The sequence below is a fragment of the Diplocloster modestus genome, from assembly GCF_019042245.1.
In the GTDB taxonomy this organism is placed as follows: Bacteria; Bacillota; Clostridia; order Lachnospirales; family Lachnospiraceae; genus Diplocloster; species Diplocloster modestus.
The window spans coordinates 173,014-230,684 of record NZ_JAHQCX010000003.1; the positions used below are offsets into that span (position 1 = coordinate 173,014).

The window sequence follows — 57,671 nt, forward strand, 5'->3', positions numbered from 1 at the left end:
GTCGTGCCGGTCGGATGGTTTCCGTCCGCCGCCCTGGCCAGGCCGATCAGCGCCCCTGTCAGTTCATCCTGCAGATGGGCGGTATCGGCTTTTTTCCCACAGACACCGGCATTTCCTGTGCAGCCTGCACACCCGGCCGTCTGTTCACATTGGTAGCAAAACATTTTCTGATCCATTTTTTATCCTCCTCTATTTCTGCTTATGATGGGTTACCATTGCCTGTTCTCTATCCTTACCTGTTCTCTATCCTTCCAGAATATTTCCGTCCACGGACAAGGTGATGATACTCCATGGGATAAACCGGCCGCTGTCCTGCAGCGCTTTTTTTACTGCCTGCTCGATTCCGCCGCAGCAGGGGACCTCCATCCTTACGACCGTGACGCTTTTTATTTCATTTAATTTTATGATCTGCGTGAGCTTTTCGCTGTAATCCACGGGATCCAGCTTCGGGCATCCGATCAGGGTGATCTTCCCCCGCATGAACTCACTGTGGAAATTACCATAAGCGTAAGCCGAACAGTCCGCAGCGACCAGCAGATGTGCCTGGTCAAAATACGGAGCCTGTACGGGCGCCAGTTGTATCTGAACCGGCCACTGTCTGAGCTCAGTTTCCGGCTGTACCCTGCCTGCTGCTTTTGCCGTTTCCTTCGCTGCTGGACTTTCTTCCCGCTTTGACAGCTGTCTGGCTCTGGAACCGGGGCAGCCGGTTAGTTCTGGGGCCGTTTTCTTCCGTTTCGCTTCCTTCATGTTTGTTTCCACCGCTTCCCGATCATACTCGGCAGCTTCCCTTTCCTCAAAGGTAATGGCGCCGGTGGGACAGACCGGCAGGCAATCCCCCAGGCCGTCGCAGTAGTCATCCCGGAGCAGCTTTGCCTTGCCGTCCACCATCCCGATCGCGCCTTCATGGCAGGCGTCTGCACACAGGCCGCAGCCATTGCATTTTTTCTCATCGATATGAATTATTTTTCTGATCATATTTGTAACCTCCCGAATTTGAATTTACTTTGTATCAGGTTCTTCCCGCTTATAAGCGGTATCCTTTGTCTTTATGGGTTCATCTTAATCTATAATCCTTTATAAGTCTGTTGTTTTTACAACATAAATTTAATTTATCCAAAAAGGACATGCCTCTAAACTGAATTGGACATGTCCCAAACCGAATTGGACATGTCCCAAACTGAACTGGACATGTCCCTATTCGTAATATATATTATGACCAGCAGCTGTGCATCAACGCTCCCACATGCATGCCATCCAGCGCCAGCACTTTTTCAAATTCCACACCGGCCTCCTGTACCTGACCCAGACCCAACAATCCAAGCCCCATCAGGAACCGGCAGTGGATTTCATTTTTCCGGTTCAGGTCTTCATCAAAGATCTGAAGATCCGGAAGGCTGACGGCAAAATAGTCTATTTTGACATCGTCAAATATGTGTTTCTGCCCATAATTAAACAGTTTGTGGAATCTGCTTCTGGCTTCCTTTTCCCTGCCGAGCTTGCGAAGGGCCATCCCCTGGTAGAAGATCATTTCCGGCGGCTGGTCATTGTAATACATCATACCGGCAGGCTCACTGATCCCCACCGAAGCCCTTTCGTAGCAGGCAGCCGCTTTGTCCGGCTGATTCGCTCCCTCGTATGCGCATCCCAGATAATAGTAAATATTGTTCTCCTGCGCACCTGCCAGTTTGCCTTCCCCCAGATGAAACGGATAGGAACCGGCAGCCTGCTCCAGAATTTTTACCGCTTCTTCAAATTTCTCCTGGCTCAGATACTTCCTGCCGATCTCCACCAGGCTGAACAGATACTGTGCGGGCACCTTACCTTCGCCGCCCTCCCAAGGGTGGAAGTTTCTGCGGCTTATGTACTGCAGCGCCTCTTCGAACCGGCCGCAGGTGTTCAGAAGGGTTACGTACTCCAGATACAGGTCATCTCTGTTCTCCACTAATTCCATATGGTTCTGCAGTTCATTCAACCGGTCGTCTTTGGACATACCGGTCTTTTTGCGCAGTTGATCCAGCTCCATGAAGACTCTGGCGTCCGTGGTGTCCAGTTGGAACGCTTTCTCCAGTTCTGTTCTTGCTCTTTTTGTGTCATGATATTTATTATAGTAGGCCAATGCCAGGTTCCTGTGAACGGTAGCAAAGTCATCACAGACCGCAGCGGACCGTTCAAAGCAGCTGACGGCTTCGCTGTACTGCTTTTTGTCATACCATAAGTTCCCCAAATAATACGAAGCGCGGGAATCCCCGGGGTTTTTGGTAATCGCCGCCGATAGGATGCCGATATCCTCCAGCCGGTGCGGAAAGCAATAACTGCTGTCTGCCGAAGCCGCCTGCCTAAGCGCTGTCTCCTGCATTTTGGGTTGGTTCAGCTTCCTATAGCAGTCCGCTAAATAGTAATACACTAACGGGTAGATCTCATCTTCCTTTTTCCCCTTCTGCACTTCACCGGCGATAAACACCTCTAGCAATTCTGCCGCTTCCTGGAACAGTCCCGCCTCTATTTTATCGATAGCCAGTTCGATCGCCGTGTTGAAGTTGCCGCGAAGCCTTCGGATCAGCTCTTGCAGCATATCTTCGCCGCACTGGCCGCCTTCTTTTTTGCGTCCTTCTTTTTGGCGTCCCTCTTTTAACAGGGCTTCTTCATAGATAGTCCCAAGATCCAGCGGATCGATCTTTATATTTTCTTTCAGCAGATTACCGCACGCTTCCCAATTTTCTAATTTCCTTAAAATAGAAGCTTTTAAATTTCTAGCCTTCATATTGTGATAGTTCCTCACCAAAGATCTCTCAATATGGGACATTGCGGTATCCAGTTCATCCTTCGCCATACAGATACAGGCCATCTGGTAAAAAGCAGCATCCTGCCATGCAGCACTCCAGGCCGCTTTATAAAAACGGTCGTAAGCCTCTGAATCTTTTCCCACGTACCGCAGCGCCAGGCCCAGCTGGAAATAGGCTTCCCCGTCATAGGGATTCGGATTGGACCGCGTCAGTTTTCCGATCGCCGCCTCAAAAAAAGGAATACTTTGCGCAAACCGTCCTCGGGACATCAGCAGCTTTCCATAAGCAGTATTGATGCGGGAATCGGTTGGATCTCTGCGAAGCCCCTCCAGATAATAGTCCGCAGGCTCATAAGTCGCATGCCGGTATTGTTCCAGATGCAGGCCGTAGAGATAGAGATCTTCATTGGTTTTCACTTCCGCAGGCAGCGGTACCGGGCTGGCCGGGTCGGGTGTCTTATGAATCGTCTGTTTTTCCGGCCTGTAGGCAACCAGTATAGTTCCATCCTGATCCCGAACCGATACTTCCAGGCGGGTCTCATCCCGATCGCTGTCCCCGCCGGTCTCTATCCTTGCCTCAAACGCCTGCTCCGGCGATAGATCCAGTACTTTGCTGAAGAGAATTTCCTCATCCCCCGTCAACCGGATCTCAGCCTTCGGATATTCTCCCGTCACATATGCTCTTATGGTAATTCCGTCTTCTTCCGCTTCCAGGCCGACAGCCGCGTGAACGGTCGCGTTTTTAATCTGACCCACGCCTTTATACGGCATGAAATACTGTGTAAATACCTTTTCTTCATAGGGCGCCATCCAGGTAAAGTCCGGCTGATTATCCGTATAGCACCCCGTCATCAGCTCCACGTAGGGACCGTCTTCGTCCGTCAGATTCCGGTCCCAGGCCTTGCCGAACTCTCCGCATCCCCAGGTCCACTGCTTCTTTCCCGGAGCCACATGGTGGTCGGCCACATGCAGAATCCCCGCCTTCTCATTATAGTCATAGCCGCCTACAAAATCATAATCAGAATGGTCCGCCATATAGGAAGTAGGCACCGGAATATTTTTATACCTGGAAATGTCTACGCCTTCCGAGTAGTCCATTTTATAGTATACACCGGTTGCGATGGGGAAATTAGACACATCTCTTTTCCCGTGGTCCATCACCGCGTGGACATCCGGCGGGAAAATGGACTGGGTGTGATCATTGACCGGTACAGCCGGATTCGCCCACCACAGAAACGTCTGCGGCCGGTTGGTACGGTTATATAACTGTGCGGAAATCTCCAGATACGCCTTGTCGGGATATAAGGTAAACGCCGCCATCCCCTTTGTGCGGAACATATTTTCAATCTCTCCCACCAGAACCGTGCAGCTGCCGTCGGAATTTTCCATAATCCGGAAGTCCACAGGGTCAAACGTACTGGGCCTGTGATGCTGCGGCCAGTTGAATTCAATCCCGCCGGAGATCCACGGCCCGGTCAGCCCTACCAGTGCCGGTTTGATTACATGGTTATAGTACACAAAATCATAATGGTTGGTCTTGTCCGTGGCCCTCTGGATTCTTCCGCCCAGTTCCGGCAGAACCATTATTTTCAGATATTTATTTTCCAGATAAATCGCATGGTAGGTCTTATTTACTTTCTCATCGTAAATTTTGTCGATGACACTGTGGGGATATACCTTACCGGAACTTCCCTGATACACTCTTTTTTCCAGAAACATGGGATTCTTGTCCGGTTTCCCTACTTCATAGGTTGGAATTTCAATATCCTGCTCCCATACCTGAACTTTTCCCTCCATTACATCCATTGTGATTCCTCCTTGCAAACTTGGTTTAATCCTTGATATAATGCAATTATATAAGAAGAACAGAGAAATTACATTCCTTTAACCTGCCCACTTATTTCGAAATCTTGCTCTATTAATCATACAAATTAATATTATCTGGAGGTGTACCCATGAAATGCCTGGAACCAGGAGTTTTAGACTGCTCGGATTATTATTTCAGTACACCCAGCGGAATAGCGAAAAAGTTATTTTTTTATGGAATCTGCTGCGGGGAATTCAGCTGTAAAGTGCCCTACCATGTAAACAGGGACAGTTATAACAGTTATCTGTTAATCCAGATCTTAGACGGGAGCCTGACCATTAAGCTGCCCGGAGAGAAACGCTATGAAACTGCGGAACAAGGGGATCTTATTTGGATCAACTGTTACCAGCATCATGAGTATTATACGAAGCGGGACGTCCGGTTTCGTTTTATTCATTTTGACGGCAATACTTCCGGGGATTTTTACCGGGAAATATTACATTCCTGCGGAACCATATTACGGCCGGCGGATATCGGACCTTACGATGAGGCTTTCCGCCGCCTGGTTTTCCATTACCGCAAGGAGAAGATTCTGACTGAGAGCGAAATTTCCCTTCTGCTTCACACTCTGCTGGGCCTTCCCTTCCAGATGTCCGGTTCGACGGCCGACTCCGGCCAGGACCGGCAGATGATCCAGCAAATACTGGATTATATCAAAGAGCACTATAGGGAGGACCTGGACGTGAAAACCCTGGCCGGCACCGTGAACCTGAGTATCTTCTATTTCTCACGGATGTTCAAAAAGGAAACCGGCTATTCGCCTTATGAATATCTGATGCACTACCGGCTGGACCGTGCGAAGAGGCTTTTGAAGAATACTGCGATGACAATCAGGGAGGTTGGGTTTACCACCGGATTTAAAAGTGAATCGAACTTCGTCTCCTGTTTCCACAAAAACGAGGGAATGTCCCCGGGAAAATTCCGGAAGCTGCCGTTCTAACCTGCGATCCACAGCACGAGCAAAAGTAAGGCTGTGTCATCTGTCCACTTGAGGATGGGGTGTGGATAGGCTGCAATAAACTGGACAATTATTTTAAGGTCATATAAAATAATATCATTATTAAAGGAGTAAGTGATTATGAGCGAACCAAAGCAAAGAAGAAAACCACGTAAGTATACTGATGAATTTAAAAATCAGTTGATTGATCTGTAGCATTCGGGTAAGCGCAGATGCGATATTTGCGGTGAATATGATATGCTGCCACATCCCTATTTGACAAATGGCTGAAACAGGCTGAAAATTCCGACTCGTTCCATGAGAAAGATAATCGTACTCCCGAACAGGAGGAACTGCTGAAACTGAAAAAAGAAAATCAGCAGCTTCGGATGGAGAACGACATTTTAAAACAAGCGGCGCTGATCTTAGGACGAAAGTAAATGTGATTCGTGCGAACGCTCACAAACACTCTGTATCAGCAATGTGCCGTGTCCTAAAAGTAAACAGAAGCATCTATTATTATGAAACCAGGCAAAAGCCGGAGGATTCCGGGCTGGTTTCTGACATCAATGATATCTTTACAGGAAGCCATATTCACGGTTGAGTTTAAATCTGGTACGAGCGTGGATGTGGAAAGATAAGCGAATGCGAATAAACAGCACCTTGCAGAAATGCAGGGTGTTTTGCTTTTGAATCGAAAAAATAACTTATATCTATTTAAAAGTCAACTCACGCATATTGACTTTTGAATTGATATTTGATAAAATATCATTCAAAAGTCAACAATGGAGGTGGAAGGATGAATATCAACCAGACGATTTATGATGAAATCAAAAAGAATAATAATATGATAACCACATCTCAAGTTCTTTCATTAGGATATTCAAAACAACTGCTGACGAATTACGTAAAAGAAGGACTGTTGGAACGATGCAGACATGGTGTTTATACACTTCCAACTGCTGTGCATGATGATATGTACACATTGATGCTGCGTTCTGATAAAATTGTTTTTTCACATGACACCGCACTGTTCCTAAATGAATTGTCAGAACGAACACCCTTTATGCATACAGTTACAATTCCAAGCAATGCAGCACTGCCAAATTCACTAAAAGGCGAATGCCTTTGCTTTTATGTGAAACCAGAACTGCATGATATCGGAATCATAGAAAAAAGCACTACATTTGGAAACACAGTCAGATGTTATAATATTGAAAGAACAATTTGTGATTTTTTGAGATGTCGTAACCGCTGTGATGAAGAAACAGTGATCAGCGCTATTAAGAATTATGCCATATATGATAAAAAACATTTGAATCTTCTGTCTGTGTATGCAAAACAGTTCAAAGTGGGAAAAGAATTGAAAAAATATCTGGAGGTGTTGTTATGAGTTCAAAGGCGATGAGCATGAAAGCAAAAATAAAAAATTATGCTAAGAGCAGCAATATCGCTGCACAGTTAGTCCTCCAGAATTATATGTTCGAGCGGTTCTTGGCAAGAATGTCAAAATCGGAGTACAGCGAAAAATTCATAATAAAGGGTGGAATGCTGATTGCGGCCATTGTGGGATTAGATACCAGATCTACGATGGATTTGGACACCACATTAAAAAATCTGCCACTGACGGAAGAAAAAGTTGTGGAAGCAGTAAAGAGCATATGCAGTATCAGCCTTGGAGATGATGTGGCTTTTGAAATGGTATCCATCGCACCGATTCGCAAGGATGACAGATACGGTGGATTTTGTGTGAGACTCAATGCAGTCTATGATACGATAGTTACTCTGCTTTCAATAGATGTGTCTACAGGCGATGTGATAACCCCGTCTGCTGTGCAGTATGAATTTGGCGGGATTTTTGATGATAACGTTCGCATTAAACTTTGGGGTTATAATATTGAAACAGTAATGGCTGAGAAGGTGGAAACGATTCTGAGTCGTGGCATTTTCAGTACAAGACCGAGAGATTATTATGATATTTACATTCTTGGTACGACGCAAAAGTACGATAAGAAGGTGTTCCAAGAAGCACTTGCAGCTACGGCAGTACATAGAGGAAGCACAGAAAATATTGCAGATACAAAAGCAATAATTACACTAATAGCCAGCAGTGAAGAATTGCAGGATACGTGGACAAAATATCAGAAAAAATTTGTGTATGCTCAAGATGTATCTTACGAGCAAATTATGGAGGTTTTGAAGCGGCTGATGCGGGACTCTTAAAAGAAAAGGCAAGAATTAATGAGATGACTGGAGGTGACCACAGTGGCTGATATGAATCAGATACATGAGTTCGCTGTGAAGTGGATGGATAAATTCAGAGACCAGAAAATAAATTACATAGAACTTTCTGACCATTATATGACAGATGATTGTACTGCACTCGGTTTTGAGATGGACTGCGGTCATGCCTTTGGGCGTGTCTACGGAAAGGCTGTCAAGATGGCAATAATAACCCCAATATGATTAACCGAATAGTACTGGATTATCGCAGGCTGACGAAAATCAAACCAAAGGAAGTTTTGGAAGGTGCTACATGGGAGTTTGTAACTTAGGATTATATAGGGCAACTGATTATTGACAGGGAAACAGAAAGACTTGAGCATATTCAGAATATTGGCATGGGATGTAAGGTTTCTCGAAAGTATGAAATTGAAGGCGGCATAGAGAGCCTGTTGGATGATTTCGAGAAATTTGCAGATACAGTATATGACTTCATCCGTTTTTACGGTTTGGGAGAAATACTTGATCCATCTGTGTATGGCAAAGCAAAGCGCCGTACTACAGATTATATTTTTTGCAGTGTAATCTTCGATGAAGGACAGAAATCCTACTATTATTTAACGGAGGATGACAGCATCGAGGTTGATGATTATGTCATAGCCCCTGCAGGAAAAGATAATCACGAAGCAATCGTAAAAGTAGTTGACATTGAGTATTTTGCTGAGGATGCTACTCCGCTACCCGTAGAAAAAACAAAGCAGATTATAAGAAAATGTACGGACAAAGACTTTGGTTTACCTGAACCGGAATAATATCATTACGCAAAATAGAAATGTGAGGTATAAGAATATGGCCGAAAAGAAGAATACTGTACATCTTGGCGAAAACGTAGCCGACGATGTTAAATTAGCAGTCAATGAAGAAATGAAGGCTATCATGAAAATGGTAATAACAACATTTTCTCAGTCTTTAAAAGCTAAAATTCCTGAATTGCCGGAGAAAATAGAGAAGAAAATAAAAGAGATAGTAGACAAGCCTGAAACAGTGGATGAGATAGCAGAAGTATGGTCAAGAGAACTGTATAAAAAAGGACTCGTTCCCAAAGGGTATAATGGACTTCCAGATGAACTTTTGATTGCAAATTTCCATCAAGATGGATATTTGGATGGTTTATATGCAGGTTATGTTCTTGCTATGATGGCCTTGGTGGATAATGAGGCAGAGAAAGAATTAATCCTATCGGTAAGAGATGATATCCGACCTAATTTAGTGGGGCATCACTATGATAATAGAGATGAATTTTATAAGAGATTCAAAGGCGAAACATATAGTTGGATTGAAAGTCCATCAAGAATAGGAGATAAATGACCATGAGCGATTATTCATATGAGTTGCCGTTCTCAAATGACAAATTTCTGAAAGGCATTATCGTGATGCTGAAAAAAGAGAATAAATATGACCTTGCTAATCTATTGAGGAGAACAAATGTACAAATTGAAAAAGGTGGCTATTCATATTATGACGGTAAGTGGGGACGAAGCGATGCTTTAGCGGCATATGTGACTGGGCGAAATTCTGCCAGAAGATATCAGAACAAAAGGTTATCTAATGGCTGAGGCATATACATATCTTTATTCAGAGGAAAATTCATTCAGGCTGTTTATTGAGAAAGTGCTTTTAATGGGTCATGAAGATATCGAAACCACCCGGATTTATCTTCATCATGCGAACCAGATTATAGTCTCTAAAATGAACATATCGCACCTGGATAAAGTGTTCCTCCGGGAAAACTGATTTTTTCAAAACCGGCAGTTTCAGAACATGAAAAAAGTACCGTCCCCGTAGCTCTATGTCTACAAAAACAGTACCCAGATGCGCCGCCAGGGGCTCGAACCCTGCACACCCTGATTAAGAGTCAGGTGCTCTACCAAATGAGCTAGCAGCGCGAATATTCACAACGCAAGAGTTATTATATCTGAAAGCTTTTTAAAATGCAAGTATTTTTTCCAAATTTCTTAAATTTTCTAAGAAATTCGTTACTATTCACAGCCAATTGGGAGGGGACAGGCCCCTCCCAGTTAGCCGCGCTGCCTGATACCGCTCTCTGTATAATCTGCTTTCAGCTAATCATTCCCTACTGGATCGTGTCTTTGGTCAGTACGGAAACGCCGGTATCTACCTGTGTTTCTGCTATCGGCTCGCCTTTTACGGCTGCAACTGCCGCGTCCATACCCATTTTACCCATTACATCAGGATTCTGAGCCATGCAGGCTACCAGGGAACCATCTTTGATTAAGCCGAGAATCGCGTCGGATTTATCAAAACCAACACCAATCACACCGCCGCCTGCTCCTTTGATGGCATTGCCGACACCTACAGTCGCGCCCTCGTTGCATCCGAAGATACCTACACAGCCGTCTGTGATATAGTTGTCTGCGATATCCTGGGATTTTGCGGCGTCACCCTCGCCGTACTGGGTCTCAAGGATTTCATAAGCGGAACCTTCGAAGGCTTCCCTGAATCCAGCTTCCCGGTTGGCGGTAGAATCCGTGGAGGCGCTGATGTTCACGATACCGATCTTGCCGTCTTTCTTGCCTGCTGCTTCCAATGCTTTTAACATCTCTTCTCCTGCGGTCTTGCCGGCAGCTTTGTTGTCTGTAGAGAACGTTGCTTCCGCTTCTGTGTTAGCCGGAGAGTCCACATATATGATCTTCACGCCCTGGGACTTTGCATCTTCCAGAACCGCGGTGATGGCGTCTGGTCCGTTGGCGGCGATCATGATTGCATCCGCTCCGTCCGCTACCGCGTTATTAACACGCTCGATCTGCTGCGCATCGTCCTTTTTATCGGGAGCCATCCACTTATAGTCCACGTTGCCAAGAACTTCCGCTTCTTCTTTTGCCCCTTTGTCAACCGATACCCAGTGCTGGTCGGAGCTGTCCATGGTGATCAGAATTACTTTTACTTTTTCTCCGGAATCCGCGGCAGGAGCTGCGGCATCATCACTGGCCGCTGCGTCAGCCGCCGGGCTTTCCTTTGCAGTGGAATCGTCAGCCGCAGGCGCAGCAGCCTCCTCATTCTTCTGGCCGCAGCCCGCAAGCATAGTCGCGATCATTCCTGCACATAACAGTACGGATAATACTTTTCGTTTCATATTTGAAACCTCCCTTTTCAATTTTATAATCAAAGCATCCTGTGCTTTAATCATCCCATGAGTCATCCTGCAAATCCCCTGAAACTACCTGGCTTTTTTAATTTGCCTTTTTTCTCGGTTTCCTTCCCGTGCGTATAATGACATCCAGCAATACCGAAACAATGACTATAATACCGATCACTACATTTCTCATACCGACCGGTGCTCCCACAAATTGAAGCCCGTTTTGCAGTACGCCCCAGATGGAAGCGCCGATCACGGTACCGAACAGCAGTCCCTGTCCGCCCAGGGTAGACACACCCCCGATAACCGAAGCCGCAACTGCATACATTTCGTACATATTTCCGGCATCCATGGTTCCCATCCCGGCAGTGGCACAGGTAATCAGACCGACCACACAGGCGCAGAAGGAACTGACCAGATATACCTTTAACACGGTGCCGAACACATTGACACCGGACAGCTTGGCTGCCTCTATATTGCTTCCGACCGCGTATGTATGACGTCCGGTCCTGGTTCTGCTGAGTATAAAGTTAAAGATCAGGAACAGTATAATAGCGATCCAAACCGGATTGTATATTCCTAAGGTTTTCCCGTAATAGAAGAAATCCCGGAATCCCTGCGCGGCATCGCCGATGGCGTCCGTGTTATAATTATTATTTACAATCTGGGCAATACCCCGGGCCACTGTCATGGTACCCAGGGTGGCAATGAAGGGCGGCAGATTGAATTTTGCCACCAACGTACCGTTGACGACACCTACCACCAGACAGGCTGCCATCGTAATCACTACCGCGACCCAGGGATTTACCCCTCTGGTCATCAAGGTGGCGGAGGTCATAGTGCTCATTCCGATCACGGACCCAATAGACAGGTCGATATTTCCCGTAATCAGCACATAGGACTGTCCGATGCCTACCAGCAGGATCGGAGCCACCTGACGCAGAAGATTGGTTACGTTTCTTCCCGAGAAAAAGGTGGGGCTCATAATGCCGAATACAATACACAATACAATCAGACCGACGGTAACCGTAATGACCTGCCCGATTCCGCGGATGGCCATAAAGCTTTTAAAAAAATTATTCTTTTCTTTCTTTTCCATTGTTTTTATCTCCTTAGCTCCTCTAATTATTTACCGCAGCGTGATTGTCTAATTTATTATCAAATCTGGTCGCAAACTTCAGAATCAGGTCCTGGGTCGCTTCCTCCCGGTTCAGTTCACCGGTTACCCGCCCGTCACACATGACAATAATGCGGTCGCTGATCCCCATAACCTCCGGCATCTCCGAGGATACAAACAGAACACCAATTCCCTGCTGCTTCAGCTGATTCATCAGATTATAAATTTCAACCTTTGCCGCTACGTCAATTCCTCTAGTCGGCTCATCGAAAATAACTACTCTGGAATTTCTGGCCAGCCACTTGGCCACCACTACCTTCTGCTGATTCCCTCCGGAAAGCGTCGCCGCGTTTACCTCGGCATTGGGCAGCTTGATCTTCAGATCCACCACCGCTTTTTCCGTCATGGTCCGCTCTTTTCTCCGGTTCACCACCCCAGCCTTGTTGCAGAGAATATCCAGGTTGGGAAGCGCGATGTTTTCCCGGATACTGAGCTTGGTACACAGGCCGTCTTTTTTCCGGTCTTCGGGGGCAAGAACGATGCCTGCCTTTATCGCATCCATGGGATTGTGTATATCCACTTTGCTGCCATCCAGGATAATCTCACCGCTCTCCTTTTGATCCACCCCGAAGATGGCTCTTGTCGTTTCGGTACGTCCCGCGCCCATCAATCCCGCGACTCCTACGATCTCACCTTCGTACAGCTCTATATCTACATCCCGGACCATCTTACCCGCATTCAATCCCCGGACTTCGAAGATTTTCTTTCCCCGTTTGCACTGTACCCGGGGGAACTTTTCCTTAATCTCACGGCCGACCATCAGGGAAATGATGTCTTCCAGCCTCGTATCCGCATAGTTCATCTCCGTGATATATTTACCGTCCCTCATAATGGTGACCCGGTCCACAATGTGCTGCAATTCCTCCAGGCGGTGGGAGATATAGACAATCCCGCATCCTTCTTCTTTCAGCTTGTGGATGATCACAAATAAATCATCGATTTCCTTAGAGGTCAGCGCAGATGTAGGCTCATCCATAATCAGGATCCTGGCGTTTGTAGCAAGCGCTTTTGCGATCTCCACCATCTGCTGTTTGGACACCTGCAGGTCCCCCACGATCATATTCGGATCGATGTCAATATTCAGACGTTCCAGCACTTCCCGGGCCTTTTTGCACATCTGGCGGTTTGCCAGCACGCCGGTATGTATCTCTTCCCGCCCCAGGAAGATGTTCTCTGCCACCGACAGATGGGCACACATATTCAGCTCCTGGTGAATGATAGCGACTCCCAGCTCCTGGGCCAGCTTCGGCGTCAGATCCCCCTGGGGCCTGCCGAATATCTTTACTTCACCGCAGTCTCTTGTATACACACCGCTCAGTACCTTCATCAGTGTGGATTTTCCGGCGCCGTTCTCACCCAGCAGCGCCATAACCTCTCCCGCACGCAAATGAAAGGAAACGTCATCCAACGCTTTTACACCGGGGAATGTTTTACTCACATGGCTAATCTCAACTATATAATCCTGCATCCTTCTATCACCCGACCTTACACTTTCTCTTGTTCTGTGATATCAGTATAGCAAACGGATTAAAGCCCGTTAAGGGGGATGGTTTTTGAATTGTAGGGCTTTTTTTCAGATATTTTTGTACTTCATGTACAAATTAGACAATTTCTTCAGATGATTTTTAGTACTATTCACATATTTCATCGTTCAGATAACCGTTGCGTCCTGGCTGAAGTGATGGAACTGGGCCCGGTCAAATTCCTGGCTTAATTTTCCATTTTCCACCTGGAGCATCCGGTCCGCCACCATCAGCGAATCGGAAAAACTGGTCGCCAGGATTACCACCGCAATCCCTTTCTTTTTCAACTGCTGAAGCAGCAGGATGATCTGCGAGCGCAGCGGCATATCCGCATCCGCAAAGGGCTGGACACAGAATAAGATTTTGGGGTGATAGACGTGAACCCGGTAATAGACGAGATTATAGAGAGAGCTCAGACTTAGCTCCGTGATATTTTTAGCATGGATATCCGGTCCAATAAGCGGTTCATATTCCCTGATTACACTTTTTAAGACACGCCTGTCAAACCAGATCCTCTTCGACTTTTCACTCAGAAGAAAACACAGATTTTCAATATAACTCATATCTTCAAACAGCATACCCGGTATGGGATATTGTCCGATAAAGGCAATACCCGCCCGCAGCGCCTCCCTGGAGGATTTTATCCGGTACGGTTTTTCCTCCAGCCGGACTTCTCCGGATATGACATCCATTTCCCCGTTCATCACCCGGACAATGTCGTCCGCCACTGTATGGTTGATATCCAGAAGGATAACACACTCCCCTTTTTCGATCTGGAAGCTTAGTCCGTCCATATTATTGGTCACCACATCCTGGAACCGCAGCACGCCATTTCCCTCTTTGTAAGGGATTTCTTCTCTGTGAAAGGCGTTGTCATAGTACGGCTTAATCAATTCACGCCGGAAATTTGCCCTCTCTAAAACCCTCAGTATTTTCCCGTTTTCCATCAGGGAAATCCGATCACAGATCTTAAAAGCCTCTTCATGATGGTTACAGACATATAAAAAAGAAACCCCCTGGGCTGCATACATCCGTATCAGCCTCTGGAATTTCGGCAGGTCGGCCGTACTGATAAAATTACTGATATCCCTCACTACTATCAGTTTGACGCCCATGGTCACCGCCTTTAACAGTTCCACCACGCATTTTTCAAAGGGGGACAGCACCTCCACCTGGGTTTTCCCGTCAATCTGGATCCCCAGCTCATCCATAAGCATTTTTAACTGCCGGTTCAGCACATGGGATTTGATCACATAATTTCGAAAGCCTCTGCGCAGCACGAATACATTGTCCGCCACTGACAGATCTTTGACCAGCTTCGTGGGATCTTCGATCACATAGACCTTGTTCAGCGTATTCGAACTGTGGGCATAGTTGTTGACCAGCTCTTCATGAAAATAAATCCGTCCGTAGAGAATGGGCAGATTCTGACCAATCAGTTCGATTAAGCTCTCCTGCCCATACCCGTTCAGGCAGACTACACCCATGATTTCACCGCAAAAGATATGCAGGTTCAGCTTGTCCAGAAGAACCACATCATCCACAACCCGGGTGACATTCTCCAGTCTCAGAATTTCTTCTCTCATAGGATTTCCTTCATATCTTTTTTAATCAGAGGAAGTGTGATCTCCACATCCGTGCCTATATTCTGGGTACTGTAGATGCAAATACCATATTCTTCCCCGAACAGCAGCTTGATCCTGCTGTTCACATTGACAATAGCGATTCCGCCCTTGGCGTCCGTATCCGCTTTCACCGTGTCCACGGAGCTGCTGCTCAACTTGGCGTTCAGTTCGTCCAAAGACTTGCGTTCTATCCCCAGCCCATCATCCGACACAGTGATAATCAGTCGCTTCGGTGTTGTCTCGATCCCGATCTCCAGATTCCCCCTGCCGATCTTGCGCTCGATCCCATGGAAGATGGAGTTCTCCACGATAGGCTGAAGCGTCAGTTTCGGAAGCCGGTACTGCATGGCTTCTTCCTCCTCCTCAGTACGGTCACGTATCTGAAGGGACAGCCGCTCTCCGAAGCGGTACTGCTGGATAATGTAGTAGTTCTGCACATTTTTCAGTTCATCTTCCAACGTTACCAGATGTTCCACATTGGATATGGTGTACTGAAAGAACGTTGCCAGCGCTTCCGTCATTTTCGCCACATTTTCCAGCCCGGCTTTCATCGTCTCCCCACGGATCCCCTCCAGGGTGTTGTACAGGAAATGCGGATTGATCTGATTCTGCAAAGCCAGATACTGCGCCTGCTTTTTGGAGGCGCTGATCAGTTCGTTGGTTTTAATCATATCCCGGAACTTATCCATGGCCTGAGCCGTCTCGGGATTGATATCCACCCTCTGGTTAAAAACCCCCTCAAACAGGTATCCGGTCACAAACAGATGCAATACCTTTGTATTTTCTTTGTAAGGCCGGTACAGCCATTTCACACAGCCATATCCCAACGCGAAGCACCCGATCCAGGAAAGGACTGACGGTATCACAAAGGATCTGTCCCGGAACGCGGCGGCAGACAGGGTCCAGAGCATCAGCAGGAGAATCACTGCCATGATGGCAACCATGATTTTCATACGGCAGGACAGGTAATGGGTCTGTTTCCTCTTCATATGGATATCTCCTAAGAATACAATTTGCGATATTCTCCCGGTTTGATGCCGGTGGCCTTCTTAAAGCTTTTGGTAAAATGTTTCAAATCATTATAACCCACTGCTTCACAGACAGCGGCAATGCTCATATTCGTCTCTTTCAGCAGATCCTTTGCCCGGTTCATCCGTATCTCCGACAAATACTCGACAAAGTTACTGCCGGTCTCCTTTTTGAACAGTGAGCTAAAATAAGTGGCATTGAATCCTGCCACACTGCTCACATCCTCAAGCGATATCGACTTCATAAAATTTTGTTGTATGTACTGCTTCGCCAGCCGGATGGGCCGGATGTTTTCCTCTTTCTTTTCTTTTAGCATGAACTCCAGGGACAGAGAAACCAGATCGGAAAAATAGTAAAATATTTCATCCACACTTCCGCACCGCTGTGCGTATTTTTTAAATTTCTTCAGAATATCGCCTTCCGGAAGCGGCAGCTGGTTCTTGCGCACCAGCATAGCATAAGTACCGCACGCCTCCAGGGCCAGATTCAAGATATCTATCCCGTTCATATCACGGACGCTTCCCACAGCTGCCCTAAGATCCGCAATCGTCTTTAAGGCCGCGTCTTTATTCAGAATCTCCAGCGCCTGATCCATGGCTTTGTTGAAACCGGCCAGAAGGACGTCCACCTGCTCCTTCTGGTCATGTCTCTGCACATGATCAATCAGCCGGCCAGTCCCCTCGATCAGCTGCTGCGCGATGGCCTCGCGGGCGCCTTCGTAGGAAGAGGCGATCTTTCCGATCTGCTCCACTGTTTCACCGGCCCCGATGGTAAATTCCACATAACCAAAGGCACTCTTCTGGACGCTCAGCTCATCCAGCACTTCTTTCAGCTGTTTTCTGATCAGCTTTTTATTATCCGCCTTATAATTCAACAGATAGTAGCTGCTGTTCTCAAGGCCAAAGTGCTCCATATCAAAACATTCGCCGCCAAGCAGCCGGTTCATAATCTGAACGACTTTCTCCTCCAACACCTTGATGCTGCTGTCATACTGCTCATCCGCACCGCAGTCATATTTCACGACAGCCACCTGAAAACAGCCCTCCCGGAAGTGGTAGTGGTAATCTTCGTTCACCTGAGCAAGAGCCAAATACTCCTGTTCCGGCTTCATCATGATCTCCAGGAACAGGTTTGCCCTGAGTCTGTCTATGTCACTTTGGAGCCGCATTTTCAATCGCTCCTCGTTGCTTATACGCTCCGTCCGCAGCATATGTTTTTCCGCGATCTGTTCCAGGGTATGGGTCAGTTCTTCTTTTTTGATCGGTTTCAGCAGGTAGTCTCCCACCCCGTATTTAATCGCATGCTGCGCGTACTCAAAATGCCGGAAACCACTGATTATGATAAATTCCAGTGTATCGCTGATTTCTTTTGAGCGTTCGATCAATTCTAAACCATCGTATCCGGGCATTCTTATATCCGTGATCATCAGATCCGGCTCCAGGGTTTTCACCATTTCCAGCGCTTCAAGGCCGTTATGGGCGATCCCGATCACTTCCATCCCCAGTGATTCCCAGTCTATCAGTCCATATATGAGCTGGCATACTTTATCCTCGTCATCTGCGATGATTACTTTTAACAGCATCCATTTTACCCCTTTTTGTTTAAATAAATACCCTTATACATATTATGGTAAAACAACTTTACTAAATTTATTGTATTGGGATTCGTTCTAATTGTCAACTTAAACCCAGGGAATTTAATAGGGTAAAATACGTAAAAAATCATGAAATTGTTATCAAATAGGCACGTTTTGCAGGATTTTTTCCAGTTCTTCCATGGTATCCACTGTCATTTCACCCTCATCTAACGGCTGTTGATTCCGGCCTCCGTCTGTATACCGGATGCAGTGGATTCCGGCACTTCTGGCGGCACGGCTTCCCGATAAGGAGTCCTCCACAGCCACCGCCTCCTTTGCCGGAATTCCGGCCTGTTTAAGCAAAACAAGATAGATATCTGGGGCGGGTTTCAGTTTCGGGATTCCATCCCCGCCCTGGACGTGATCAAAGTGCAGATCCAATTTCCAGTCTTTTAGAATCGCTCTCACAAAATCTTCGTCCGAACCCGAACAGACGGCCAGAAGATATCCGGACGCCTTCAGGTTCTGAAGCAGGCCCTTAAGGCCGCCTGGCAGCTGCTGCCGCTTTTCCCGCAATTTTCGGTATGTCCGCTGAAACTGGCTGCGGGCCAGTTCTTCCACCAGAGAATCCGTCCGCTTCTCTCCCAATATATGTGACCAGGAATCCCGGACGCTGTGTCCCACTGCAAATGCCAGATTATCCGGGCAGGGAATCTTACGCTCCCGGCACATCTCTCTTTTTACTTCTTCGTGGGCCCATTCCGTATCCATAATGACTCCGTCAAAATCAAATATCACTAATTGTCTCTCTCTCAATGTATCCGCTCCTTATGTATATTTCCGGAAAGTTTTTGCTCCGCATCCCAAAGAGCATCCCCTTCGGCAGGAAGGTATTCCACGGGATAACCAAGATTTTCCTCTGTTTTGGGATCAAAGAAGCTGATCTTGTCCGGCGGGATCACCAGGAATATCCTGCCCGTGAAGGACAGACCGCTGCCTTGTTCGACACTGGCAATGCACTCCGCATCCCCCAGCATACAATAGACTCCAAGCCGGTTTCCGTAGTTCTCTATATATTTCGGCGTCACCCTCAGGCCCTCACTGTCCGCATTCATAGTCAGCCGCATCTCTTCGGGCCGTATGCCCAGCAAAAGCTCCTGTCCCTGATATCTTTCCAGGCGTTTTAGCCATGGATCTGTCAATGGGATATGAAAATCACCGGCCAGCACTTCCCTGCCCGTTAATCTTCCAGGTACGATGTTCATCGGAGGCGAACCAATGAAACGGGCGGTAAACACGTTGGCCGGCCGGTAATAAATATTGTACGGGGTGTCTGCCATCTGGATATCTCCCCGGTACATTAACACCACCTTCTGTCCGATTGTCATGGCCTCTATCTGGTCATGTGTTACATAGACGAAGGTCGGATGGTACATCTCATGCAGCCGTACCAGTTCTTTTCTGGCCTGGACTCTCAGCTGGGCGTCCAGATTGGACAGCGGTTCGTCCAGCAGAAAGTAATCGGCCTGCTTCACCGCTGCTCTGGCAAGCGCCACCCTCTGGCGCTGTCCCCCGGACAGTTCTCTGGGCAGCCGGTCCTGCAAACCATCCAGTTCCAGCACATGCATGATACGGGACACCTTTTCCCGTACGGCGTCTTTTTTAAGCTTATAGGTTCTCAAACCGAACGCGATATTTTTATACACGCTCATATGAGGAAACAGCGCGTAATTCTGGAACACCATAGCAACATTGCGGTCCCCGCTGTCCACATCATTTACCACTTCACCGCCCATATACAGATTGCCGGAAGTAACGCTTTCCAGGCCGCTGATCATACGCAGTGTCGTGGTCTTTCCGCAGCCGGAAGGCCCCAGCAGGATCACCCGTTCTCCTGACCGGATCTCAAGGTTCAGGTCCCGGATCACCGTATTCTTTCCGTAACTCTTTTCTATATGTTCAAAACGTATTGATTTCATCCTATCGTCTATCCTTTCATTCCTGAGCTGGCAAAGGTGCTCATGATGTATTTCTGGCAGCAGGCGAACAGAATCAGCGGGATAATCATGGTCGCGGTGGCCATTGCCATGGAGATCGCCATGTCCGGGCTTCCTTCCGCCCCCACAAACTTCTGGAGCGCCAGGGATAAGGTATATACTTCCTCAGACTTCAGGATTAGTCTGGGCCACACATACTCGTTCCAGGAATTAATGAAAAATATAATTGCTGTGGAAACTACCGCCGGCCGGATCACCGGGAGCACGATGGATGCCATGATTTTCCGGTGGGGCGTCTTCTCGAGCCTGGCCACTTCGATCATGGCCGGAGGGATGGACCGCATCTGCTGTCTCAGCAAAAAAATACCCATCGCATCGCTGAGCTGAGGTAACAGCACCCCATACACACTGTCCAGCATCCCCATCCCGGATATGGTGATGTAGTTTGGAATCATCGTGACCGTAAAGGGAATAAACATGGTACTGATAAAAATAAAATACAAAAGCTTCTTTCCGGGGAAATTCAGATAAACAAATGCATACGCGGCGATGAAGCCGGTAAACACCTTAAATACCATTACAATCACCGCGATGAATAAAGTATTGGCTACGATTCGAAAGTATGGGATTTTCGTTGTAATCGTTATGTAATTTTCGATGGTCGGCGCTTTCGGAAGCAGGGAAAGAACATTTCCGTAGATTTCCTTCTGCGTCTTAAAGGAATTGGCCACGGCGAACAGGATCGGATAGAACATGACCGCCACCAGTATAATCAGCAGCAGATGGGCCAGAAAAGCGGATTTTTTTGATTTAATTCTCATAGTAGATCCCTTTCTCCACAAACCGTATTTCCAAAAAAAGAAGCAGGCCGAAAAAGAGCATGGTCAATATCGCCAGGGCTGAGGCCGAACCCGTTTGGAACACGTTGAACGCCTCCTTGTAAACCGCGTAGATAATATTGGAGCTTCCATTGTTGGGCCCGCCCTGCGTGATTACATTGATGGGAGTATAGACCCACTGAAGCCCCCAGACGACCGTGATCAGCAGCACATAGATGCCGGTGGACGCGCTCATGGGAACCACGATTTTCAAAAAAATCTGCCAGTTCGGGGTTTTTTCAAGCCTGGCTGTCTCGATCAGTTCCATGGGTACGCTGGCCACTCCCGCTAAAAGTACGATAATGTTATACCCGAAGATCTTCCAGGAAGTGATCAGGCTTAGGACCACGATGACCAGTCCGCTGGTCTGAGACCAGACGGGAAACTCTATTCCAAAGCTTTTTCCGATCGAGGCAAGCGGGCCGGACAGCGGATTAAAGATCCAGGACATAATGATTGCGCCTACGACCAGCGAGATCAGGCTGGGCATGAACAGGGAGGTCTTATAAAAGGCATTTCCTTTTTTGATCACGAAGGAGAGCAGATAGGAGATCAGATAAGGCAGTACAAAATCGATGAGTATAAATAGCAGGATATACCACAGCGTATTCGCCAGCACTTTACCGATAACCGGTGAAGTCAATACCTTTAGATAATTATCCAGACCTACGAACTTTTTATCCGGACTGGACATGTTCCATTTATAAAAACTAAGTTCCACCGTCCGGATCAGCGGCCAGAACATGAAGATCGAAAAGACAATGAGAGTCGGCGCCAGCAGCAGCGCGGCCAGACCTTTTTCTCTTTGCAGCCTCTGTTTCTTAGTATCTCTTCTTTGCTTTTTATTACCCTCTGTTTTCATCTCGTCCGCTCCTCACGAATGAATTTCTTCCAGAATATGAAGGAGCTGTGTCACCTCGCTGATCATGAGTTCTCTGGTAATATGCGGCCCCGGCGCGTATTCCAGGATCCAGTCGCTGTGCGGTGTCTCCCTCTCCATACATGCGAAAAGCCGGCGGATGCCGTCCAGGGACAGTTTCCTCCCAGGCTCGAACAGCGGTCTGTGGATATCCGTTATCCCGTCATTATTGTGCAGGTGGTAGGCCCTGATCTTTTTTCGCAGTACCCGGATGACATGTTCTAAGTCCCAATTATTGATAACCGCGTGTCCGATATCGATCAGACAGCCCACATTGGACGGGAGTTCCCAGAACAGGGAGATGAATTCATCTTCATCAAACAGCAGATTTCCGCAGTCTGACTCCCCCACATTCTCTACCAGCAGATTGACCTGCAGGTCTTCCGCCATTTGAGCGATCCGGGTGATATTCTGAACCGCGTTCCTCTGAAGTTCTTCTTTATTATACGGAGTGATCGTTCTCTGGTTCGTATGCATCACGATCGAGCGTGCGGAAAACTCACGGCAGATTGGGAACGCCTCCCGATAGGCCTGTAATATTTTGCAGCTGCCGGGCGTATCCTGCGGTTCGGTTGCTTCCACCTCCAGATAGGGGCCATGAAAGGTGACCGGGAATGCCCGGAAATGTTCCCGCTGTCCTTTCAGACAGCGGGTGTATTCTGTATTGTCCGGAAACATGGATAGCTCCACACCGGCATTTGCAAATCTGAGATGATCGACAATATCGTACAGGTGATCATAACCGTCAAAGTTGGATCCATAGCATGCGATGTTTAATTGTTCCATATTGTTTCCTTCCTATTCTCCCATTAACTCATTGGCCTGATCCTGCGCCGCAGTCAATGCCTCCTGCGCGGTCTGGTCTCCGTTCATAATCGAATCCCTGGTATCCAGCAGGCTTTGCTCGATCTCCAGTCCGGAATCGCCGGGGAAGGATACGAAGGGCACCAAATTTTCCATCTGATCCAGGCAGGCCTGGAGCTGGGGCGCCTCTTTTAGATAATCCTGGAATTCCGGCATGTCCGACACATCTTTTCTGGGAGGTACATAGCCCGTTGCTTTGGTCCAGTCCACATGTGCTTCCTGTGTGGTTATGTATTGAATCCACTCCCAGGCCCCCTGCTGCTCTTCCGGTGTAGGAGCCGTGATTGCCAGGAAATTCCCGCCAACCGGCACTCTGGGCTGGTTATCCCCATATACCGGCATAGGGCCTGTCACAAAATCGAAGTTCGCTCCATCCTTAATTCCGGTGCTCCAGCCGATGGTAGCGCCGATCATAGCGATTTTACCGCTGGTAAACGCTTCTTTGATCGCCTCGCCCAGTACATAGGCGGCCGCCTTGTCTTTGTTGATCAGATCCGACATATCCTGAAGTGCCTGGATTCCCTGCTCCGACGCGAAGGCGGCTTTTACCGTGCCGTCGCTCTGTGTCTCCAGCATCCGGCCGCCGTTTGATTCGATCTCCCACTGCTCCAGCCAGAAATCACTGGCCGCCGCCATGGCAAGGCCGTATTCGCCGGACTTTTCTTTCACCGTCCGCGCCCAATCATACAGCTCGTCCACGGTTTTCGGTAGATTTTCCGTGTCCAGTCCGGCTTTTGCCAGCAGCTCTTTGTTGTAATACATGACCGGCGTGCTTAAGGAGTACGGAATCCCCGCAACCTTACCGTCGGATGTAGTGCAGAGTTCTACGATATTCGGGAGATAATTATCCAGGTACCCGGCATCCAGCGTATTGATATCCACAAACTGATGGTTATCTGCCAGATAGTTGATCCAGTAGTATCCCACCTGAATCACGCCCGGAGCGTTTCCCGCCGCCGCTTCCGCCTGGAGCTGCTGCATAATGCCTTTATAATCCTCTGTCATGAAGACCGGTTTAATCGTGTATTTGTCCTGGCTTTCATTAAACTGCTTCGCGTATTCCTCGATAGTGGGGCCGCCTGCTGTCTCCGAGTTCTTATGCCAGTATTCGATTTCGATTCTCCCTTCGTTTCCTGTCATGGACGCCGATCCCGCGTCTGCGGCAGGAGTCACATCAGCTGCCTGGTCCGCGGCTTTAGGCTGCTCCGAAGCCGTCGGGTTATCCTGCTGTCCGCAGCCAAACATCGACATTACCATTCCCGCGATCAATAATCCGGCGAGTAATTTTTTCATTTTTTAATTCCTCCTCATTCATACTGTTGTTTTTTTGAGATTACTCATTTCCCAGGTGTCATTGTTAAAATACCCGGTCCGTTCGTACTTAGGCCCGGCTGTATTTTATATGGCTATTATATCCTGGGTTTCTTCGCCTACTATCGAATCCTGGTAAAGCTTATGTAAACTTTTGCGCATCTTGTTGACTTTCTATCTTCACATGAGATACTCTCTAGGAAACGCAGGAAACAGATTTACTATTTTGGGAATTTTCTCAAAAACACAGTTTTCAAGGAGGTATGCACGCTATGAAAAATAAAAGGGAACTGCGTCTGGAGCTGATTCTGGAATATCTGGAGACTAATCACAGCGCAACGGTCATAGGGTTGTCCGAAGCTTTCCGGGTATCCAAAACCACGATCCGGCAGGATCTGGATGAACTGTACGGCCGGGGCCGGCTGATCCGCACCCACGGCGGGGCTGTCCCTGTATCTTCAAATCCCCTCGCTGCACTGCCCCTCTGCCCCATGCCCCGGGACGAGGATATCCCTCATCTGTCCGCGAAAAAAGCGCTTGCCCGGGAAGCCGTCAAGCTGATCCGTGAGGATGATTCCATCTTCTTAGGCGGAGGAAGCACTTTTTATATTTTGGCCAGATATCTGAAACCCTACCGGAATCTGAATGTTGTTACTACAAACATCAGTGCGGTCTACGAGCTGGCGCCTTATCTGGATCACATTTATTTTATCGGGGGAGAGTTGGTGGAGATGGATGGGATCTATTATACGGGCGGCCCGAAGCTGCCCCTGGAGCTGGATAAGGTGTTTGTCAATAAAGCCTTTGTGGGGGTAAGCGGCATTGATTTAAACGCTGGTCTTACGATCTATGACCTGACCCAGTTCAGCATGTATACTTCCGTGCGCAGTATTGCCAATGAGATTATCCTTCTATGCGACTGGAGCAAATTCGGACACCAAAGCGCCCATCGGATCGGTACGATCCAGGGCTTCGCCGGTACGGTCATCACAAACCGCAAGACCGCTCCGGAATATACCGACGCCCTCAAAAAAATGGGCATCCGGTTACTCACCGCGTAACGGAGGTTCCATCATGCTGCCTGAACAGAGAATACAAATTATCCGGGAAAAATTAGGAAATAAAAAAAGAATGAAGGTTAAAAAATTAGAAGAGCTTCTTCAGGTCTCCAGAGCCACTATATACCGGGATCTTTCTTCCTTATGCCAGGAAGGATTTTTGATGGTCAGCCGCGGTGAAGCCGTTCTGCTCTATACGCCTCCCGATCCCAAGCATCAGGAAAAATCTCCGGACTTTGCCAGTGTCCGCAATCTAAGCCAGCTCACATCCATCGCCCATGCCGCCGTGCTGCTGATCGAAAAAGCGGACAGTATTTTTTTAGGCGAGGGACTGTTGTGTTTTCTTCTGGCCCGGCAGATCACAGCCTCGCCGGATCTCAAAAATATTACCATCGTAACCAACAATTTTCCGGCAGCCCTCACACTGTCTTCCTACACAAAATATGTCTACATGACAGGCGGAGAGGTTCTTCAGAATACGGAGAATTATTACACCGGGGGGCCAAAATTTGCCGGGAACTTAAGTTCCATATACGTGAATAAAGCCTTCGCCGCGGTGGACGGCGTGGATCTTCGCGCCGGTTACACCGTGCAGAGCCTGTCCCAGCTGAACATCCTGTCACACCTGCCGGAATTCTCCGCCAACACGATCATCCTGGCCCCCTCCTCCCGCTTCGGCTGCCGCTCCATCCATCAGCTGGCGCCGCTGGAATTCGGCCGCATTCTCATTACGGATTCCGGCATCGACCGCTCCTATTCAGATGTCTTTTCGAAAAGGGAAAGGCCCCGGCTGCTGACAGCCGGGGCCGGGCTATAACCTGGTCATCCGGATAAATTCCCAAACATATTGAAACCGGCAGCCCCTATGCTTCTGAACCCGGCACTCCGCCGCCGTACTCCGTTACTTGATCTGGCTGAAGTATTCGTCGATTACTTCCTTCCAGTCGCCCTTGCAGATAATATGATGATTGCTGATCGGACGGCTGGAAAAATATCCGGTTCCGTCTGTGAGATGCAGACGCATCTGCGAACGGCACAGATCGCTTTTGTGCATGGTCTCAAGTAATTCGGCGCGTCCGGCGTAATATCTGTGGAGCGTATCGTCACATTTGAATACGGTCATGGGCCGGGGCGCAATATCGCAAGTCACCGCCACGCCTATTCCAGATTCAAAATGCGTAGTCAGACCGTAGGAGTCGGGCATATCCATAGGGAGCGTGCAGTGAGCAAAGATAATCTCGCTCCTGCCCGGGTCCATGCAGCTGGGATTTGCCATAAATCCGGACTCACCTGTCAATGCATGAAGCACCGCCATACTCACGAGGCTCTTCTGATCACCCTCACAGGCGGCCGGTATACCCTCTGCGTTTAGTATAGCCAAAGCAAGACATCCCGTTGTATGGATCATATCTAAAAGGTCAAAGCATTTTACGGTAACTCCTTGTAAATCATACTTCTCAATCAGACGTTTGAGCGCTCCATAGACATTCAGCGCCTTCTCCATTTCCTCCGCGCGGTATCCTTTTTTCTTCAACTCTTCTGTGTATGTATTTTCGGGATATCCGCCTTTTTCATATTCTGCTACCAGCTCATCCAGCTCAAAGAGAATGAGCTCCATGCCGCTTACTTTTTTCAGCACACCGAAATCTGCATCGCTGGCAATCAGGCCTCCAGGAGTTCCAAAGCATCCAAGCTTCATATGACTTAATGTTTCCTTTGCATCCGCCACTCTTTTCAGAATTTTTAAGCGCGCCGCTATCTCTTCCGCAGAGCCGTGGAGAATTTCTCCCTTTAAACCGTGTTCCTGAAGGAATCCCAGGATTTCCATAGATGCAGCCAGGGAATTATATCCGGGCGTAGTCAATAAGATATAAGGCTCCTCTGTCTCTTTGTACAATGCCTTAAAGCCCTGCTCCGCTCCGCCGGAAGCAATAAAATAGACCGGGAGCGGCTGGGCTTTCACCTCATCCATCTCAGCACATTTCACCTCCACGCCCATGGCTTTGCTAAGCCCCTGTAAAAATTCCTGACTGTAGGCGGGAATATAACGGTCATTGCATTCCGCCGGTCCCATTAAAAACTTTACTTTTAATTCTCCCATGGCTTTTTCCTCCTTATCAGACGGACGGATGATTTCATCCGCCCGGTCCATTTACCGTATGGTTACTGTATCTTCAGCGTTCTGTAGATGTAATCTTTATATTTGTCCGCATGCAGTTTACTGCAGATATATACATTCGGTTCTTTTCCCGAAAAGTGATTGACATCTACCAGTACAGCCCCGTAGCTCGGACCATTGGTAACATCTACTTCACAGTAGTATTTTTCACACTTATCGATACATTCCGGATATAAAGCCGCCGCCATAGCGGACGGGTCCGCCATATCCAGATAATCATCTCCGAATCGTTCCCGGTTCATGATCAGCAGTCTTTTGTTGCAGTCAATGGCAAATTTGCCAAGTTCGCTGCCGTTACGTATTTTTTTAATCTCCTGGGGATTCAGCATGCTATCCCCGAGGCAGGCATCCCACCCTACATAGATAATTTCACCAAGGCCGGATTCCGTGACGATCTTGGCCGCTTCCGCGTCCTGCCAGATGTTAAACTCAGCTACAGGGCTCACATTGCCTGCGCCAAGTCCGGCTGTCCCCATGATGACGATGCGGCCGGCTTTTTTCATAGCTTCATAATCGAGTCTGATTGCCAATGCCAGATTGGTGAGAGGTCCTAATGCCACGATGTCAATCTCACCCGCCTCACTTTCCCTGAGCGTATCCAGCATTTTTAAAATACCGTTTTCGCTTTGTACCTTCAGGCGCTTTGGCGCAAGTCCAATATCTCCCATCCCGTCATTGCCGTGGGTCTCATGAGCAAATACCAGCTCCCGCAGAAGCATTTTTTCCGCCCCCATATATACCGGAGGCTCGTAAGTCCCTGCATATTCAATGGTCGTCAGTGTATTGGCTGCGGCCTGCTTTACGTCCACATTTCCTGAGACCGTTGTAATCAGTACAATCTCATATGCCGGATCATTAAGCGCCATCGCAATCGCCATCGCATCATCGGAACCGCAGTCGGTGTCAATGATTATTTTTTTCTTACTTGTTGTATTCATTACTACTCCTCTGCCATAGTAAATTTTGTGGGGAAAATGTGGTCCAGCGGCCACGTCGTCATATTGTGATACATGTCCTGCCATTGCAGAATCTCATAATTACAGCTGACAGCGAAAATTTCCAGAAGCTTTGCCTGTTCTCTTTCCGATTTATTCCGGCAAAGCCTGTTTACAATCCGGATTTCATTGTCTGTTTTACTGAGATATGCCTCACTGACATAAAATGCAAGCCATTGGTAGTACATATTATCCTCCGGCAGCGTACACCCGGGCAGCAGATCCTCCCCGAAATAACGGTATAATATGTTACAGGGGAATAACGCCATCATGCATTCGGCCAGACCTCCCTGCTCTGCGCACATCAATTGAAACGCCGTGTAGGAACGCTTTGCCGGAGCTTCTATAACGGCATCCATCTCTTCCAGGTCCACCCCCACCTGCTCCGCCCAGAAATCCCGGTTCACCATTACCGTTCCTTCCATGGTGTTTTTCACGATCTGATACCATTCTTCCATCTCGGCAAAACAGCTGCATTTTGAAAAACCGACAGCCCAGCACCTTGTATAATCCATCAAATACTGATAATTCTGTTTTATCTGAAACCGAAATTTTTCATAGGGCATGGTTCCCTTCACTATATCCTGCATATGCGGTGTCTCTTCTATTACTCCACACACCTCACGGATAACAGGGACCAGCTTTTCTTCATAGAATCCCATACCTGCCAGCTCCTTTTTGCACCATGTGCCGGTCTTTTACTTTTTATCTCTTTCTATCAGAATCCTGACCGCATCACAGGCAAGCTCAATGGTGTGGTCGTTCATACTGCCGTATGCCATAATCGCACCGGCTCTTACGCCTCTGATCGAGGATACGATAAACAGCGCCGCCGTCTCCATCTCTGACGCCATTACCCCGCTCTTCTCCCATGCCTCCCAGCGCTGATGAAGCCTGCCGCTGTTAGGCATGCTGTCCGGGTCATGCTGTCCATAAAACGAATCCTTGGACTGCGCGATTCCCTCTGCAAAGTTATAACCCTTATCCCGGCATGCCTTTGCCAGTGCGTCGATCACATGGCGGTCCGCAATGGCCGGATATTCAATCGGAACATAATGAACGGTGGTTCCCTCATCTCTGACTGCTCCGGTGATGATCACGCCTTCCAGGCTTTCATCATAGCTCTCCGGGCACACCCTGCCGCAGGTTCCCACCCGGATAAATGTATCGGCGCCGCAATGAATAAGCTCTTCCAACGCGATGGCCGTCGACGGGCATCCCATACCTGTACTGCTGACGGTTACCCTCTCTCCGTTTAGTGTACCGGTCCAGGTCTTATGCTCTCTATTATGCGCCACAAGTTTCGGATCTTTCAGGTATCGGGCAATCATGTCTGTTCGGAACGGGTCACCCGGAAGCAGCACATATCTGCCTATATCTTCCTTCCTGCAGCAGATATGGTATTGCTGCCCCTTGTCATTGATTACTTCTTTACTCTGTATCGACATACTTCTGTACCTCCTGCTGTTTTTCGCTTGTATTTAATCGTAGAACCGCCGCAGCCACGATACATACCGCTATCATAATCATTGCATATTTAAAAGAAAAACCCACACCCAGCCGCCCTACGAGAAACCCTGTTACAACAGGCGTAAGAATATCCGACAGGCCGCTGGCAGTCGCTACCAGAGAGCTGGCTATACTGATGCGCTCATAGCCGATTCTGGTCGCAACCGCAACGATAACGCTGAACAAAACTCCCAGGAAAAATCCGGCTGTAAACATTCCAATAAAATAAGCCGCCACCGTATTGATAACAAGTGCTGCCCCAATTGCAGCCAAGGCGCATATGTTGTTGACCAGCAGTACAATCTGGGCTTTTATTTTTTTCAGAACAATTACAAATACGAAGGAGCCGATTACACATCCCACATTATAGACAGTCAGCATAAATGCAGATGTGGACTGTGCTATCCCTATATTTTCGGCAAAGCTTGAGAGGTAGAGTCCCAGCGTATTCACCACCGCACTGTAAGCCGCGCATATAATCAGGATGGCCCCGTAGGCCAGCAGCTTGTGCTTCACATGAATCGGTTTTACATTCTGTTCCTGATTCTGTACATGCTCCTTCATATCCAGCTTTACAAACGGCATACAGATCAGCATCACTACAGGCACAATCAATAATATGTAGTAGGCATAGTAGAAGAACCTGCCGTTTGCCAACAATACCCCCACCAAAAACGGGGTGGCAAAGCTCCCGAGACCAAACAAGGCCTGCCCCGCGCTCAGCGAACCGGCATAATTCTTCCGGAAAGCCACACTTAAGAGTACCGGACATACGGTATCCTGCGCCCCCATCCCAATGCCTCCGAGGGCGGCAAAGAAAAGCCCTGCATAGTAATTCGCAATGGTCGGAAGTCCGAAAAGAAAAACTGCTATCAGGGTAACTCCCCCCGCCAGCACTTTGACCGGCCCCAATTTTTCCACAAGCCTTCCTGTTGTGTAGACGGTAAGTACACGCCCGAACGCATAGGCCGATCCTAAAAGCACCACCTGATCCAGCTGCATATCATACATTTTCACCAGATGGGGAAGGCCGCTTCCCACCACGATACAGGCCGCTCCCGTTAAAAAATACATGGCAAATGCCAAAAACGCTATAAGACTATCATTTTTCCGCATGTTTTACCTACTTATGATTTCTTCTATGGCATCCTCGATACGGATACTCCCGCCTTTAAAACCCAATGCCCTGCACACTCTGCTTACATAAGGCTGTTTCAGCATCGCTTTCTCCAGTGTTTCAAAATCCCAAAAAATCTCTTCCGGCGTTCCGCTGCGGACAATTTTTTTCTTGGCCATAACGATCATCTTTTTAAAATTTTCTGCAACGAACTCCATATCATGGGATATCGTAATTACTGTTTTCCCCTTCTCGTGAAGAGTCCTAAGAATATCGCTCAGTCTTTTGTTCCCTTCAATATCCTGTCCCGCTGTCGGTTCATCGAAGATCAGAATGTCTGTCTCCATGGCAATTACCGCCGCAATGGTCACAAATTTACGCGTGGACAGCGGCAGGTTATAGGGATTTTCATCTTTATAACAATCCATCCCTGTCATTTTCAGCGCCGTCTCCACTCTCCGGTTTTCCTCCTCCAAAGAAAGCCTCATCATCTTGGGGCCGAATCTCACCTCGCTCTCTACCGACGAGTGAAAAATCTGGTCGTCCGGATTCTGGAATACATATCCCACCACTTTGGATATCTGTGCGGTGGTATAATCTTTGGTATTCATTTCGCCTATCAGGACCTGACCTTCTGTGGGCCGCAGAAGGCCGTTCATCATCTTTACCGTAGTTGTCTTTCCGGCTCCGTTCTGTCCTACTATGGCCACATTTTCACCGGCCTTGATTTCCATGTTGATATGATCCACCGCCAGAAAACCGCCCGGATATGAAAAGCTTACGTCTTTTAATACTAAATCCGTCATTTCTTATCCCTTTCCCTGAGTGCTCCGGCAATGACCTCTATCGCCTGTTTTTCTGTTACGGGTATCCTGGAAACGGGCAGTCCCCGCTCTCTTAGCCTGCTCCCTAAAACCGCCACCTGCGGAAGCGCCGCCCCCTGCTCCAAAAGGGAAAGATCCGACAATAGTTCCTGTTTATCCCCTGAAGCAATCAAGCGGCCTTCTTTAAACACAAGGACCTCATCCGCATATTCCGCGATCAGGTCGATCTTATGCTCAACCAAAATGATCGTCTTATGTTTTTCCTTTAGTGTTTTAATAATCGCAAAGACACTCTCGGTGCCTTCCGGGTCCAGCTGGCTGGTAGGTTCATCGATGATGAGGATATCGGGTTCCAGAACGATGACGGAAGCCAATGCCACTCTCTGCATTTGTCCCCCTGATAAATCAAAAGGATTTTTCTCAGCCAGCGATTCAATATCTGTCATTTGCATGACATCCACCACGCGCCTTTCGATCTCTTCCACCGGTACGCCGAAATTCTCCAGTCCATAAGCCACTTCCTCAAATACCGTCTCTTTTACGCCGCTTATCTGGGTGAAGGGATTCTGGAATACATATCCGATTTTAGCAGATAACTCCCCGCCGTAATCCGTTGTCTTTTTTCCTTCCACAAGGACTTCACCCTGAAGCTCCCCCTTATAAAAATCCGGTATAAATCCTCTAAGCAGCGCGCAGAATGTGGTTTTTCCCGAACCATTCTCTCCGATCACTCCATAGAATTTTCCCCGCTCAATGGACACATTCAAGTCCCGAATAGCCGGTATCTCTGCCAATGGATAGGAATACGTGACATTTTTACATTCGATTATATAATCCATAGAGCGATCCTCCCCGCCAGTACCAGGACCGTGATGACAATAGCGGCAGCAGCCGTTTTCCTTTCACATCCCGACTTTTCAAGATTAAATAAATGTGTCTTTTCTCCCTGTATGGAGAATCCTCTCGCCTCCAGGGTAAGCACCCGCTCTTCCGAGCTGATGACTGCCCCCAGAATCAAAGGAACAAGGGATGGAAAGAACGCTTTCGCTCTCACGAAAATATTCCCCTCTGTCTCTACCCCCCTTGCCTTTTGCGCATTCATGATGGTTTTACTGTTTTTACTCAAAATTTCTATCATCTGCAAAGTGGACGTAAATACATAGGCCGCCTTATAGTTCATCCCTGAAGCTTCCATAGCCCTTGCGATCTCTCTGTTTTCTGTTGTCTGGAAAAGCCATACGAAGATCCCTGCGATATTCATAATCATAAAGGATAAGGATACGGCAGTTTTCAACCCTTTTTCATAAATAGTGATAAATCCGAATCTCATCAGGAGTTCTCCGCCCGGAACCAGAAATGTCTGTACCACAATGATAATAGCCGCAACAACGGCAACTGCTTTCAGTGCTTTGATACACTTTCTGAAAGCACCGCTTGCTATGCACAAGACAGGTACTGCAATAAACCATGGAATCAGAAGCAGGGATAGTCCCACACTTGTCACATGGACGGTTCCAATAATAAAGGTACATACAATATATAAGCAGACTACCAGCAGCTTCGTTGACGGATAGAGCGCTGCCAGTTTATTACCCTTGTGTATTTGTATTTTTTCCGTATAAGATTTTTCCATATATGACCTCTTTTACTATAAGGTTATCGTTTGATTCTCTGAAGAGCTGCCGGAGGGCATTTGCATTACTTCTTTTCTTTAATATAATTACTTCCGCATCCGAATTTAACTAAAGTACGTTCCGGGATAACCTTGATCACAAGCCAGCAGATGACAAACGAAATGACTCGGTCAAGTACCGTGAAGATACCTTCTGTCCCGAAAAATGCCGCCCAGATATTCGCGCCTGCGGCCATTGCCGCCGCGGTAATGATGGACGTACCGCCGCCGGTCACTCCTCCGTATACAAGAACAACGATCGGTGCGGATGAAATGATAGATACGGCCGCCATAATAAGCATGGAAAGTATCCATTTCCACCAAACGCCGAACATCTGCTTTCTCGCAAGGAAACCGGTTACCAGACCGGCGATCACATTGACCGGAATAAATGCGAAGTTAACCGGGTTGGCTATGCCCGTAACGACGTTGGTCAGGCCGCCTGTCACCGCGCCTACCCATGGCCCGCAAAGCATAGCGGCAAAGATCGTCCCGATTGTATCAAGGTACATCGGCAGTTTCAAAAGTGATGCCAATTGCCCCCCCACGAAGTTAACCGCCACACCTACAGGAATTACCAGAATTGCCAGCATTGAAAAATCATCCTTGATTGAGTATTTCTTTTTTCCCATATCTCATTTCCTCCTTCATAAATATTCTGCTGTTATTTTTTTTACCCTCCAGGCATCTCCAACTCAGCAGTGTCGTATCTATTGTTGCTGTTTGTCAAAGTCCTACAACTCACCTTCCAAGCTTGACTTTACATTAGCATACATGTAAAATATGTAAAATGACATTTGTCAGTTTTTATTGTTATTATTCACAACAGAAAGGGGGGATTTAAAGATTTTATGTATAATAATACCATCAAGGCGTTAGAAATAATTTTTAAAGGCGAATACGATCTCAAGAACCCTGCTGTCACTCTGCGGGGAATAGCGGCTAAGAATCAATTGATTACAGCCGCGAGGAATGATACGATTATCAATCAAAAAGACCCCGTCAGATATTTCTATCTTCTGTTAAAGGGGCGCGCCTGTGTTCTGAACCACATTACCTGGAGTAATGACAACGTAGTAGATTTTCTGGAGCCTCTTGACATTTTAGGTATGGTCGAATACCTGAACAACGTGGATGCCTACACTGCCTTTGTTATAGCAGCGACAGATTGTGTTCTGTTCCGTATTCCTGTGGAGATCTTTGTCCATATTATCCAGCAGAACGCCTTTCTCTGCTATCAGACCCTGCTGGTACTTGGAAAGGTTCTGGAATCCAATATGAACCGGGCAGAGACGAATTCCCTGTTCCACCCAAAGGATATTCTGGGACATTATCTGTACCTTCAGGCGGAACATGTTCTCCCCTATGTCTGTCCGCTGACACGGCAGGTGCTGGCAGAAAAATTGCATATCAATCTGCGCACCCTATACCGGCTTATCGACTCCATGAATGAAAATGGCTACCTCACACGGCGGAAAGGAAAAATCGTTATAGAGGCTGAACATTTTGAACGTCTGAAAGTACGATACGGGGATGTTGTCCTCTGAACATCCAAGCTTTACTTTTCTGATTTCCTGTGCTACATTCTTCATATCAACGCCTGGCAGAGGCATATGCGGGCGGCACTATGGTTACACTCAGGAGGAATTAAGATATGCAAAAGATACTATTTACCGCTCACTGTATTCTTAATACCGCTTCCAAAGTCGTTCTATACAATCAGGAAGAGATCGATGCAGAGGAGGCACTTCGCAAAACATTTATGAGAGGTGTGATAGACAATGAGATTCAGGTGATCCAGCTTCCATGCCCTGAGTTTACTTTGTATGGCGCCAAACGCTGGGGACATGTGAGTGATCAGTTTGACAATGTATTCTTCCGCACTCATTGCAGGAAGATACTTACTCCGGTTCTGGATCAGTTGAAGGAGTATCTGGCCAACGGCCAGCGCTTTGAGGTATTGGGATTTGTGGGTGTTGACGGAAGCCCGAGCTGCGGGGTTGATTACACCTGCCGGGCCAACTGGTACGGTTCCTTTGACTGCCGCACGGACCTGCCCGAGACTCTCTCAGAATGCCGGCTGGCGCGCGGATCCGGAGTATTCATGTCTGTATTGAAAGATATGCTGAAAGAGGAAGGGCTGGAGGATGGGATTGTGATTACCTCACTATTTGCGCCTGAGCCCGATAAATGCCTGAATTTAGTGAGATAGCCCTGTCCTTAGGTGCCTGTTTGAAAACTACATGAAATCGGACCAGCCATGTAACCACAACCGGGCCGGCCCGATTTCATTTCGTTTACACCGGGTAACGGCTTATTTTTCATAAGCCCGAATATTATAGTCAGCAGATTTTGACGACTGATTTTACAATCGTGGCCTTTTCTTTCACGCTGGCGTCCATCGCATGCTGCATATCATCAAAATCAAAGACGTTTGTCACGATTCCCTTTAGATTCACCTTCCCGCCGGCTACTGCGTCGATCGCCATCGGATAGATATGCCGGTAGCGGAAGATAGTTTTAAAGGTAAGTTCCTTGTCCAGGGCCAGGCCGCTGGGCATAGTGAGCATCCCGTCAAAGCTGTAACCTACCAGCACGATATTGGAGCCTTTTTTTGAGGCCCGGATCAGCTGTTCCGTGGTTATGTTTGTGCCTGCGGTTTCGAAGGAGATGTCACAGCCTTTTCCGTCGGTCAGACGCAGGATCTCCTGAACCGTGTCCTGCTCTTTTCCGTTGATCACTGCGGTTGCCCCAAGCTCCAGGGCTTTATCCAGGCGGTTCTGCATGATATCTACCACGATGAGATTGGTAAGTCCCATGGCCTTTAACGCCAGCAGCGTCACCAGGCCGATACAGCCTGCCCCTGTGATTACCGCGGTCTGGCCGATATGGGCGCCGCCCTCCATGGCCGCGTGGAAGCCTACCGCCAGCGGTTCGATCAAAGCACCCTCCATGGTATCCACGTTATCGGGAAGTTTAAAGCAGAGCCCGGCTTCATGGGCCGCATACTCCTGAAATACTCCGTTGACCGGAGGGGTGGCGAAAAAGATCACGTCCGGGCACAGGTTATATTTTCCCTGTTTGCAGAATTCACAGTGGCCGCAGGTCTTTCCCGGTTCCAGGGCTACCCGGTCTCCCGGCTTCAGGTGGGTGACATTTTTTCCGGTCTCCACCACAACACCCGCCGGTTCGTGGCCCAGCACGAACGGAGGTTTTACGATACAGTCGCCCATTCTGCCCACTTCATAATAGTGAAGGTCTGAACCACAGATACCCACATACTGAAGTTTTACTAATACTTCATCATCCTTCGGTACCGGGATGTCCCGCTCCAGATATCCCATCTTGCCGATTCCTTCCATTACCGCTACTTTCATTTTACCTTCCATGTTAAAATCCCCTTTCCTTGTTTTGCTGTTTTTTTCACACAGCGTCATTTCCTTATGGCACTGCTGTTTCTGTTTTCAGGAAATTTTGTCAAATTATTTAACAATATCATTGACAAAGAAAACCCGTCATGCTAAAATACTCTTGATAAAACGTTTTATCATTCTCAAATTAGATTATACATGATTTCACAGTTTTTGTAAATGATATAGTAATTAAAAAATAAATCGTTTTATCACGTCATATAGCAATTTTAAAAAGGAGGAGCGAAATGAAAGCATTAGTGTACGACAAGCCCGGGAGACAGTACTCTGGCATCCGGGAAGTGCCCTATCCGGACTGCGGCAGTGATGATGTTATCATTAAGGTAATGTCTGCCAGTATTTGTAAGGGTGTGGAACATGACCATGATCAGGAAGGTGTTGGTACCGACCTGGCCGTCTACCCAGTCACTCCCGGCCACGAGTTTTCCGGCTATGTCGAAGAAGTGGGAAGCGGCGTGACCCGGTTTAAAAAAGGGGACCGGGTGTGTGCCGATAATACGGAGTATTGCGGGGACTGTTATTACTGCCGGAAAGAAGAATCCAACTACTGCCCGACGTTTGGTTCTCTGGGCCATAACATCAACGGCGGTTTCGCGGAATATGTCCGGGTAAAAAAAGAGAAGGTATTTCCCATTCCCGATTCCCTGTCCTTCAACTCTGCCGCTCTGGGCGAGCCTGTGGCCTGCTGCCTCCACGCGGTGGACCGCTGTGAGGTCAAATACGGTGATACCGTGGTGGTATTCGGCGCCGGACCCATGGGGCTTATCCTGGCCCAGCTGTTGAATCACTCCAACGCAAGCGAAGTGATCCTGATCGCGTCCACCCAGAGTAAACTGGATCTGGCAGAAAAAATGGGTATCAAAACCATCCTGATGGACCGGAAGGATTATTCCGTACATACCGAAAAATTCAGGGCCGCCCATCCCTACGGAGCGGATGTGGTGGTCGACGCTACCGGCAGCGTGCCTGTGATTCAGCACGGCATGACCCTGCTAAAGAAAGGCGGCCGCCTGGTCCAGTACGCGCTGGTGCACAGCGCCGAACAGCTGACCCTGGATCCCCGGCTGATGTTCAACAATGAACTGACCTATACCTGCAGTTTCTGTCAGTCCCACAACTTCGGCCGGGCCGTGGAAGCCCTGTCTGACGGACGGGTCGACGGTGATCTGCTGGTAACACACGAATATACGCTGGACCAGTTCTACGAGGCCCTGGATGAAAATGTTAACAATCATGATTCTATTAAGGTAGTGATCCATCCGAACCAGGAGTAAACCGGCAGATGTCAGAAATAGACAGGCAACGATCGGGTAGCCTGTTGGTGGGAGGTTATGAATGAATGGGAGAACATACTGACTATATAGTGGAAATGAAAAACTGCAGGAAAGTGTTTCCCGGAGTTGTTGCAGTCAATGATGTTTCCTTATGTCTGAAACGCGGAGAAGTACATGCCCTGATCGGGGAAAATGGGGCCGGTAAATCCACGATTATGAAAATACTGGCTGGTATCCTGCCTCTGGATGAAGGAGAGATTTTATATGAGGGAGAACCATTCTCCCCCAAGAATCCTCTCCAGGTACTGGAAAAGGGAATCTCCATGATCCCGCAGGAACTGGATCTAGTCCCCGAGATGTCCGTATGGGAAAATATCTACTGCGGTCAGGAAAAAACAACGAAGCTCGGTGTTATCAGTAAAAAAGAGATGATCACCGAGACACAAAAAATATTTGACGAGCTGGGGATCCGGATCAGCCCTCTTTCAAAGATCTACAAATTAAGCGTTGCCCAGATGCAGATGGTAACCATCGTCAAGGCCATCGCATTCGACGCGGATGTCATTATCATGGATGAGCCCACGTCGGCCATCACCGACCGGGAGGTCGCCCATCTGTTTGAAGTCATCGCCAAGTTAAAAAAACAGCAGAAAGCGATCGTATACATATCCCACAAAATGGATGAAATCTTCCAGATCTCCGATATGATCACCGTCATGCGGGACGGCTGCCATATCGTTACCAAAAAGGCTTCCGAACTGACCCGGGAAGAAGTGATCCACCACATGGTCGGCCGCGATCTGTCCAACATGTATACCAAGGACGGCGTACAGACGGAAGCATTTGATCCGGAGGAAGTTCTGCTGGAAGTAAGCGGGCTCTCAAAAGAAGGCCAGTTTGAAAACATCAGTTTTGACCTGAAACGGGGGGAGATCCTGGGGATCTCCGGTCTGATGGGCGCCGGCCGGACCGAGGTGATGGAGACCATCTTCGGCCTTCGCAAAGCGGACAAAGGCTCCATCCGTATCAAAGGCAGGGACGTCCGGGTAAAAAACCCCGGTATCGCCATAAGAAAAGGCCTTGCCTTTGTCTCAGAGGATCGAAAGCTATACGGCCTGAACTTAACCGGAACGATTAAGACCAATATCACGATGGCTTATCTGGCCCATATTCTGATCTGCCGGCTGATCATTAATTTCAAAAAAGAACGGTCCGTGGCAGACGATCTGATGGAGCAGTTAAAGGTAAAAGCCACATCCCGTGAAACGGTTGTAAACAACTTAAGCGGCGGGAACCAGCAGAAGGTGATCATCGCCAAATGGCTGATGGGCGAACCTGACATCTTTATCATGGATGAGCCCACCCGGGGGATCGATATCGGTGCCAAGGCCGAGATCTATAAAATCATGGATACCCTGGCCAAACGGGGAAAATCCATCATTATGATCTCTTCGGAGATGCCCGAATTATTAGGGATGAGTGACCGGGTCATCGTCATGCACGAGGGCCGGATCACCGGTAAATTTACAAGAAAAGAGTGTAACCAGGAAATATTAATGACTTGTTCGGTTGGAGGAAATGTGGATGGAAACTAGCAAAATAAGTATTGGAAGGATTTTAAGCAAATATGGTATGTATATTGCCTTTGGGGTCTTGTTCATCGCATTGTCCGTATTTTCTCCGGTATTTTTGACAGCGACCAATATCATTAATATTCTGCGTCAGATTTCCGTCATCGGGATAATGGCCGTGGGCATGACTTTCGTAATCGCGACCGGAGGAATCGACTTATCCGTCGGAGCGGTCATGGCGCTCTCCGGTGTCATCAGCACCAGCCTGGTGAAAGGGGACTCCACGGTGCCGCTGATCGTATCCCTTTTGGCAGGTATCGCTGTGGGAATCGCCTGCGGCGCATTCAGCGGTATCTTTATTTCCAAGTTAAACGTACCGGAATTTATCGCCACCCTGGCCACCATGACCATGACCCGCGGGATCTGCTATGTGTATACGGACGGGCGGCCCATCACCGGCTTCCGCGATGATTATAAATTCATCGGTACCGGCTCCCTGGGTGTGATCCCGATTCCGATTATTATCTATCTGTGCATTGTATTATTGGGTATCTTCTTCCTGAATTTTACCAAGTTCGGCAGACACGTGCTGGCTGTTGGGGGAAATGAAAAAGCCTCGATCGTGTCCGGTATCAATTCAGCGAGAATCAAATTCGTCTGTTACGTAATATCTGGATTTACCAGCGCCATCGCCGGTATCGTGCTGGCGGCCAGAACCCAGACCGGGCAGCCGGTGGCGGGGGAAGGCTATGAGCTGGATGCGATCACAGCCGTGGTCATCGGCGGCGCCAGCCTGTCCGGCGGTTCCGGAAGTGTGCTGGGCGCCGTGGTCGGTATGCTGATTATCGGCGTTATGACCAACGGCCTGGATCTTTTAAATGTTTCTTCTTATTACCAGAAGGTGATCAAGGGTATTATCATTCTGGTCGCCGTATTATCCGACCGGGCTAAGAAAAAGTAAGCGGCGCGAATCGCTGCCGGTACTTAGATCAGCCATTTTACTGTGTGCGGTAAGGGACGATCCGTCCGTTAAAGCAAAAACTATAAACCAAGGTATTTAAAAGGAGGAAAAAGAATGAAGAAACTACTCAGTGTGCTTTTATGCACGGCAATGACGGCAACTCTGTTAATCGGATGCGGAAGCAAAGCGGAAGAACCCGCTGCAGAACCTGCTGACGCGAAACCCGCTGCCACCGCTGCTCCGGAAGCGACACCGGCCCCTGCGGCAGATGCCGACGCCAAAGGCTCCGGCGACAAGATCGTGATCGGCTGGACCGATGCCAACTTATCCAATGAGTCCAACGCCATCTGCGCAAACTCCGCCATCGAGTACGCGAAACAGTTCGACAATGTAGAACTGATCGTCAATGACGGGGAAGGGACCGCAGACAAACAGATCGCGCAATGCGAGTCCTTCGTATCCCAGGGTGTGGACTGTGTCATTATCAGCCCTTACGACTTCGACGCATGCGTAACCGCCGCGAAAGTCTGTGTGGACGCCGGAATCCCGGTATTCGTGGCAAAAGGCCTGATCGCGGATATGTCCGTAGTAGAAACCTACGTAGGCTCCAATGACTTCAACGCCGGTGTGATGGAAATGGAATACATCGCCGACAAGCTGGACGGCAAAGGCAATATCGTCATTATCGAAGGACCTACCGGCGTAACCGGCGCTGTTCTTAGGAATGATGGAATCAATTCCGTACTGGAGCAGTATCCCGACATCAAAGTATTATACAGCAAACCCGCAGACTGGTACCGTGACAAAGCCATGGAACTGATGGAAAACTGGCTGCAGCTGGGCACCGATATCGACGCTGTTGTATCCCACAACGACGAAATGGCACTGGGCGCTTATGATGCCCTGGAAGCTGCCGGTATCACCGACATCCCGGTAATCGGTATCGATGGAATCGAAGCGGCTGTCGTATCCGTAGGCGAAGGCAAGCTTTCCGCCTCTATCCTACAGGATTCCAAGACCATCGGCGAGAAGGCCATCGATGTGGCCATCGACCTGGCCAATGGTAAAACCGTGGAAAAAGAATATGACATTCCTTACCAGCTGATCCTGCAGGATAACTATAAAGATTTCTTAAACGAGTAAGACAGGTAATTCTTCGGGGGCGGGAGGTTTGTCCTCCCGCCCCCTTTTTCAGCAAATTTGAGACGTGTTCAGTATATATAAAAAAGGAGAACTGGATTATGGCGCTTGTATCGATGAAGGAAATGCTGGCTAAGGCAAATGAAGGGCATTATGCGGTCGGGAATTTTGATGTATTTAATGTGGAGATGGTGACGGGAGTGATCGATGCGGCAGAGGAAACCCGCTCGCCCATTATATTGGCTTTTGGAGGAGAATTTGAGAAACTGGTAGATATCGGCGATATCGGCGCTTATATACGAAGTGCGGCGGGAAAGGCCTCGGTGCCGGTTGCTCTGCATCTGGATCATGCCACAGAGTTTTCTCTGGTAATGCGGGCGTTAAAGGCGGGATTTACTTCGGTGATGGTGGACGCTTCTTTTAAGAGCCTGGAGGATAATATTGCCACGACACAGGAGATCGTCAGGATCTGCCGGGAATATGGCGTGTCAGTGGAGGCGGAACTCGGGCATGTGGGCGGATTAGGGTTTTATGATGAGGATCAGGATACGGAATGTTATACGGTCGTTAAGGAAGCGGTCCGGTTCGTCAAGGAGACGCAGATCGACGCGCTGGCTGTGGCGGTCGGAACTGTGCACGGGGTCTATAAGAGGGAGCCGAAACTGAATATCAACCGGCTTCACGAACTAAAAGAAGCCCTTCAGATGCCGCTGGTTCTGCATGGGGGATCCGGTCTTTCCGACGAGGATCTGACCAGATGTGTTGCGAATGGGATCAATAAGATTAATATTTTTACGGATCTGACTCTGGCCGCGATGGACCGGATGAAGGCTGACGCCGATACCGATTTGAACTATCTGGGGAAATGCACGAATGTAAGGGATGCGGTCCACAAGGTGGCGAGGGACCGGATGCAGGTACTGCGGTCGGCCGGAAAGGCCTGAGATAAGAGCTTTTGAAATCAGAACGCGGGGGTATTGTCTATGCTATATGATGTAGTTTGTGTTGGTTTTGTAAATCAGGACATTGTACTGAAGGGAATCGCGAAAGATGCCCTGGAACGGGATTCTACCCATGCGGAGTCCACGCTGACAGCGGTGGGGGGAGACGCGGCTAACCAGGCGGTGGTTCTGTCGAAGCTGGGGAACCGGGTGGCGCTGATCGCCAATATGGGAAAGGATCCCATTGGGGAGCAGATCTTCCGCTCACTGGAACAGGACGGTGTGGATATGCGCTACGCTATCCGGGACAAAATTCTGCGCTCGAACCTGTCCGTCGCTGTGATTAAACCCGACGGCGAGCGCAGCTTCCTGTTCGGAAAAGGCGAGGGAAATATGGATGTGTCTATGAATACCATCGATCTGTCCGTTCTTGACCATACCAGGGCAGTCAGCCTGGGAAGCCTGTATTTTCTTAAAGAGATGGATCAGGGCGGGGCAGCGTCCCTGTTTCGGCTGGCGCAGGAGAAGAAAGTACTGACCTTCGCTGATATGACCGGGGATGCCTACGGGATCGGGCCGGATGGGATCGCTTCTGTCTATCCTTATACGGACTATCTGATGCCCAGCTATGAGGAGGCTTTCTATACCTGCCGCAAAGAGGACGTGGATGATATCGCCGACTTTTTCCTGGAAAGAGGGGTTCAGAATGTGGTCCTGAAATTAGGAGCCGGCGGCTGTTTTGTGAAAAACAGCGGGGACCGTTTTTTTATAGACCCTTATAAAATTCAGCCGGTTGATACCACTGGCTGCGGTGACAATTTCTGCGGCGGATTTATCTCCAGCATCCTGGCCGGGATGTCCCTGCGGGACAGCGCCCGTTTTGCCTGCGCCGCCGGTGCCATCAACGCCTGCCATCTGGGCGCCCACGAATCTATTCAAAGCCGGGATCAGGTAACAGAATTCATGATGTCCACTCCCCAAAGCCACCCGAAACGATAATCCATAAAAGCCCTCCATTGACCTGCCCGCTCTTTGTTCCTAAGGAAAACAGCAGCAAATTTGCCGCTTTATGTACATCCGATTAATTGACGAAATTTCTAAAATGAATTAAAATTATGAATAGAATAAGAGTAAAATTTTAATATTTTTTACCGGAATGATTAGATGAGGAACGAAGTATATGAAAGCGACAATCAAGAGTATCGCACAGGAGTGCAATCTATCCACTACCGCCGTGTCCCTGGTGTTGAACGGAAAGCCAAACCGGATCTCCGAAGAATCGAGGGCACTGATTCTGGATACTGCCAAGCGGCTGAATTATAGTCCGAATCAGATCGCCGTTGGACTGGTTAAGGGGAAAACCCGTACCATCGGCCTGATCCTGTCGGATATCAGCAATGTCTTTCTGGCTGAGATCGCCAAAATTATTGAGGAAGAGATTAAAAAGTATAACTATACGGTGATCTTTGGCAACACAGGGGATGACGGGCACAGGGAACTGGAGTATATCAGAGAATTTCTCGGTAAAAATGTGGACGGCATTATCTTACTCCATTCCTCCGATACCACCGAAGAGGAACAGCAGACGATCAAAGAGGTCATTCGAAAGAGCGACGTGCCATTTGTTATGCTGGATAATGACCTGGAGGAACTGGATATCGCCAGATGCATCCTGAACAATCAGGAGGGAGGCTACATCGCCGTCACCCACCTGCTGGAACTGGGCCACCGCCGGATCGGAAGTCTGTTAGGCCCCATGGGCCAGTGCAGTGTGCGTGACCGTCTGAAGGGATATAAACAGGCCCTTACGGACTGGGACGTTCCTTTTGATGAGGATCTGCTGTACCAGGGGGATTTCACCATACAGTCCGGCATCGCGGCCATGCCCTATTTTATGGAAAGAAATGTACATGCCGTCTTCAGCTATAATGATATGATGGCTTATGGACTGTACACCTATGCCAGAGATCATAATATCAAAATAGGGCGGGACGTATCCCTGATCGGCTATGATGACGGTTTTATTAATAATCTTCTGGATGTACCGCTCACTTCCATCAAACAGCCCCGGGTAGACATGGCGAAGAAGGCCACCGCCTGCCTGCTGAAAATGATAGCCAGCGGGACGAGACATATGGATCCTATCGTGTATCATCCGGAGCTGATCGTACGGAAAAGCACCTGCCCAAGGCAGTGAATCCTGGTGTGCTGTTAGTTAGGATATGAGCATGTCAGTGCACCAGCAGCCTCACGAATCCAGGTGGGCAGTAAATACTATATTGGCGGCTGATATGATATCATAGTTTTCCCGGGTGTCGGAGGCCATGACCGCCAGCGGAGCCAGGTCTTTAAGCAGTGTCCGCTGCGGCAGCTTTTCTCTGAGCGCGCACTCCATGAGCGGAAAATGGCTCAGGATGTCACCCGCCAGCACGATGGTATCGATATAAAACAGATTGATGACACTGGTGATACCGGCTACCAGATAGCCGGCTTCTGTGTCCAGTATCCGGCACGCGTCCTCCTCACCGTTTTGGGCCGCCTCCATGACCGCTTCCCAGGAGGGATAGATCCCGCCAAATTCAGCCAGCAGGTTAGGGATAGCGGCGTACATTTCCAGGCATCCGATATTACCGCAGCTGCAGGGTTTTCCCGTATGCCGGATCGTAATATGTCCGATCTCCGGGGACATCCCGAACACGCCCCGGTGTAATTTCCCATTTGAAATAATACCGGACCCGATACCGCTGTCTACCAGCAGCAGCATAAAATCCGAATTCTTTTTCATGTGTCCGTAACGCATATTGTAGATCGCCAGTGCGTCTGCATTGTCCGACATATAGATTGGATAGTGCAGCCTTTTTTTAAATTCCTCGCAGATAGCTACATGGTGCCATTGTTCAAAGTTGGGCGGATTCACGATCCGGCCGCTTTGCACATTGACTGGTCCCGGTGTGCTGACACCGATACCCAGCAATTCCTTTTCCGCTGCCGGATGGCTGCACAGTATGCGGCGGATCTGCCCGGCTGCCTCATCCAGGACTTCTGATACCGGTTCTTCGGGATAAATGGGTATGGTCCGTGTTACCAGACATTTTCCATAGATATCCACCAGTCCGATCTGACAGCTCCTGCGGTTCAGGTAGACCCCAACCGCGCAGAATCGATCCGGGTTCAATGACAAGGGAGCCGGACTGCGCCCTCTTTTCTGGGCAACCGCTTCATGTTCAATCAGTATCTGGTACCCGAGCAGCTCGTCTACAATAATAGAAATCGCAGATCTGGTCAATCCAGTCCTTCTGGCCAGTTCCGCACGGGACAGGCATTCTATGCTCAACAGGCTTAGAATTTTCTTTCGGTTATACTGTTTGATATATTCGGCGTTGCGGGTGGTTTTATTCATTTTTTCCTCCAGTGGCGCTTTCGCTGCTTGATAGATTTCCCCTGAGCCTATCATTTATACAGCGGTTTTTCCCATTTTAGCATTGAAAAATAACCTATGCAAGGCATTCTTATGTGGAGGTTTTCCTATGAAATCGATTGGCATTGATATTGGCACTACTACCATATGCGGCATTGTACTGGACATACAAACAGGCCGTGTACTGCAAAGCAAGACTATTTCGAACAGCGCATCCCTGCCAGGCTCCTGCTCCTATGAGCGGCTGCAGGATCCGGAGCTCATCATCCGCGCGGTATTCCGGATCTATGAAGGCTTTACCGCCAAATACCAGGATATCGTCAGCCTGGGGCTGACCGGACAGATGCACGGGATCGTCTACACCGACCAGGCCGGTCAGGCCGCAAGTCCTTTGTATACCTGGCTGGATGAACGGGGCAATCAAGCGATGGAGGACGGACAGACCTATGCGGAGACGCTCAGCGCTAAGACCGGTTATCCCATGGCTACCGGTTTCGGCATGGCAACCCATTACTGGCATACGCTTCATCACAGCATTCCGTCAAACGCGGTATCTTTCTGCACGATTCAGGATTATGCCGCTATGCGGCTGACTTCCTTGGCCGCTCCTCTGGTTCACGTATCGGATGCGGCCAGCTTTGGCTGCTGCCGTATGGATCATCACGGCTTTGACACGCAGGTCCTTCAGGCGGCCGGTATCGACACCGGCCTACTTCCGGCAGTCACAGCCGATATGCGCATCATGGGTGTTACCGCTGATCAGATCCCGGTCAGCGTATCGATTGGGGATAATCAGGCCAGCTTCATCGGTTCGGTTCAGGACATGGAGCATACCGTACTGGTCAATGTAGGTACCGGCAGCCAGATCTCCCTCGGCACTGATCAGATAACCCCCTGCAGCGGTATTGAACTGCGCCCCTGCGCTGGCGGCACTTACCTGTTCGCAGGGTCCTGCCTGTGCGGCGGACGGGCTTATGCCGCTCTGGAGCAATTCTTCAGAGAGTGCGCCGAAATGGTTACCGGCAGCCCTGCCGAACGCGTATATTCTCAAATGGATCAGCTGCTGTGCACGCGGCGGCCGTCCGGAAAGCTTAAGGTAGACACCCGGTTCGCAGGGACAAGAGAAGCCCCTTCCCTGACCGGCAGTGTCTCCTCCCTGACACTGGAGACTTTTCATCCGGCAGATTTTATCTACGGCGTGCTGGATGGAATCGCCGGAGAGCTCTTTGATTATTATCAGCTAATCTGCAGGTCCAAGGGCATGCCCGCGCAAAAGATGGTGGGAAGCGGCAATGGAATCCGTATGAACCGGAACCTGCAGCGAATTCTGCGGGAAAAATTTCAAATGGATCTCTCAATCCCCTGTCATCAGGAGGAAGCCTCTTACGGTGCCGCTCTTTTTTCCGTGGTTAGCGCCGGGTATTATCCATCTCTTGCGGATGCCCAGAAGATTATACGGTACATAGATGTTAATTTTTAGTTAGAATTTTCATTCCCCCTTGTTTCGTCTTTCTCCAGCAAGTATAATCAACTATAGGAACTAATGAAATTAATGGAGAAAACTACATGAATCCTTTGAGAAACAACAAGTTTGAATCTAACAAAAAATACTTTACGATCTGTATTTACGCGCTCTTTGTGATATTGATCGGAGCCCTGATTGTCAAAATCGTCATGGACTGGGATAAGGCCAAAGCCCTGTTCAACAATTTTGTGGTAATCCTGTCTCCGTTCCTGATCGGCGCATTTATGGCCTACCTTTTGAATCCTCTGGTAAAACGCCTGGACGGCCTGCTGAAAAAGCTGTTTCAAGAAAAAACACCCCGTTTACGCAAATTTTTATCCATTTTAATTTCCTATATTATTGTCGTGGGAATTATAATTATCGCGCTGTTTAGGATACTTCCCCAGATCGTCGCCAGCCTGACCGATCTGATCGCCCTGATCCCCAGCACATACACACGCCTGCTGACATTCATGGAAACCTTTGAGGAAAGTTACCCGGATTTTGATTTCCGGTTTATTAACCAGATACTGGAAAGCCTCGGCCCGGATCTTCTGAATTACCTGAAAAACCTGGTGACCAATGTGATCCCTGTGATCTACACTACTTCCGTATCGGTCATCAAATGGATGATCAACATCCTGATCGCCATCATCGTATCCGCCTACATGCTGTCTGATCAGGGAACGCTCAAACTGAATTTTAAGCGTCTGCTCTACGCGTACATCCCCCAGGGACGGGTGGACCGCTTCCTGGAAACCCTGAAACAGTGCAACAGTATATTCGGTGGGTTTATTATCGGTAAAACCATAGATTCCACGATCATCGGCATCCTGTGCTTTGTCCTTATGACCCTTTTGAGGCTGCCCTATGCGCTGCTGATCAGTGTAATTGTAGGTGTGACGAACATGATCCCCTATTTCGGACCTTTTATCGGTGCGGTTCCGGGCCTGTTCATCCTGCTGCTGATCGATCCCATCAAGGCTCTGGTCTTCGGTGTGCTGATTCTGGCCCTTCAGCAGTTCGACGGACTGATTCTGGGACCGAAGATCCTGGGGGACTCCACCGGGCTGAAACCGCTGTGGATCATCTTCGCCATTACCATAGGAGGATATATCTGGGGGCCTCTGGGGATGTTCTTTGGGGTTCCTGTGGTCGCTGTTATCGCTTACCTGTCTAAGAGGGCGATCGATCACCGGCTGAAGGATAAAGATCTGCATATTAATTAAATTGACCGGCCGCTGCCCATATGAGCCCGTATTTTCTGATCGGGCTCAAGCCTTTTCCGGGTATGGATGTCTTTGAGGGGATCGCCGTTTTGTATAATAAGGTGAGTTGCATTGTCCATCAGGAGGAGACGATTTGGATGGATACAAAAGATGTTGATAAGTATTGTGAAAAAATAGATGCCTGTTATAAAAATGCTTATAAAGTAATAAATAGTTTGATATTGTATTCTAAGTGATTCTGTGAAAATTTGGCTACACCAGATGGACTCAATGAATATTTGGCTATGAGCGAAAACATTATTAATGAATCTTCTAATGATATTATTAAATGTTATGACGAGAAGTCCGAACGATTTGTCAGAAACTATCCCCATCTCCAACGTCAAAATTTTAAGCAAACGCCTAGCCATAAAAGGGATCCGTAAGGCCGCCAGTCCCGGCCGGGCGGATGCGGCTTGCGGGTTGCTCCGGGAGATTGCAGCCGACGACGGGGCTGTGGATGAGGATTGCTTCTCTTGCGGCGGCCGGCCGCTGTATTGGTTTGGTTAGACATAAAATACCGTTATTAGTTACATTTACGGAGGGGTATGGAAATCCCCATTTTTCAGGGCACTGTTTGAGCCGTTCTTTGGCGAGTTTGCCCTGAAAAATGTAATAAGGGATTTCCATACCCCGTAGTTAATGTAACTTATAACGGTTTCTTTGTCTAACCAAACCAATACAGCGGCCGGCCGCCGCAAGAGAAGCAGTCCTCATCCACAGCCCCGTCGGCTGCAATCTCCCGGAGCAACCCGCAAGCCGCATCCGCCCGGCCGGGACTGGCGGCCTTACGGATCGCCTCCATCCTAAAGTGCATTTAATTTTGACTCGATCATCTCTTTCGGCACTGCGCCCTGGATGGTGTCCACGGCCTGCCCGTCCTTGAAAATAATAAAGGTGGGTATGGACATTACCCGGTACTTTCCGGCTGTCTCCATACTGTTATCCACATTCAGCTTTCCGACCTTTACCTTACCGGAATATGCGTCCGCCAGCTTCTCCACCACCGGTCCCATCATTTTGCAGGGGCCGCACCAGTCCGCGTAAAAATCCACCAGCACCGGAATCTCCGATTTTAATACTTCCTGTTCAAAATTTTCATCATTAAATGTAAGTGCCATCTTCTGATCATCCTTTCTTCTTTTTCTTCGTAATTTTTGCTGTTTTGTCTAAAATCTTGTTTACCTCATTCATGGAATTCTTCATATCGCGTAACGACCGGTCGAGGCTCGGCTTATTATAAAGCATCTGGTTTACACGGTCCGACATGTTCCGCTTCGCTGCCATAGACATCACTTTACTTCTTTTTTTTAGCTTATGTAGGAAAACCGCCTTTTATACAGGCAGCTTGCGGACTGCTGTTAATTTATGGATTGGATTGCCCATGGATGAGAATTTTTCCTCATATTCCGTCATGACATTTCCCTCATTTAATACGGGGTCATGATGCAGATCGAAGGTGGATGCCTTTAGGCACCATCCGGCTTCTATCACTTCTTCCAGTGAAAATTCAAATAAAACCCTGTTATCCGTTTTGAACTCCACACGGCCCTCAGGAGCCAGAATCTGATCATAGCGGGCGAAGAACTCCCGGCTGGTCAGCCTGCGTTTGGCATGTCTGTCCTTTGGCCAGGGATCGGAAAAATTCAGATAGATCCGGTCCACTTCACCCTCCGCAAACACATCCGGAAGATATTCCGCTTCCATCCGGATGAATTTTATGTTCCGCAATCCCTCTTCCTGCTGCTTTTCCAAAGCCCTGAGCAATACGCTGGAATATTTTTCTATCCCAATATAATTGATTTCCGGATGCTCCTTCGCCAGTGTCATGAGGAACTGGCCCTTCCCCATTCCGATCTCTATGTGGATCTTATTATGGTTCCCGAAGACCTCATTCCACTTTCCCTTTACGCTCATCTCTTCGTGAACCACGTATGGACTATTTTGGATAATTTCTCTGGAACCTTTTATATTTCTCAATCTCAAATTTTAACACTTCCTTTATTCTTTACGTTATTTTACACTATTCTACTAAAAATTGAAAGACGTTTTTTGTTATATTCGCTAATGTCAAAATATAAAAAAAGGAGTATGATAATAATGTTTATGAGATACTTACAAAGCATAGGTTTTACCTATTTTAGAAGGAGGCTGCTATATGGAGCTGATCATCAATCAATTGTCTGAGATCGAAACCGCATCGGTTAAAATCATCGAACATGCTACAGAACAGAAAAAGGAAGTTGCTGAGCACTTCAAACAGTTGACACAGGATTTTGACGAGCAGGTTGACCTGGACACACAGAAGCGGCTGTCGGATCTGAATATAAAGTTAACAAAAGAAAAAGAGCAAGAACTGGTTAAGTTAAAGGATGATACGGAAAATCTGATGATGACTTTAGACAAAGCTTATGAAGATCATCACACGGAGCTGGCCAAATATGTAGTGGACCAAATCATAAAGGAGTAGCACTATGGGCAATATATTAACCTACGGCGGAATCGCAACAAAGATCCGTGCCATGCAGAAAAATTTAATAAAACCCGACGATTACCGGGAACTGGTTCTGCTTGGCAGTGTGCCCGAGGCTGTCAATTATCTCCGGTCAAAGCCCGCCTACCAGCATCTGCTGGAACCCATCGATGAGGCGCATCTGCATCGTGGAGACGTGGAAGCCGTACTGGTACGTTCCCTCTATAAAGACTTTTCCAAGCTCTACCGGTTTTCAGGATTGAAGCAGCGCCGTTTTCTGGATATGTATTTTCGGCAGTATGATATCATTCTCATGAAATATTTTCTGCGGACGATCTTTAATCCTACGGATGAGACATGGAATCCACAGATGGCGGGAGAATTTTTCCGTAAGCATTCCACCCTGGATTTGGAGAAGCTGGTCACGGCAAAGACTGTCGATGAATTCGTCAATGACCTTTCGGGAACCGAGTACCATAAGCCGTTGATGCACTTGGCACAGATGGAGCATCCAACTTTGTTTGACTATGAAATGACACTGGATCTGTTCTATTTCTCCTACCTCTGGAAAACATACCATAAGATGTTCAAAGGAAAGGAATTAACGACACTCAGGGAAACCTATGGAAGTATGATCGATTTGTTGAATATCCAATGGATTTACCGGTCAAAGAAATATTACCGGATTACCAACGCCGATATTTACGCCCTGCTCATACCGATCCGGTTCAAACTGAAACAGGTTCAGATTGCGCAGCTGGTGGAGGCGGCGGACATGAATGAATTCGACCATGTTCTGCTTACTACTTATTACGTGAAACGGGCGGATGAATTAAACGGGGCGCAGTTAGAATCCCTGTATAATAATCTGATCTATAAAATGCATCAGCTGGCGAAACGGAGGAATCCATATTCCATCGCCTGTATCAACTCCTATCTCTTTGAAAAGGGACAGGAGATCGACAATCTGACCACAATACTGGAATCTATCCGCTATGGCTTACAGCCGGCTGATATCATGAAGTACATTATCATTTAAGTAAGAGGAGGTAACACCGGTGATAGTGAAAATGAAATTCATCACCATTACGGGCCCAAGAGCTTCCATCGACAGGGTCACGGACGAATACCTGGCCAAGTATGAAGTCCAACTGGAGAATGCCCTTTCGGAGTTGAAGACTGTTAAGGATCTGGGTCCTTACGTCGAGGTGAACCCCTACAAGGACCTGATGAAAAAATCGGAAGAATATTTAAGTCTCATCGACTCCAAAAATTTGCAGCCGGACTCATCCATGAGCCTGGATGAAGCGCAGAAAGTGATCTGTCACATCGATGAAAAAATTACAGATCTGCAGGCCAGGCGCAACGCTGCATCTGAAAACTGGAAAAATCTGCATACTTCGCTGGATATGATCGAACCTTTCCGGGAACTGACCTATAACGTCCACCAGCTACTGAATTTCCGGTTTGTTAAATACCGGTTTGGTAAAATTTCGCAGGAATACTTCCACAAGTTTGAAAAATACGTATACGAGAGTCTTGATACCATATTTTACAAATGTCATGTGGACCAGGATTATGTATGGGGCGTATACTTTGTTCCGGCCAAGATAAAGGAAAAGATCGACGCGGTCTATTCCTCCCTGCATTTTGAGCGCATCTTCCTTCCGGATGATTATCAGGGTACGCCGGAAGAGGCTTATCAGGATATCCTCAGAAAGATCTCAGACTGTGAAAAAGAGGTCGCTGATATCAACGAGCAGATCAGCGCAGAACTGAGCAAATCCAGACAGGAACTGGTCAGCGCCGCGGACAAAATCGCACATGCGTCCAAAAACTTTGATATCCGTAAACTGGCCGCCTGTACCAGTGAGAAGGGGCAGGTGTTCTTTATCCTCTGTGGATGGATGTCGGAGAAGGATGCCTACGATTTTATCAAAGATGTGGAAAAGGACGAGGAGCTCTTCGTGCTGATCGAGGACGATCACAACGAGACATTCAGTAAACCTCCCACGAAGCTTAAGAATCCCAAAGTATTCCGCCCTTTTGAAATGTTTATAAAAATGTATGGTCTCCCTGTCTACGACGAGTTTGACCCCACCGTATTCTTAGCGATTACTTATACATTCATCTTCGGCTGTATGTTCGGAGATGCAGGACAGGGTATCCTGCTGGTGATCGGAGGTTTCCTTCTCTACAAATTCAAGAAGTCGAACCTGGCCGCGATCATCGGTACCGCCGGAATCTTCTCGACGGTCTTCGGCGTCCTTTACGGCAGTTTCTTTGGTTTTGAGGATATCATACCGGCTCTGTGGTTAAAGCCCATGGAACAGGTGATTACACTTCCGATTGTCGGAACGCTCAATACCGTTTTAGTATTGGCTGTCGCATTTGGTATGGCAATGATACTGATTGCCATGCTGATTAACATATATAACGGCATTAAGCAGCACAATGTCGGCAAGATATTTTTTGACAGCAATGGACTATCCGGATTCATTTTCTACGGTGCTCTGGTTTTAACCGTAGTGCTCCTGATGACCGGAAACACATTACCCGCAGCGATCCTTCTGATCCTTATGTTTGTTCTGCCGCTGGTACTGATTCTTTTCAAAGAGCCTCTTACGGCTCTGATTACCAGACACGCGGAACTCATGCCGAAGGAAAAGGGAATGTTCCTCGTTCAGTCCGTTTTCGAACTGTTTGAAGTGGTCTTAAGTTATCTGACCAACACCATTTCCTTCGTCCGTATCGGAGCCTTTGCTTTAAGCCACGCCGGTATGATGCAGGTTGTACTGATGTTAGCTAACGCGGAAAACGGGGGAAGCCCCAACTGGCCAGTAGTCGTGATCGGAAACCTGTTTGTCATGGGTATGGAGGGCCTGATCGTAGGAATCCATGTTCTGCGTCTGGAATACTACGAGATGTTCAGCCGTTTCTTCACAGGAAGCGGCAGGGAATTTATTCCCTACACGGAAGTAAAATCTAAAAAATAATAATTTGAGGAGGAAATGTATCATGTCATTATTATTGAAAGTTGTTATCATTGCAGCACTGTTATTAAGTATTATTATTCCTTTCGGAGCATTTCTGCTTGGTGAAAAAAATAAGGGCCGTTTCAAAAAATCCCTTGGCATCAATGTGTTTTTCTTCTTTGGTACGGTTATCTGTGTCAGTGTCGCCATGTTCGGAGGCCAGGCCTACGCTGCGGACGGTGCCGCAGTGGCATCTACCGCTTCCGGTCTTGGTTATCTGGCCGCTGCATTAGCTACGGGCCTTTCCTGTATCGGCGCCGGTATCGCCGTTGCATCTTCCGCAAGTGCAGCACTGGGTGCGATCAGCGAAGATTCCAGTATCCTGGGTAAATCCCTGATCTTCGTTGCTCTGGCAGAAGGAGTTGCTCTGTACGGCCTGATCGTATCTATCATGATCTTAGGAAAGCTGTAAACTGTCATGAAGTGTTTTCTGATCAGTGATAATGTGGACACCCAGACAGGTATGCGACTGGCAGGGGTGGATGGTGTCGTGGTTCATGAGAGGGCCGAGTTAAAAGCGGCTCTGGAAGGAGTCCTAAAAGACAAAGAAATCGGCATCGTCCTGCTGACCGAAAAATTCGGCCGGGAATTTCCGGAGATCATCGACGATATTAAGTTGAACCGGAAGCTCCCGCTTATCGTGGAAATACCTGACCGGCACGGAACCGGCCGTAAGCCAGACTTTATCACTGCCTACGTAAATGAGGCCATTGGGATTAAATTGTAATGAAAAGAAGGTGAGTCCTATGACAACAGAAGAAAAGCTTCAGCACTTTCAGGCTTCGGCCATGGAAGATGCGAGACAGCAAAGCCGGCAGATGCTGGATGATTACACGAAAGCCCTGGAAAAAGAGCTGGAAGAGCATAAACAGGACAAATTGCGGCAGGCGAAGCTTCAGATAGAGATGCAGACAGCGGATCTGGAACGTAACAAGAATAAAGAACTTTCCCGTGAGCAGCTTCATATTAAGAGAAAGTTGACAAGGCAACAATCTGCGCTGACCGATAAGCTCTTTGTGGAGATCGGCGATATGCTGACCAACTTCACCTCAACGCATGAATATAACGATATGCTGATACGGCAGATCCGGGAGGCCAAGGAATTCGCGAAAGAGGATGAGATCATTATCTATATAGATCCTTCCGATTCTTCCCGCCTGGCAGGCCTTGAGATGGCTACGGGAGTCGGTCTTACCATCAGCCAGTATTCCTTTTTGGGCGGAACCCGAGCGGTGATCCCCTCTAAGAATATTCTGATCGACAATTCCTTCCAGACCAAGCTTGCAGAAGCCAAAGAAGCATTCACATGGAGGTAAAGACAGGTGACAAGTAAAGGTGTTATATACGGAATCAACGGCCCGGTCGTCTATGTGAAAGGCCGGACTGAATTTAAAATGGCAGAGATGGTTTACGTCGGGAACGAGAGGCTTGTCGGTGAAGTAATCCGTCTTTCCTCCGAGCGGACCACCATCCAGGTATATGAGGAGACCACCGGCGTCAAACCCGGCGAACCCGTGGTGGGAACCGGCGCGCCTATCTCCGTCACACTGGCGCCGGGTATTCTGGACAATATCTTTGACGGGATCGAGCGTCCGCTGGCAAAAATAGCGGAGCGTTCCGGCTCTTACATTTCCCGCGGTATCAGCGTGGATTCCCTGGACGGCGAGAAGCTGTGGGATGCCCATATTACCGTCCGCGAGGGCCAGGAGGTCCTGGGCGGTTCGATTATCTGCGAAGTCCAGGAAACGCATGCCATTGTACACAAATGTATGGTTCCTCCCGATATGGAGGGAACGATTATCAGCGCAGTAACTGACGGTAAATATACCATTCACGATACCATCGCCGTACTTCAGCTGGAGGACGGCACCGAGGTAAATCTAACCATGGTCCAGAAATGGCCGATCCGTGTGCCCAGGCCGGTACATAAGCGTTTCCCGGCTTCCAGGCCCCTGATCACCGGCCAGCGTATCCTGGACACCCTGTTCCCCATAGCCAAGGGCGGAACCGCTGCCGTGCCCGGAGGGTTCGGCACCGGAAAAACCATGACCCAGCACCAGATCGCCAAATGGTCAGATGCCGACATTATTATCTACATCGGCTGCGGAGAGCGTGGAAATGAAATGACACAGGTACTGGAGGATTTCTCAAAGCTTACGGACCCCCGCACCGGAAATAAACTGATGGCCCGTACCACTCTGATCGCCAACACATCCAACATGCCCGTGGCGGCCCGTGAAGCCAGTATCTACACTGGTATCACCCTGGCCGAATACTACCGGGACATGGGATATGATGTGGCTATCATGGCGGATTCCACTTCCCGCTGGGCGGAGGCTCTGCGTGAGCTGTCCGGACGTCTGGAGGAGATGCCCGCTGAGGAAGGTTTCCCGGCCTACCTGGCTTCCCGGCTCTCGGAGTTCTATGAGCGTGCCGGTATGATGCATAATATGAACGGAACGGAAGGCAGCGTATCCATTATCGGTGCCGTATCGCCCCAGGGCGGTGACTTCTCCGAGCCGGTTACCCAGAATACGAAGCGTTTCGTCCGCTGTTTCTGGGGCTTGGATAAATCCCTGGCCTACGCCAGACATTTCCCTGCCATCCACTGGCTTACCAGCTACAGTGAATACCTGCAGGATCTGGCCCCCTGGTACAAGGACAATGTTTCACCCAATTTCGTGGACTACCGGAACCAGCTGATGGCGATCCTGAACCAGGAAAGCTCACTTATGGAGATCGTGAAGCTGATCGGCAGTGATGTCCTCCCCGACGACCAGAAGCTGGTGTTAGAGATCGCCAGGGTCATCCGCCTGGGCTTCCTGCAGCAGAACGCCTTCCATCAGGAAGATACCTGTGTACCCATGGAAAAACAGTTCCGGATGATGGAGATCATCCTCTACCTATACCGCAAGTGCAGATCGCTGATCACGATGGGAATGCCCATCTCCGTACTGCGGGAGGAAAACATTTTTGAAAAAATAATCTCCGTCAAATATGATATCGCCAATGACGAGATGTATAAATTTGATGAATATGAAAAAGATATCGATGCTTTCTATAACCGTGTTATGGAAAAGAATGCGTAAGGAGGCCTGAAGCGGCATGTCTATCGAATATTTAGGATTAAGTGAGATTAATGGCCCTCTGATCGCTCTGGAAGGTGTAAAAAACGCCGCCTACGAGGAAATCGTAGAATTAACGGTTGAGGGCAAAGAAAAGAAATTAGGGCGTATTGTGGAGGTCTACGACGACAAAGCCGTTATTCAGGTGTTCGCCGGCTCGGAAAATATGTCCTTACACAACACCCATACAAAACTGACCGGGCATCCCATGGAAATATCCCTGTCCCCGAAAATGCTGGGACGTACCTTTGACGGTCTGGGACGCCCCATAGACCGGCTGGGCAGAATCGTCTCCGATATTAAGCGGAACG

At 48.4% G+C, this 57,671-nt stretch carries 57 protein-coding genes, 1 tRNA gene and 2 pseudogenes (2 of these 60 only partly in view); 30 read left to right on the plus strand and 30 right to left on the minus strand.

The annotated features are described in order from the left end of the window. The 3 genes from hcp to KTH90_RS05755 all read right to left on the minus strand — a co-directional run. A protein-coding gene (gene hcp / locus KTH90_RS05745; RefSeq protein WP_238726427.1) for a hydroxylamine reductase crosses the window boundary here: on the minus strand, positions 1-176 show its 5' end (the start). Its footprint begins 1,423 nt before the window's first position; the window shows 176 of its 1,599 coding nt (coding positions 1-176); its start codon is at positions 174-176; the stop codon falls past the left edge of the window. A 67-nt stretch (positions 177-243) separates the two neighbouring features. Further along, the gene (locus KTH90_RS05750; RefSeq protein ID WP_158350669.1) at positions 244-975 is read right to left on the minus strand and encodes an ATP-binding protein; all 732 of its coding nucleotides are present in this window, start codon (positions 973-975) and stop codon (positions 244-246) included. Positions 976-1,210: 235 nt separating this feature from the next. Beyond that, a complete protein-coding gene (locus KTH90_RS05755) occupies positions 1,211-4,579 on the minus strand; it encodes a DUF5107 domain-containing protein (RefSeq protein WP_408626275.1) in 3,369 nt (1,122 codons plus the stop codon). 158 nt (positions 4,580-4,737) lie between these two features. Here KTH90_RS05755 and KTH90_RS05760 point away from each other — a divergent pair, with 158 nt between their 5' ends. The 8 genes and pseudogenes from KTH90_RS05760 to KTH90_RS05795 all read left to right on the plus strand — a co-directional run bounded on the left by KTH90_RS05760 (position 4,738) and on the right by KTH90_RS05795 (position 9,425). Continuing rightward, on the plus strand, positions 4,738-5,589 hold the full coding sequence (locus KTH90_RS05760; protein WP_158350665.1) for a helix-turn-helix domain-containing protein: 852 nt from the start codon (positions 4,738-4,740) through the stop codon (positions 5,587-5,589). Between the two features lie 138 nt (positions 5,590-5,727). Continuing rightward, positions 5,728-6,175: pseudogene (locus KTH90_RS05765) on the plus strand (transposase); the annotation flags it as partial. Positions 6,176-6,385: 210 nt separating this feature from the next. Continuing rightward, the gene (locus tag KTH90_RS05770; RefSeq protein ID WP_158350663.1) at positions 6,386-6,979 is read left to right on the plus strand and encodes a type IV toxin-antitoxin system AbiEi family antitoxin domain-containing protein; all 594 of its coding nucleotides are present in this window, start codon (positions 6,386-6,388) and stop codon (positions 6,977-6,979) included. After that, complete coding sequence (locus tag KTH90_RS05775) at positions 6,976-7,809, plus strand: nucleotidyl transferase AbiEii/AbiGii toxin family protein (protein ID WP_238726428.1); 834 nt, start codon at positions 6,976-6,978, stop codon at positions 7,807-7,809. Before KTH90_RS05770 ends, KTH90_RS05775 begins: the two co-directional genes overlap by 4 nt. A gap of 42 nt (positions 7,810-7,851) precedes the next feature. Beyond that, a complete protein-coding gene (locus tag KTH90_RS05780; RefSeq protein ID WP_238726429.1) occupies positions 7,852-8,052 on the plus strand; it encodes a hypothetical protein in 201 nt (66 codons plus the stop codon). Between the two features lie 155 nt (positions 8,053-8,207). Next, positions 8,208-8,621 (plus strand): hypothetical protein, encoded by a 414-nt coding sequence (locus tag KTH90_RS05785; protein ID WP_238726430.1) that lies wholly within the window; start codon positions 8,208-8,210, stop codon positions 8,619-8,621. A 37-nt stretch (positions 8,622-8,658) separates the two neighbouring features. Continuing rightward, complete coding sequence (locus KTH90_RS05790) at positions 8,659-9,177, plus strand: hypothetical protein (protein ID WP_238726431.1); 519 nt, start codon at positions 8,659-8,661, stop codon at positions 9,175-9,177. 2 nt (positions 9,178-9,179) lie between these two features. Then, positions 9,180-9,425 (plus strand): hypothetical protein, encoded by a 246-nt coding sequence (locus tag KTH90_RS05795; RefSeq protein ID WP_158350657.1) that lies wholly within the window; start codon positions 9,180-9,182, stop codon positions 9,423-9,425. 257 nt (positions 9,426-9,682) lie between these two features. Here the strand turns inward: KTH90_RS05795 and KTH90_RS05800 are convergent. The 13 genes from KTH90_RS05800 to KTH90_RS05860 all read right to left on the minus strand — a co-directional run bounded on the left by KTH90_RS05800 (position 9,683) and on the right by KTH90_RS05860 (position 23,847). After that, positions 9,683-9,755: transfer RNA gene (locus KTH90_RS05800), tRNA-Lys, on the minus strand. A 188-nt stretch (positions 9,756-9,943) separates the two neighbouring features. After that, the gene (locus tag KTH90_RS05805) at positions 9,944-10,963 is read right to left on the minus strand and encodes a substrate-binding domain-containing protein (protein ID WP_158350655.1); all 1,020 of its coding nucleotides are present in this window, start codon (positions 10,961-10,963) and stop codon (positions 9,944-9,946) included. Between the two features lie 97 nt (positions 10,964-11,060). After that, positions 11,061-12,065, minus strand: a complete 1,005-nt coding sequence (locus KTH90_RS05810) for an ABC transporter permease (RefSeq protein WP_158350653.1) — start codon at positions 12,063-12,065, stop codon at positions 11,061-11,063. A 22-nt stretch (positions 12,066-12,087) separates the two neighbouring features. Next, positions 12,088-13,611, minus strand: coding sequence for a sugar ABC transporter ATP-binding protein (locus tag KTH90_RS05815; RefSeq protein WP_158350651.1), 1,524 nt, complete (start codon positions 13,609-13,611; stop codon positions 12,088-12,090). Positions 13,612-13,794: 183 nt separating this feature from the next. Beyond that, positions 13,795-15,252 carry an ATP-binding cassette domain-containing protein gene (locus KTH90_RS05820; protein ID WP_158350649.1) on the minus strand — a complete coding sequence of 486 codons (1,458 nt, stop codon included), beginning with the start codon at positions 15,250-15,252 and terminating at the stop codon, positions 13,795-13,797. Then, positions 15,249-16,280 (minus strand): sensor histidine kinase, encoded by a 1,032-nt coding sequence (locus KTH90_RS05825; protein WP_158350647.1) that lies wholly within the window; start codon positions 16,278-16,280, stop codon positions 15,249-15,251. The genes KTH90_RS05820 and KTH90_RS05825 overlap by 4 nt, the downstream gene beginning before the upstream one ends. Before the next feature lie 11 nt (positions 16,281-16,291). Next, positions 16,292-17,902: a response regulator transcription factor gene (locus tag KTH90_RS05830; protein WP_238726432.1), complete on the minus strand. Its 1,611-nt coding sequence runs from the start codon at positions 17,900-17,902 to the stop codon at positions 16,292-16,294. A 153-nt stretch (positions 17,903-18,055) separates the two neighbouring features. Beyond that, positions 18,056-18,712: an HAD family hydrolase gene (locus tag KTH90_RS05835; protein ID WP_158350643.1), complete on the minus strand. Its 657-nt coding sequence runs from the start codon at positions 18,710-18,712 to the stop codon at positions 18,056-18,058. Further along, positions 18,709-19,875 carry an ABC transporter ATP-binding protein gene (locus KTH90_RS05840; RefSeq protein WP_158350641.1) on the minus strand — a complete coding sequence of 389 codons (1,167 nt, stop codon included), beginning with the start codon at positions 19,873-19,875 and terminating at the stop codon, positions 18,709-18,711. The genes KTH90_RS05835 and KTH90_RS05840 overlap by 4 nt, the downstream gene beginning before the upstream one ends. Positions 19,876-19,883: 8 nt before the next feature. Then, on the minus strand, positions 19,884-20,714 hold the full coding sequence (locus tag KTH90_RS05845; protein ID WP_238726433.1) for a carbohydrate ABC transporter permease: 831 nt from the start codon (positions 20,712-20,714) through the stop codon (positions 19,884-19,886). Next, positions 20,704-21,633: a carbohydrate ABC transporter permease gene (locus KTH90_RS05850; protein WP_158350637.1), complete on the minus strand. Its 930-nt coding sequence runs from the start codon at positions 21,631-21,633 to the stop codon at positions 20,704-20,706. Before KTH90_RS05850 ends, KTH90_RS05845 begins: the two co-directional genes overlap by 11 nt. Positions 21,634-21,645: 12 nt before the next feature. Beyond that, complete coding sequence (locus KTH90_RS05855; protein ID WP_158350635.1) at positions 21,646-22,476, minus strand: sugar phosphate isomerase/epimerase family protein; 831 nt, start codon at positions 22,474-22,476, stop codon at positions 21,646-21,648. Between the two features lie 12 nt (positions 22,477-22,488). Beyond that, positions 22,489-23,847, minus strand: a complete 1,359-nt coding sequence (locus KTH90_RS05860) for an ABC transporter substrate-binding protein (RefSeq protein WP_238726434.1) — start codon at positions 23,845-23,847, stop codon at positions 22,489-22,491. Positions 23,848-24,137: 290 nt separating this feature from the next. Between KTH90_RS05860 and KTH90_RS05865 the strand changes: the two genes are divergently transcribed. Together KTH90_RS05865 and KTH90_RS05870 are read left to right on the plus strand one after the other, a co-directional pair. After that, the gene (locus KTH90_RS05865; protein ID WP_238726435.1) at positions 24,138-24,926 is read left to right on the plus strand and encodes a DeoR/GlpR family DNA-binding transcription regulator; all 789 of its coding nucleotides are present in this window, start codon (positions 24,138-24,140) and stop codon (positions 24,924-24,926) included. 13 nt (positions 24,927-24,939) lie between these two features. Beyond that, on the plus strand, positions 24,940-25,740 hold the full coding sequence (locus KTH90_RS05870) for a DeoR/GlpR family DNA-binding transcription regulator (RefSeq protein ID WP_238726436.1): 801 nt from the start codon (positions 24,940-24,942) through the stop codon (positions 25,738-25,740). An 84-nt stretch (positions 25,741-25,824) separates the two neighbouring features. Here the strand turns inward: KTH90_RS05870 and KTH90_RS05875 are convergent, their stop codons facing one another. The 9 genes from KTH90_RS05875 to KTH90_RS05915 all read right to left on the minus strand — a co-directional run bounded on the left by KTH90_RS05875 (position 25,825) and on the right by KTH90_RS05915 (position 33,851). After that, a complete protein-coding gene (locus tag KTH90_RS05875) occupies positions 25,825-27,024 on the minus strand; it encodes an L-arabinose isomerase family protein (RefSeq protein ID WP_158350627.1) in 1,200 nt (399 codons plus the stop codon). A 62-nt stretch (positions 27,025-27,086) separates the two neighbouring features. Beyond that, positions 27,087-28,040, minus strand: a complete 954-nt coding sequence (locus tag KTH90_RS05880; RefSeq protein ID WP_158350626.1) for a nucleoside hydrolase — start codon at positions 28,038-28,040, stop codon at positions 27,087-27,089. 2 nt (positions 28,041-28,042) lie between these two features. Continuing rightward, positions 28,043-28,759, minus strand: coding sequence for a TenA family protein (locus KTH90_RS05885; RefSeq protein WP_158350624.1), 717 nt, complete (start codon positions 28,757-28,759; stop codon positions 28,043-28,045). A gap of 36 nt (positions 28,760-28,795) precedes the next feature. Then, entirely contained in the window at positions 28,796-29,545 is a 750-nt protein-coding gene (locus tag KTH90_RS05890) for a nucleoside phosphorylase (protein WP_158350622.1), read from the minus strand. Beyond that, positions 29,529-30,722: an MFS transporter gene (locus tag KTH90_RS05895; RefSeq protein WP_158350621.1), complete on the minus strand. Its 1,194-nt coding sequence runs from the start codon at positions 30,720-30,722 to the stop codon at positions 29,529-29,531. The genes KTH90_RS05890 and KTH90_RS05895 overlap by 17 nt, the downstream gene beginning before the upstream one ends. A gap of 3 nt (positions 30,723-30,725) precedes the next feature. Continuing rightward, entirely contained in the window at positions 30,726-31,529 is an 804-nt protein-coding gene (locus KTH90_RS05900) for an energy-coupling factor ABC transporter ATP-binding protein (RefSeq protein WP_158350619.1), read from the minus strand. Further along, the gene (locus KTH90_RS05905) at positions 31,526-32,386 is read right to left on the minus strand and encodes an energy-coupling factor ABC transporter ATP-binding protein (RefSeq protein WP_158350617.1); all 861 of its coding nucleotides are present in this window, start codon (positions 32,384-32,386) and stop codon (positions 31,526-31,528) included. Before KTH90_RS05905 ends, KTH90_RS05900 begins: the two co-directional genes overlap by 4 nt. After that, positions 32,374-33,180 carry an energy-coupling factor transporter transmembrane component T gene (locus KTH90_RS05910; RefSeq protein WP_158350615.1) on the minus strand — a complete coding sequence of 269 codons (807 nt, stop codon included), beginning with the start codon at positions 33,178-33,180 and terminating at the stop codon, positions 32,374-32,376. Before KTH90_RS05910 ends, KTH90_RS05905 begins: the two co-directional genes overlap by 13 nt. Before the next feature lie 65 nt (positions 33,181-33,245). Continuing rightward, complete coding sequence (locus KTH90_RS05915; RefSeq protein WP_158350613.1) at positions 33,246-33,851, minus strand: ECF transporter S component; 606 nt, start codon at positions 33,849-33,851, stop codon at positions 33,246-33,248. A 219-nt stretch (positions 33,852-34,070) separates the two neighbouring features. On the opposite strand from KTH90_RS05915, the gene KTH90_RS05920 reads away from it, so the two are divergent. Together KTH90_RS05920 and KTH90_RS05925 are read left to right on the plus strand one after the other, a co-directional pair. After that, positions 34,071-34,766: a Crp/Fnr family transcriptional regulator gene (locus tag KTH90_RS05920; RefSeq protein ID WP_158350612.1), complete on the plus strand. Its 696-nt coding sequence runs from the start codon at positions 34,071-34,073 to the stop codon at positions 34,764-34,766. A gap of 107 nt (positions 34,767-34,873) precedes the next feature. After that, the gene (locus KTH90_RS05925) at positions 34,874-35,431 is read left to right on the plus strand and encodes a CD3072 family TudS-related putative desulfidase (RefSeq protein ID WP_158350610.1); all 558 of its coding nucleotides are present in this window, start codon (positions 34,874-34,876) and stop codon (positions 35,429-35,431) included. A 130-nt stretch (positions 35,432-35,561) separates the two neighbouring features. On the opposite strand, the gene KTH90_RS05930 is transcribed toward KTH90_RS05925, so the two are convergent. Then, on the minus strand, positions 35,562-36,608 hold the full coding sequence (locus KTH90_RS05930) for an NAD(P)-dependent alcohol dehydrogenase (protein ID WP_158350608.1): 1,047 nt from the start codon (positions 36,606-36,608) through the stop codon (positions 35,562-35,564). Positions 36,609-36,877: 269 nt separating this feature from the next. Between KTH90_RS05930 and KTH90_RS05935 the strand changes: the two genes are divergently transcribed. The 7 genes from KTH90_RS05935 to KTH90_RS05965 all read left to right on the plus strand — a co-directional run bounded on the left by KTH90_RS05935 (position 36,878) and on the right by KTH90_RS05965 (position 44,734). Next, positions 36,878-37,924 (plus strand): zinc-dependent alcohol dehydrogenase family protein, encoded by a 1,047-nt coding sequence (locus tag KTH90_RS05935; RefSeq protein WP_158350606.1) that lies wholly within the window; start codon positions 36,878-36,880, stop codon positions 37,922-37,924. 65 nt (positions 37,925-37,989) lie between these two features. Continuing rightward, complete coding sequence (locus KTH90_RS05940) at positions 37,990-39,519, plus strand: sugar ABC transporter ATP-binding protein (protein ID WP_238726437.1); 1,530 nt, start codon at positions 37,990-37,992, stop codon at positions 39,517-39,519. Further along, on the plus strand, positions 39,509-40,456 hold the full coding sequence (locus tag KTH90_RS05945) for an ABC transporter permease (protein ID WP_158350602.1): 948 nt from the start codon (positions 39,509-39,511) through the stop codon (positions 40,454-40,456). Before KTH90_RS05940 ends, KTH90_RS05945 begins: the two co-directional genes overlap by 11 nt. 114 nt (positions 40,457-40,570) lie before the next feature. Further along, positions 40,571-41,599, plus strand: coding sequence for a substrate-binding domain-containing protein (locus tag KTH90_RS05950; protein WP_158350600.1), 1,029 nt, complete (start codon positions 40,571-40,573; stop codon positions 41,597-41,599). Positions 41,600-41,697: 98 nt separating this feature from the next. Further along, positions 41,698-42,540, plus strand: a complete 843-nt coding sequence (locus KTH90_RS05955) for a class II fructose-bisphosphate aldolase (RefSeq protein ID WP_158350598.1) — start codon at positions 41,698-41,700, stop codon at positions 42,538-42,540. Positions 42,541-42,579: 39 nt separating this feature from the next. Then, positions 42,580-43,536, plus strand: a complete 957-nt coding sequence (locus KTH90_RS05960; protein ID WP_158350596.1) for a carbohydrate kinase family protein — start codon at positions 42,580-42,582, stop codon at positions 43,534-43,536. Between the two features lie 181 nt (positions 43,537-43,717). Further along, a complete protein-coding gene (locus KTH90_RS05965; protein WP_158350594.1) occupies positions 43,718-44,734 on the plus strand; it encodes a LacI family DNA-binding transcriptional regulator in 1,017 nt (338 codons plus the stop codon). A 51-nt stretch (positions 44,735-44,785) separates the two neighbouring features. Here KTH90_RS05965 and KTH90_RS05970 read toward each other — a convergent pair whose 3' ends face one another. Further along, positions 44,786-45,937, minus strand: a complete 1,152-nt coding sequence (locus KTH90_RS05970) for an ROK family transcriptional regulator (RefSeq protein ID WP_238726438.1) — start codon at positions 45,935-45,937, stop codon at positions 44,786-44,788. Between the two features lie 127 nt (positions 45,938-46,064). Here KTH90_RS05970 and KTH90_RS05975 point away from each other — a divergent pair, with 127 nt between their 5' ends. The 3 genes from KTH90_RS05975 to KTH90_RS05985 all read left to right on the plus strand — a co-directional run bounded on the left by KTH90_RS05975 (position 46,065) and on the right by KTH90_RS05985 (position 49,237). Beyond that, the gene (locus KTH90_RS05975; RefSeq protein ID WP_238726439.1) at positions 46,065-47,435 is read left to right on the plus strand and encodes a sedoheptulokinase; all 1,371 of its coding nucleotides are present in this window, start codon (positions 46,065-46,067) and stop codon (positions 47,433-47,435) included. A gap of 86 nt (positions 47,436-47,521) precedes the next feature. Continuing rightward, positions 47,522-48,688 carry an AI-2E family transporter gene (locus tag KTH90_RS05980; protein WP_158350588.1) on the plus strand — a complete coding sequence of 389 codons (1,167 nt, stop codon included), beginning with the start codon at positions 47,522-47,524 and terminating at the stop codon, positions 48,686-48,688. A gap of 354 nt (positions 48,689-49,042) precedes the next feature. Then, positions 49,043-49,237: a hypothetical protein gene (locus KTH90_RS05985; protein WP_238726440.1), complete on the plus strand. Its 195-nt coding sequence runs from the start codon at positions 49,043-49,045 to the stop codon at positions 49,235-49,237. A 157-nt stretch (positions 49,238-49,394) separates the two neighbouring features. Here KTH90_RS05985 and KTH90_RS05990 read toward each other — a convergent pair whose 3' ends face one another. The 3 genes and pseudogenes from KTH90_RS05990 to trmB all read right to left on the minus strand — a co-directional run bounded on the left by KTH90_RS05990 (position 49,395) and on the right by trmB (position 50,713). Beyond that, positions 49,395-49,544 carry a hypothetical protein gene (locus KTH90_RS05990; protein WP_238726441.1) on the minus strand — a complete coding sequence of 50 codons (150 nt, stop codon included), beginning with the start codon at positions 49,542-49,544 and terminating at the stop codon, positions 49,395-49,397. Then, positions 49,534-49,866 (minus strand): annotated as a pseudogene (gene trxA / locus KTH90_RS05995) (thioredoxin); the annotation flags it as partial. The pseudogene trxA and the gene KTH90_RS05990, both read right to left, overlap by 11 nt. Positions 49,867-50,062: 196 nt before the next feature. Next, positions 50,063-50,713 (minus strand): tRNA (guanosine(46)-N7)-methyltransferase TrmB, encoded by a 651-nt coding sequence (gene trmB / locus KTH90_RS06000; protein WP_158350583.1) that lies wholly within the window; start codon positions 50,711-50,713, stop codon positions 50,063-50,065. A gap of 172 nt (positions 50,714-50,885) precedes the next feature. On the opposite strand from trmB, the gene KTH90_RS06005 reads away from it, so the two are divergent. The 8 genes in view from KTH90_RS06005 to KTH90_RS06040 are tightly spaced (at most 22 nt apart) and all read left to right on the plus strand, a layout consistent with a single transcriptional unit that may run on beyond the window. After that, positions 50,886-51,197, plus strand: coding sequence for a hypothetical protein (locus KTH90_RS06005; protein WP_158350581.1), 312 nt, complete (start codon positions 50,886-50,888; stop codon positions 51,195-51,197). Between the two features lie 4 nt (positions 51,198-51,201). After that, a complete protein-coding gene (locus KTH90_RS06010; protein WP_238726442.1) occupies positions 51,202-52,239 on the plus strand; it encodes a V0D/AC39 family V-type ATPase subunit in 1,038 nt (345 codons plus the stop codon). Between the two features lie 19 nt (positions 52,240-52,258). Then, positions 52,259-54,196 carry a V-type ATP synthase subunit I gene (locus KTH90_RS06015; protein ID WP_158350577.1) on the plus strand — a complete coding sequence of 646 codons (1,938 nt, stop codon included), beginning with the start codon at positions 52,259-52,261 and terminating at the stop codon, positions 54,194-54,196. 22 nt (positions 54,197-54,218) lie between these two features. Beyond that, a complete protein-coding gene (locus tag KTH90_RS06020; protein ID WP_158350575.1) occupies positions 54,219-54,647 on the plus strand; it encodes an ATP synthase subunit C in 429 nt (142 codons plus the stop codon). A gap of 6 nt (positions 54,648-54,653) precedes the next feature. Continuing rightward, on the plus strand, positions 54,654-54,962 hold the full coding sequence (locus tag KTH90_RS06025; protein ID WP_158350573.1) for a V-type ATP synthase subunit F: 309 nt from the start codon (positions 54,654-54,656) through the stop codon (positions 54,960-54,962). Positions 54,963-54,981: 19 nt separating this feature from the next. Then, entirely contained in the window at positions 54,982-55,551 is a 570-nt protein-coding gene (locus KTH90_RS06030; protein ID WP_158350571.1) for a V-type ATP synthase subunit E, read from the plus strand. 6 nt (positions 55,552-55,557) lie between these two features. Further along, complete coding sequence (locus tag KTH90_RS06035) at positions 55,558-57,324, plus strand: V-type ATP synthase subunit A (protein WP_238726443.1); 1,767 nt, start codon at positions 55,558-55,560, stop codon at positions 57,322-57,324. 16 nt (positions 57,325-57,340) lie between these two features. Next, positions 57,341-57,671, plus strand: partial view of a V-type ATP synthase subunit B gene (locus KTH90_RS06040; RefSeq protein WP_158350567.1) — the 5' end (the start) only. It continues 1,103 nt past the right edge of the window; 331 of the gene's 1,434 nt are visible here — the first part of the coding sequence; the start codon lies at positions 57,341-57,343; its stop codon lies beyond the right edge, outside the window.

Excerpts from the sequence above, each read along its gene's own strand:
- KTH90_RS05955 (WP_158350598.1), top strand. The coding sequence starts at position 41,698 with ATGGCGCTTGTATCGATGAAGGAAATGCTGGCTAAGGCAAATGAAGGG.
- KTH90_RS06030 (WP_158350571.1), top strand. The coding sequence starts at position 54,982 with ATGACAACAGAAGAAAAGCTTCAGCACTTTCAGGCTTCGGCCATGGAA.
- KTH90_RS05875 (WP_158350627.1), bottom strand. The coding sequence starts at position 27,024 with ATGGGAGAATTAAAAGTAAAGTTTTTAATGGGACCGGCGGAATGCAAT.
- KTH90_RS05840 (WP_158350641.1), bottom strand. The coding sequence starts at position 19,875 with ATGAAATCAATACGTTTTGAACATATAGAAAAGAGTTACGGAAAGAAT.
- KTH90_RS05905 (WP_158350617.1), bottom strand. The coding sequence starts at position 32,386 with ATGGATTATATAATCGAATGTAAAAATGTCACGTATTCCTATCCATTG.
- KTH90_RS05750 (WP_158350669.1), bottom strand. The coding sequence starts at position 975 with ATGATCAGAAAAATAATTCATATCGATGAGAAAAAATGCAATGGCTGC.
- KTH90_RS05940 (WP_238726437.1), top strand. The coding sequence starts at position 37,990 with ATGGGAGAACATACTGACTATATAGTGGAAATGAAAAACTGCAGGAAA.
- KTH90_RS05830 (WP_238726432.1), bottom strand. The coding sequence starts at position 17,902 with ATGCTGTTAAAAGTAATCATCGCAGATGACGAGGATAAAGTATGCCAG.
- KTH90_RS06020 (WP_158350575.1), top strand. The coding sequence starts at position 54,219 with ATGTCATTATTATTGAAAGTTGTTATCATTGCAGCACTGTTATTAAGT.
- KTH90_RS05825 (WP_158350647.1), bottom strand. The coding sequence starts at position 16,280 with ATGAAGAGGAAACAGACCCATTACCTGTCCTGCCGTATGAAAATCATG.
- KTH90_RS05795 (WP_158350657.1), top strand. The coding sequence starts at position 9,180 with ATGAGCGATTATTCATATGAGTTGCCGTTCTCAAATGACAAATTTCTG.
- KTH90_RS05895 (WP_158350621.1), bottom strand. The coding sequence starts at position 30,722 with ATGCGGAAAAATGATAGTCTTATAGCGTTTTTGGCATTTGCCATGTAT.
- KTH90_RS05915 (WP_158350613.1), bottom strand. The coding sequence starts at position 33,851 with ATGGGAAAAAAGAAATACTCAATCAAGGATGATTTTTCAATGCTGGCA.
- KTH90_RS05860 (WP_238726434.1), bottom strand. The coding sequence starts at position 23,847 with ATGAAAAAATTACTCGCCGGATTATTGATCGCGGGAATGGTAATGTCG.
- KTH90_RS05970 (WP_238726438.1), bottom strand. The coding sequence starts at position 45,937 with ATGAATAAAACCACCCGCAACGCCGAATATATCAAACAGTATAACCGA.
- KTH90_RS05925 (WP_158350610.1), top strand. The coding sequence starts at position 34,874 with ATGCAAAAGATACTATTTACCGCTCACTGTATTCTTAATACCGCTTCC.
- KTH90_RS05950 (WP_158350600.1), top strand. The coding sequence starts at position 40,571 with ATGAAGAAACTACTCAGTGTGCTTTTATGCACGGCAATGACGGCAACT.
- KTH90_RS05945 (WP_158350602.1), top strand. The coding sequence starts at position 39,509 with ATGGAAACTAGCAAAATAAGTATTGGAAGGATTTTAAGCAAATATGGT.
- KTH90_RS05880 (WP_158350626.1), bottom strand. The coding sequence starts at position 28,040 with ATGAATACAACAAGTAAGAAAAAAATAATCATTGACACCGACTGCGGT.
- KTH90_RS06010 (WP_238726442.1), top strand. The coding sequence starts at position 51,202 with ATGGGCAATATATTAACCTACGGCGGAATCGCAACAAAGATCCGTGCC.
- KTH90_RS05815 (WP_158350651.1), bottom strand. The coding sequence starts at position 13,611 with ATGCAGGATTATATAGTTGAGATTAGCCATGTGAGTAAAACATTCCCC.
- KTH90_RS05775 (WP_238726428.1), top strand. The coding sequence starts at position 6,976 with ATGAGTTCAAAGGCGATGAGCATGAAAGCAAAAATAAAAAATTATGCT.
- KTH90_RS05910 (WP_158350615.1), bottom strand. The coding sequence starts at position 33,180 with ATGGAAAAATCTTATACGGAAAAAATACAAATACACAAGGGTAATAAA.
- KTH90_RS05820 (WP_158350649.1), bottom strand. The coding sequence starts at position 15,252 with ATGAGAGAAGAAATTCTGAGACTGGAGAATGTCACCCGGGTTGTGGAT.
- KTH90_RS05900 (WP_158350619.1), bottom strand. The coding sequence starts at position 31,529 with ATGACGGATTTAGTATTAAAAGACGTAAGCTTTTCATATCCGGGCGGT.
- KTH90_RS05785 (WP_238726430.1), top strand. The coding sequence starts at position 8,208 with ATGGGATGTAAGGTTTCTCGAAAGTATGAAATTGAAGGCGGCATAGAG.
- KTH90_RS05990 (WP_238726441.1), bottom strand. The coding sequence starts at position 49,544 with ATGCACTTTAGGATGGAGGCGATCCGTAAGGCCGCCAGTCCCGGCCGG.
- KTH90_RS05805 (WP_158350655.1), bottom strand. The coding sequence starts at position 10,963 with ATGAAACGAAAAGTATTATCCGTACTGTTATGTGCAGGAATGATCGCG.
- KTH90_RS05760 (WP_158350665.1), top strand. The coding sequence starts at position 4,738 with ATGAAATGCCTGGAACCAGGAGTTTTAGACTGCTCGGATTATTATTTC.
- KTH90_RS05810 (WP_158350653.1), bottom strand. The coding sequence starts at position 12,065 with ATGGAAAAGAAAGAAAAGAATAATTTTTTTAAAAGCTTTATGGCCATC.
- KTH90_RS05965 (WP_158350594.1), top strand. The coding sequence starts at position 43,718 with ATGAAAGCGACAATCAAGAGTATCGCACAGGAGTGCAATCTATCCACT.
- KTH90_RS05920 (WP_158350612.1), top strand. The coding sequence starts at position 34,071 with ATGTATAATAATACCATCAAGGCGTTAGAAATAATTTTTAAAGGCGAA.
- KTH90_RS05980 (WP_158350588.1), top strand. The coding sequence starts at position 47,522 with ATGAATCCTTTGAGAAACAACAAGTTTGAATCTAACAAAAAATACTTT.
- KTH90_RS05770 (WP_158350663.1), top strand. The coding sequence starts at position 6,386 with ATGAATATCAACCAGACGATTTATGATGAAATCAAAAAGAATAATAAT.
- KTH90_RS05790 (WP_238726431.1), top strand. The coding sequence starts at position 8,659 with ATGGCCGAAAAGAAGAATACTGTACATCTTGGCGAAAACGTAGCCGAC.
- KTH90_RS05870 (WP_238726436.1), top strand. The coding sequence starts at position 24,940 with ATGCTGCCTGAACAGAGAATACAAATTATCCGGGAAAAATTAGGAAAT.
- KTH90_RS05755 (WP_408626275.1), bottom strand. The coding sequence starts at position 4,579 with ATGGAGGGAAAAGTTCAGGTATGGGAGCAGGATATTGAAATTCCAACC.
- KTH90_RS05930 (WP_158350608.1), bottom strand. The coding sequence starts at position 36,608 with ATGGAAGGTAAAATGAAAGTAGCGGTAATGGAAGGAATCGGCAAGATG.
- KTH90_RS06025 (WP_158350573.1), top strand. The coding sequence starts at position 54,654 with ATGAAGTGTTTTCTGATCAGTGATAATGTGGACACCCAGACAGGTATG.
- KTH90_RS05845 (WP_238726433.1), bottom strand. The coding sequence starts at position 20,714 with ATGAGAATTAAATCAAAAAAATCCGCTTTTCTGGCCCATCTGCTGCTG.
- KTH90_RS05935 (WP_158350606.1), top strand. The coding sequence starts at position 36,878 with ATGAAAGCATTAGTGTACGACAAGCCCGGGAGACAGTACTCTGGCATC.
- KTH90_RS05960 (WP_158350596.1), top strand. The coding sequence starts at position 42,580 with ATGCTATATGATGTAGTTTGTGTTGGTTTTGTAAATCAGGACATTGTA.
- KTH90_RS05975 (WP_238726439.1), top strand. The coding sequence starts at position 46,065 with ATGAAATCGATTGGCATTGATATTGGCACTACTACCATATGCGGCATT.
- KTH90_RS05850 (WP_158350637.1), bottom strand. The coding sequence starts at position 21,633 with ATGAAAACAGAGGGTAATAAAAAGCAAAGAAGAGATACTAAGAAACAG.
- KTH90_RS05885 (WP_158350624.1), bottom strand. The coding sequence starts at position 28,759 with ATGGGATTCTATGAAGAAAAGCTGGTCCCTGTTATCCGTGAGGTGTGT.
- KTH90_RS05865 (WP_238726435.1), top strand. The coding sequence starts at position 24,138 with ATGAAAAATAAAAGGGAACTGCGTCTGGAGCTGATTCTGGAATATCTG.
- KTH90_RS05890 (WP_158350622.1), bottom strand. The coding sequence starts at position 29,545 with ATGTCGATACAGAGTAAAGAAGTAATCAATGACAAGGGGCAGCAATAC.
- KTH90_RS05855 (WP_158350635.1), bottom strand. The coding sequence starts at position 22,476 with ATGGAACAATTAAACATCGCATGCTATGGATCCAACTTTGACGGTTAT.
- KTH90_RS06005 (WP_158350581.1), top strand. The coding sequence starts at position 50,886 with ATGGAGCTGATCATCAATCAATTGTCTGAGATCGAAACCGCATCGGTT.